General features: G+C 40.7%; 45 protein-coding genes, 2 tRNA genes and 3 rRNA genes (1 of these 50 running past the window's edge). 21 read left to right on the top strand and 29 right to left on the bottom strand.

What is annotated here, in order from left to right; translation table 11 throughout:
- The 7 genes from MMY79_RS00255 to MMY79_RS00225 form a co-directional block, all read left to right on the top strand.
- Positions 1-68: the 3' end of a dienelactone hydrolase family protein gene (locus MMY79_RS00255; protein ID WP_252611142.1), read on the top strand. Its footprint begins 670 nt before the window's first position; only the last 68 of its 738 coding nucleotides appear in the window; its start codon lies off the left edge, out of view; its stop codon occupies positions 66-68.
- A gap of 184 nt (positions 69-252) precedes the next feature.
- Positions 253-615, top strand: coding sequence for an HIT family protein (locus tag MMY79_RS00250; protein WP_016142671.1), 363 nt, complete (start codon positions 253-255; stop codon positions 613-615).
- A gap of 141 nt (positions 616-756) precedes the next feature.
- Positions 757-1791, top strand: a complete 1035-nt coding sequence (gene mutY, locus MMY79_RS00245) for an A/G-specific adenine glycosylase (protein ID WP_252611140.1) — start codon at positions 757-759, stop codon at positions 1789-1791.
- Between the two features lie 47 nt (positions 1792-1838).
- On the top strand, positions 1839-2375 hold the full coding sequence (locus tag MMY79_RS00240; protein WP_252611138.1) for a M23 family metallopeptidase: 537 nt from the start codon (positions 1839-1841) through the stop codon (positions 2373-2375).
- A 9-nt stretch (positions 2376-2384) separates the two neighbouring features.
- Positions 2385-2630, top strand: a complete 246-nt coding sequence (locus MMY79_RS00235; RefSeq protein WP_001287364.1) for a hypothetical protein — start codon at positions 2385-2387, stop codon at positions 2628-2630.
- A 30-nt stretch (positions 2631-2660) separates the two neighbouring features.
- The gene (locus MMY79_RS00230) at positions 2661-3221 is read left to right on the top strand and encodes a DNA-3-methyladenine glycosylase I (protein WP_252611136.1); all 561 of its coding nucleotides are present in this window, start codon (positions 2661-2663) and stop codon (positions 3219-3221) included.
- 38 nt (positions 3222-3259) lie between these two features.
- Positions 3260-4288 (top strand): NAD(P)-dependent alcohol dehydrogenase, encoded by a 1029-nt coding sequence (locus MMY79_RS00225; protein ID WP_252611134.1) that lies wholly within the window; start codon positions 3260-3262, stop codon positions 4286-4288.
- Between the two features lie 2 nt (positions 4289-4290).
- On the opposite strand, the gene MMY79_RS00220 is transcribed toward MMY79_RS00225, so the two are convergent.
- Positions 4291-5715, bottom strand: coding sequence for a PLP-dependent aminotransferase family protein (locus MMY79_RS00220; protein WP_252611132.1), 1425 nt, complete (start codon positions 5713-5715; stop codon positions 4291-4293).
- 90 nt (positions 5716-5805) lie between these two features.
- Here MMY79_RS00220 and MMY79_RS00210 point away from each other — a divergent pair, with 90 nt between their 5' ends.
- On the top strand, positions 5806-6180 hold the full coding sequence (locus MMY79_RS00210; RefSeq protein ID WP_252611130.1) for a hypothetical protein: 375 nt from the start codon (positions 5806-5808) through the stop codon (positions 6178-6180).
- Here MMY79_RS00210 and MMY79_RS00205 read toward each other — a convergent pair.
- Positions 6164-7066: a LysR family transcriptional regulator gene (locus MMY79_RS00205; RefSeq protein WP_252611128.1), complete on the bottom strand. Its 903-nt coding sequence runs from the start codon at positions 7064-7066 to the stop codon at positions 6164-6166. The two genes, MMY79_RS00210 and MMY79_RS00205, sit on opposite strands and share 17 nt — an antisense overlap.
- Before the next feature lie 120 nt (positions 7067-7186).
- Here MMY79_RS00205 and dkgB point away from each other — a divergent pair, with 120 nt between their 5' ends.
- Positions 7187-7990 carry a 2,5-didehydrogluconate reductase DkgB gene (gene dkgB, locus MMY79_RS00200; protein WP_252611127.1) on the top strand — a complete coding sequence of 268 codons (804 nt, stop codon included), beginning with the start codon at positions 7187-7189 and terminating at the stop codon, positions 7988-7990.
- Between the two features lie 4 nt (positions 7991-7994).
- The gene (locus tag MMY79_RS00195; RefSeq protein WP_252611126.1) at positions 7995-9185 is read left to right on the top strand and encodes an MFS transporter; all 1191 of its coding nucleotides are present in this window, start codon (positions 7995-7997) and stop codon (positions 9183-9185) included.
- Between the two features lie 41 nt (positions 9186-9226).
- On the opposite strand, the gene MMY79_RS00190 is transcribed toward MMY79_RS00195, so the two are convergent.
- Positions 9227-9880, bottom strand: coding sequence for an START domain-containing protein (locus tag MMY79_RS00190; RefSeq protein ID WP_252611125.1), 654 nt, complete (start codon positions 9878-9880; stop codon positions 9227-9229).
- A 50-nt stretch (positions 9881-9930) separates the two neighbouring features.
- Complete coding sequence (dapB, locus tag MMY79_RS00185) at positions 9931-10752, bottom strand: 4-hydroxy-tetrahydrodipicolinate reductase (protein WP_252611124.1); 822 nt, start codon at positions 10750-10752, stop codon at positions 9931-9933.
- Between the two features lie 184 nt (positions 10753-10936).
- Between dapB and MMY79_RS00180 the strand changes: the two genes are divergently transcribed.
- Positions 10937-11299, top strand: a complete 363-nt coding sequence (locus tag MMY79_RS00180) for a hypothetical protein (RefSeq protein WP_252611123.1) — start codon at positions 10937-10939, stop codon at positions 11297-11299.
- 114 nt (positions 11300-11413) lie between these two features.
- Here the strand turns inward: MMY79_RS00180 and dnaJ are convergent, their stop codons facing one another.
- From dnaJ to MMY79_RS00160, 4 genes are all read right to left on the bottom strand, one after another.
- On the bottom strand, positions 11414-12529 hold the full coding sequence (dnaJ, locus tag MMY79_RS00175; protein ID WP_252611122.1) for a molecular chaperone DnaJ: 1116 nt from the start codon (positions 12527-12529) through the stop codon (positions 11414-11416).
- 103 nt (positions 12530-12632) lie between these two features.
- On the bottom strand, positions 12633-13010 hold the full coding sequence (locus MMY79_RS00170) for a hypothetical protein (RefSeq protein ID WP_016139760.1): 378 nt from the start codon (positions 13008-13010) through the stop codon (positions 12633-12635).
- A 139-nt stretch (positions 13011-13149) separates the two neighbouring features.
- Positions 13150-16275, bottom strand: coding sequence for an efflux RND transporter permease subunit (locus tag MMY79_RS00165; protein WP_252611121.1), 3126 nt, complete (start codon positions 16273-16275; stop codon positions 13150-13152).
- Complete coding sequence (locus MMY79_RS00160) at positions 16272-17378, bottom strand: efflux RND transporter periplasmic adaptor subunit (protein ID WP_252611119.1); 1107 nt, start codon at positions 17376-17378, stop codon at positions 16272-16274. Before MMY79_RS00160 ends, MMY79_RS00165 begins: the two co-directional genes overlap by 4 nt.
- A 149-nt stretch (positions 17379-17527) precedes the next feature.
- Here MMY79_RS00160 and MMY79_RS00155 point away from each other — a divergent pair, with 149 nt between their 5' ends.
- From MMY79_RS00155 to MMY79_RS00140, 4 genes are all read left to right on the top strand, one after another.
- Positions 17528-18151 (top strand): TetR/AcrR family transcriptional regulator, encoded by a 624-nt coding sequence (locus tag MMY79_RS00155; protein ID WP_252611117.1) that lies wholly within the window; start codon positions 17528-17530, stop codon positions 18149-18151.
- A 170-nt stretch (positions 18152-18321) separates the two neighbouring features.
- The gene (gene ppc, locus MMY79_RS00150) at positions 18322-21006 is read left to right on the top strand and encodes a phosphoenolpyruvate carboxylase (protein WP_252611116.1); all 2685 of its coding nucleotides are present in this window, start codon (positions 18322-18324) and stop codon (positions 21004-21006) included.
- A gap of 297 nt (positions 21007-21303) precedes the next feature.
- A complete protein-coding gene (locus MMY79_RS00145; RefSeq protein ID WP_252611114.1) occupies positions 21304-22599 on the top strand; it encodes a solute carrier family 23 protein in 1296 nt (431 codons plus the stop codon).
- A 105-nt stretch (positions 22600-22704) separates the two neighbouring features.
- Positions 22705-23595, top strand: coding sequence for a LysR family transcriptional regulator (locus MMY79_RS00140; protein ID WP_252611112.1), 891 nt, complete (start codon positions 22705-22707; stop codon positions 23593-23595).
- 9 nt (positions 23596-23604) lie between these two features.
- On the opposite strand, the gene MMY79_RS00135 is transcribed toward MMY79_RS00140, so the two are convergent.
- The 3 genes from MMY79_RS00135 to ilvD form a co-directional block, all read right to left on the bottom strand.
- On the bottom strand, positions 23605-24336 hold the full coding sequence (locus MMY79_RS00135; RefSeq protein WP_252611109.1) for a sulfite exporter TauE/SafE family protein: 732 nt from the start codon (positions 24334-24336) through the stop codon (positions 23605-23607).
- Positions 24337-24414: 78 nt separating this feature from the next.
- On the bottom strand, positions 24415-25704 hold the full coding sequence (locus MMY79_RS00130) for a hypothetical protein (protein WP_252611107.1): 1290 nt from the start codon (positions 25702-25704) through the stop codon (positions 24415-24417).
- A gap of 319 nt (positions 25705-26023) precedes the next feature.
- Entirely contained in the window at positions 26024-27853 is a 1830-nt protein-coding gene (gene ilvD, locus MMY79_RS00125) for a dihydroxy-acid dehydratase (protein ID WP_252611105.1), read from the bottom strand.
- A 348-nt stretch (positions 27854-28201) separates the two neighbouring features.
- Between ilvD and fmt the strand changes: the two genes are divergently transcribed.
- Both fmt and rsmB read left to right on the top strand, forming a co-directional pair.
- The gene (gene fmt, locus MMY79_RS00120) at positions 28202-29164 is read left to right on the top strand and encodes a methionyl-tRNA formyltransferase (RefSeq protein ID WP_252611103.1); all 963 of its coding nucleotides are present in this window, start codon (positions 28202-28204) and stop codon (positions 29162-29164) included.
- Positions 29161-30465, top strand: a complete 1305-nt coding sequence (gene rsmB, locus MMY79_RS00115; protein WP_252611101.1) for a 16S rRNA (cytosine(967)-C(5))-methyltransferase RsmB — start codon at positions 29161-29163, stop codon at positions 30463-30465. The genes fmt and rsmB overlap by 4 nt, the downstream gene beginning before the upstream one ends.
- A gap of 39 nt (positions 30466-30504) precedes the next feature.
- On the opposite strand, the gene MMY79_RS00110 is transcribed toward rsmB, so the two are convergent.
- Entirely contained in the window at positions 30505-30648 is a 144-nt protein-coding gene (locus MMY79_RS00110; protein WP_004640212.1) for a methionine/alanine import family NSS transporter small subunit, read from the bottom strand.
- 12 nt (positions 30649-30660) lie between these two features.
- Entirely contained in the window at positions 30661-32139 is a 1479-nt protein-coding gene (locus tag MMY79_RS00105) for a sodium-dependent transporter (protein ID WP_252611098.1), read from the bottom strand.
- 643 nt (positions 32140-32782) lie between these two features.
- On the opposite strand from MMY79_RS00105, the gene MMY79_RS00100 reads away from it, so the two are divergent.
- Positions 32783-33484 carry a TIGR04219 family outer membrane beta-barrel protein gene (locus MMY79_RS00100; protein ID WP_252613391.1) on the top strand — a complete coding sequence of 234 codons (702 nt, stop codon included), beginning with the start codon at positions 32783-32785 and terminating at the stop codon, positions 33482-33484.
- 155 nt (positions 33485-33639) lie between these two features.
- Here MMY79_RS00100 and rrf read toward each other — a convergent pair.
- The 6 genes from rrf to tyrS form a co-directional block, all read right to left on the bottom strand.
- Positions 33640-33754: ribosomal RNA gene (gene rrf / locus MMY79_RS00095) — 5S ribosomal RNA — on the bottom strand.
- A gap of 179 nt (positions 33755-33933) precedes the next feature.
- A 23S ribosomal RNA gene (locus MMY79_RS00090) occupies positions 33934-36826 on the bottom strand.
- A gap of 351 nt (positions 36827-37177) precedes the next feature.
- A tRNA-Ala gene (locus tag MMY79_RS00085) sits at positions 37178-37253 on the bottom strand.
- Positions 37254-37309: 56 nt separating this feature from the next.
- Positions 37310-37386: transfer RNA gene (locus MMY79_RS00080), tRNA-Ile, on the bottom strand.
- A 59-nt stretch (positions 37387-37445) separates the two neighbouring features.
- Positions 37446-38983, bottom strand: a 16S ribosomal RNA gene (locus MMY79_RS00075).
- Together the 16S, 23S and 5S rRNA genes with 2 tRNA genes alongside form the textbook arrangement of a ribosomal RNA operon.
- 1063 nt (positions 38984-40046) lie before the next feature.
- Positions 40047-41279 carry a tyrosine--tRNA ligase gene (tyrS, locus tag MMY79_RS00070; protein ID WP_252611096.1) on the bottom strand — a complete coding sequence of 411 codons (1233 nt, stop codon included), beginning with the start codon at positions 41277-41279 and terminating at the stop codon, positions 40047-40049.
- Positions 41280-41340: 61 nt separating this feature from the next.
- On the opposite strand from tyrS, the gene MMY79_RS00065 reads away from it, so the two are divergent.
- Entirely contained in the window at positions 41341-42468 is a 1128-nt protein-coding gene (locus tag MMY79_RS00065) for an anhydro-N-acetylmuramic acid kinase (protein ID WP_252611094.1), read from the top strand.
- A gap of 127 nt (positions 42469-42595) precedes the next feature.
- On the top strand, positions 42596-43438 hold the full coding sequence (locus MMY79_RS00060) for an alpha/beta hydrolase (protein WP_252611092.1): 843 nt from the start codon (positions 42596-42598) through the stop codon (positions 43436-43438).
- A gap of 62 nt (positions 43439-43500) precedes the next feature.
- Here the strand turns inward: MMY79_RS00060 and erpA are convergent, their stop codons facing one another.
- From erpA to MMY79_RS00040, 4 genes are all read right to left on the bottom strand, one after another.
- On the bottom strand, positions 43501-43836 hold the full coding sequence (gene erpA, locus MMY79_RS00055; RefSeq protein WP_003656048.1) for an iron-sulfur cluster insertion protein ErpA: 336 nt from the start codon (positions 43834-43836) through the stop codon (positions 43501-43503).
- 124 nt (positions 43837-43960) lie between these two features.
- Positions 43961-44965 carry a putative solute-binding protein gene (locus MMY79_RS00050; RefSeq protein ID WP_016139742.1) on the bottom strand — a complete coding sequence of 335 codons (1005 nt, stop codon included), beginning with the start codon at positions 44963-44965 and terminating at the stop codon, positions 43961-43963.
- A gap of 354 nt (positions 44966-45319) precedes the next feature.
- Positions 45320-46327 (bottom strand): putative solute-binding protein, encoded by a 1008-nt coding sequence (locus MMY79_RS00045; protein WP_003656045.1) that lies wholly within the window; start codon positions 46325-46327, stop codon positions 45320-45322.
- Positions 46328-46582: 255 nt separating this feature from the next.
- Entirely contained in the window at positions 46583-47587 is a 1005-nt protein-coding gene (locus tag MMY79_RS00040) for a putative solute-binding protein (protein ID WP_252611091.1), read from the bottom strand.
- Positions 47588-47840: 253 nt separating this feature from the next.
- On the opposite strand from MMY79_RS00040, the gene MMY79_RS00035 reads away from it, so the two are divergent.
- Positions 47841-49769: an ATP-binding cassette domain-containing protein gene (locus MMY79_RS00035; protein ID WP_252611088.1), complete on the top strand. Its 1929-nt coding sequence runs from the start codon at positions 47841-47843 to the stop codon at positions 49767-49769.
- Positions 49770-49819: 50 nt separating this feature from the next.
- On the opposite strand, the gene MMY79_RS00030 is transcribed toward MMY79_RS00035, so the two are convergent.
- The 6 genes from MMY79_RS00030 to dnaA form a co-directional block, all read right to left on the bottom strand.
- A complete protein-coding gene (locus tag MMY79_RS00030; RefSeq protein ID WP_252611086.1) occupies positions 49820-50746 on the bottom strand; it encodes a hypothetical protein in 927 nt (308 codons plus the stop codon).
- A gap of 124 nt (positions 50747-50870) precedes the next feature.
- Complete coding sequence (gene cybC / locus MMY79_RS00025; protein WP_252611084.1) at positions 50871-51263, bottom strand: cytochrome b562; 393 nt, start codon at positions 51261-51263, stop codon at positions 50871-50873.
- A gap of 37 nt (positions 51264-51300) precedes the next feature.
- Positions 51301-53769, bottom strand: a complete 2469-nt coding sequence (gene gyrB, locus MMY79_RS00020) for a DNA topoisomerase (ATP-hydrolyzing) subunit B (protein WP_252611082.1) — start codon at positions 53767-53769, stop codon at positions 51301-51303.
- A 52-nt stretch (positions 53770-53821) separates the two neighbouring features.
- On the bottom strand, positions 53822-54904 hold the full coding sequence (recF, locus tag MMY79_RS00015; RefSeq protein WP_252611080.1) for a DNA replication/repair protein RecF: 1083 nt from the start codon (positions 54902-54904) through the stop codon (positions 53822-53824).
- A gap of 14 nt (positions 54905-54918) precedes the next feature.
- Positions 54919-56067, bottom strand: a complete 1149-nt coding sequence (gene dnaN / locus MMY79_RS00010; protein ID WP_252611078.1) for a DNA polymerase III subunit beta — start codon at positions 56065-56067, stop codon at positions 54919-54921.
- Between the two features lie 97 nt (positions 56068-56164).
- On the bottom strand, positions 56165-57571 hold the full coding sequence (gene dnaA, locus MMY79_RS00005; RefSeq protein WP_252611076.1) for a chromosomal replication initiator protein DnaA: 1407 nt from the start codon (positions 57569-57571) through the stop codon (positions 56165-56167).
- Positions 57572-57671 lie beyond the last annotated feature (100 nt).

Below are 57671 nucleotides of genomic sequence, written 5' to 3'. Positions count from 1 at the left end.
ACAATAGCGAAGCTGAAAAACAAGGCCTTGCTAAAATGTACGCTTTGTTAGATCGTACTTTAAAATAAAAGAAGCAAATTTGGAGCAAATGTTTTTTTCGCATTTGCTCCCTTAAATGTTTATGACTTTGCAATATTTTTACTGTATTTTTTAAACCATACTTCAATAACTATACTCCCGTTGAGCTAGAGCAAAGCCTAGTCTTATTTCCCGCACTCGGGGTTTAATGGAATAACATGAGAGGATACAACAATGACTGACAAGAAATGTCCGTATTGCGAATTTGATGAATATGACATCATTGATAAGAATGAATTTGCTGTAATTTTGCCTGATTCTAATCCGCTATCTAAAGGCCACTGTGTGGTAACACCACTACGCCATGTTCGTTCTTTTTTTGATATCACCTCTAAAGAACATCAAGGCTTACTTACACTTCTTGAAATTGCGCGCCACGAAACACAACTTCGCCATCAACCAGACGGTTTCCATATCGGCTTCAATGATGGTGAAGTGTTCGGACAAAATTCAGATCATTTCCACATTCATGTCATTCCATACTACAAGAACCAGCCGTTGAAACTTGATCAACGTTGGGGCATACAAAAGGATTAATCCTTTTTATACATGAAGCAGAGATTGCTCATTATCTGGTAATCTCTGTTTTAACATACTCTCGCCGTTCGCCTGCTTTAAACAAAATTTCATCTAAATTTCAGCTATAATTTAGCCCTTACGTCTCTTCTATAGCTGTTCATGCCTGAATTTTCTTTTTCTGATGCCCTCTTAAACTGGTTCGATCAACATGGTCGTCATGATTTGCCTTGGCAAGTTGCAGATGACCCATACAAAGTTTGGGTTTCTGAAATTATGCTACAACAGACTCAGGTGAAAACGGTTCTGCAATATTTTGACCGCTTTATGGAGCGCTTCCCAACTGTAGAAACCCTAGGTCATGCAACTTGGGATGAAGTAGCGCCTTATTGGGCTGGTCTTGGCTATTACGCTCGTGCACGCAATTTGCATAAAGCTGCTGGTCTTGTTACTCAACAGGGCAAGTTTCCTGAAACACTAGAAGAATGGATTGCACTACCCGGCATTGGCCCCTCTACCGCAGGTGCACTCATGTCTTTGGGTTTACGTCAGTACGGCGTCATTATGGATGGTAACGTAAAACGTGTCTTAGCCCGTTTTTTTGCCATTGAAGATGATTTAAGCAAACCTCTGCATGAACGTGAAATGTGGAAACTGGCTGAAGAGCTTTGCCCTACCCATCGTAACCATGACTACACTCAGGCCATTATGGATTTGGGCGCGACCATTTGTACGCCCAAAAAACCGCTGTGTTTATATTGCCCAATGCAAGAACATTGCCAAGCTTACAAACAAGGTTTAGAACAAGAATTACCTTTTAAGAGACCGAAAAAAACACCTCCTGTTAGAACCGCAGATGTTCTTATCATTCAATGCGAAGACGAATGGTTTTGGCAACAACGACAAGCTCATGGTCTATGGGGCGGTTTAATCTGTTTACCTATTTTAGAAAATGAACATGAGCGACTAAGCTTAAGTCAGCAATTTAAACTGCAACCTCAACCACAGACCTTTCAAATTAGTCATAGCTTCACTCACTTTACATGGCTACTTAATGCTCATACGTTCCACGTGGAACCTGACCAAAAAGAGCATCTAGCAATTGAACTTGAAGGCCAATGGTTGAGTCCAGAACAAGCTATTGCTAAAGGTGTTCCAACAGCTATGAAAAAATTGATCTCGACGAGTCGTTCGTGACATAGTGAGCAAAATAATTTTGATATGGCTGTGACAGGGAGTATTTTGTGCGACGTTTTGTTTCTCATTTCTCACTTGGTTTTCTCATTATTCTATTGGCTGCCTGTGCCAGTGCGCCAAAAAAACCTACACCACTTCCACCCGCTCAAGTTAGTAAACTTAAAAGTATGCAGCTTCCAAATCGGCTTCCAGTTCCAGTGAAAGGTGTCGATCGAGACGAATTAAAAGACACATGGGGAGCTGCTCGCAGTCAGGGTCGTAGTCACGAAGGAATTGATATTTTGGCTCCACGTGGAACCAAAGTGTACAGTGCAACCGAAGGCCTCGTTGCAGATCTTCGTAATAACAATTTAGGTGGCAAAGTCATCTGGATTTTAGGCCCAGCGGGAACATGGCATTATTATGCTCATCTTGATGGTCACAAACGTGGCCTAAATGTAGGGGACTACATCAAAAAAGGTGATCTAATCGGTTATGTCGGCAATACGGGCAATGCACGTTATACTTCACCACATCTTCATTACGGACTTTATCTAGATGGTAAAGGGCGTGGTGCTGTTAACCCTTATTCTTATTTACGCTAGGAACACTTTATGTCGGAAGCGCTGATCAATCGCTTAGTAGAGTTTGCCGAGTCAGGCAATCAGCAAAAGATCATTTTAAATGGCAATAGCTATCAAGGCTGGATCATGGAAATCAGCGATGATGCCCTGCTAATCAGTACCGGTTTTTCAGATAAAGTTGGTAAAGACTTTTGGCTAAAGTTTGAAGACTTAACTCAAGCTGAACTGTATTATTGGGATACTCGCCCAAATGAATGGGTGCTGTTTAAACTTTAAAATTCTAAGATAAATATAAGGAGCATCATCATGAAAACTCAACGCTGCGGATGGTGTTCCAACGATCCACTCTATATTACCTACCATGATGAAGAATGGGGCAAACCAGAACATGACGAAGCAAGATTATTTGAAATGCTTTGTCTTGAAGGCCAGCAAGCTGGCTTATCTTGGATTACTGTACTGAAAAAAAGAGAAAGCTACCGTCAGCATTTTTTTAATCACCCTATTGCAGATATTGCTGCCTTTACAGATGACTTTTTAGAACTAAAACTATCCGATGCTGGTTTAATTCGTCACTTAGGTAAACTCAAAGCCATTCGTGACAATGCAATTGCTTGGCAAGCGCTTAAAACACAAGTGGGTGATGTTCCTACATGGCTTTGGCAGTTTGTAGATGCAGCTCCACAAAATAATGATGTTGAAGATTATCGCCAAGCTCCTGCTCAAACAGAACTAAGTGTAAAACTTTCCAAAACGCTTAAAAAGAATGGTTTCAAATTTGTCGGCCCAACCACCTGCTACGCTTTTATGCAGGCAGTAGGCATGGTCGATGATCATGAAAATAGTTGTCAATTTAAAGCTTCATAACCCACCAGAACGGTTCAAAGCCGCTTAAGGAGTTTCCGATGAGCAATAATACGATTCAGGCTTATGCTGCAATGCAGGCAGGTGAAAAACTGGTTCCTTACCAGTTTGATGCAGGTGAATTACAGCCGCATCAAGTTGAGGTAAAAGTTGAATACTGTGGTTTATGCCATTCTGATATTTCTGTTTTGAACAATGAATGGCGTTCAACTGTCTACCCTGTAGTTGCAGGCCATGAAATTATTGGGCGAATTGTTGCTTTGGGTTCAGAAGCCAAAGGTCTACAAATTGGGCAACGTGTCGGCATTGGCTGGACCGCTGAAAGTTGCCAAGCCTGTGATGAATGTATTGGTGGTCAGCAAGTACTTTGTACAGGCGAAAATGTTGCAACAATCGTGGGGCATGCTGGTGGCTTTGCAGATAAAGTCCGTGCAGGTTGGCAGTGGGCTATTCCCCTCCCAGACGATTTAGACGCTGAAAGTGCTGGTCCTTTACTTTGTGGCGGAATTACCGTTTTTGACCCACTCCTTAAACATAAGATTCAAGCAACACATCATGTCGGTGTGATTGGCATTGGTGGTTTAGGTCATATGGCCATTAAGCTACTTAAAGCTTGGGGCTGTGAAATCACTGCTTTTAGTTCTAACCCTGACAAAACAGAAGAACTCAAAGCAATGGGAGCCGACCATGTCGTGAATAGCCGTGACACAGACGCGGTAAAAGCTCAAAAAGGTAAATTTGATTTATTGCTCAGTACCGTGAATGTGACCCTAAATTGGCGTGCTTTCATTTCTACATTAGCACCAAACGGTTCTTTGCATTTCTTAGGGCTGACTCTGGAACCTGTTCCTGTTTCTGTCGGTTCTCTCATTGATGGTGCCAAGTCAGTAACAGGCTCACCGACAGGTTCACCTGCTGCCCTGCGTCAGCTTTTAAAGTTTGCTGCACGCAAAAAAATTGCGCCTCAAATTGAGCTATTTCCAATATCAGAACTCAATGAAGCAATTGAACGTTTACACTCAGGTCAGGCACGCTACCGCATTGTGCTTAAAGCAGACTTCGCAGAATAAAACTAACTCACAGTTTTCATCTGTTGTCGTGACCATTCCGCCAAGTCACTAATTGCTTGGCGGACATCTGCTGTTAATTCATGCCCCGCATTTAAACGAATGAAATGTCGATATCGCTCATCCTCACCAAAAACATGACCTGGTACCACGGTAATTCCTTGAGCTTTCGCAGTGTAATACAACGCTAAGGTATCTACTTCCTTTGGTAACTGTATCCAGAGTGCATAGCCGCCTTCTGGCTGACTTAACGCAATGGGAAGGCCCTCAAAGGCTCTTAAAATACAACTGCGATATTGCTCGACTTGTCGCATCAGATTTGGTCGTAGCTGCTCTAAATGCTCTCGATAACCTCGGCTATAAATAAAATCAGCTAGGCCTAATTGTAGCGGTGTATTTACGCCAATATTACTTGCCAGTAGCTCAAGCCTTAAATGCTGTAACTTTGAGCTTAAACAAAACCACCCTACCCGATACGCACTCGACAGTGACTTAGAAACTGACCCACACCAAATCACATAGCCTTCACGATCCCAATAGCGAATCGGTAGAGGACGTTCATTGCTGTAACCACATTCACCAAAAATATCGTCTTCAATAATAAAGCACTGATACTTTGCAGCTAATTCAGCAATCTTTTGTTTTTCCGCATTACTTAAACAATATCCTAAAGGATTTTGATAATTGGCTGTCATCAGGCAAACCTTCGCCAAACCCTGCTGCATCAATGATTCTAAACGTTCAAGATCAATACCACGATGATGTGCTGGAATTTCAATAATCTGTCGTTTTAAACTGGCTAAAAGCTGTAGTTGCCCATTGAAAGTAGGCGTTGGAATCAAAATACTATCGCCTACTTCTGTTAGATGCTGAATGACTAACGACAAAGCAGGGATGCAACCATTGGTAATAAAAATATCTTCCGTCGCAATGAAGATTCCATCTTCGCGCCAATGATCAGAAAGCGCTTTTCTTAATTGCTCATGTCCTTGTTTATTACAATAGAGAAAGTCTTGTGGCTGGCAATTTTTTAACGCCCGTTGAATAGAACGACGTAAACCTTCCACTGGAATAAAATGCGGCGTCAACTGAATCGAACCCAATGGTACGAGATGGCTTTGTAAGGCTGCTTCTTGAATTTGGTTATGCAACTCTAGATTTGAGACTTGCCGAGGCAAAGACAAAAAATCTGGGCTATCAGGAATAGGGCTAGATTGGGTACGAGCAACCACAAAGTAACCCGATTTCGGCTTTACATAAATCAGCCCCATCGCCTCAAGTAATTCATAGCAACTTTTTGCCGTGCTTAAGCTAATACTGTGCTGACGAGCAAAATCTCGTAAAGAAATCAGCTTTTGATGAGGCTTGAGCTCATCTTGATAAATTCGATGGGCTAAGTGATTGGCAAGAACCTGATATTGAAAAGTCATTCTGTGCTGCTTTTTTAAAAATTTCTGTATCTGTACTGGTTTATAGAACACCTTTACGCTATATAAATCAACTCAAAGAGCAGCAAGATCATGAAATTAAAAGCTATATTGTTATTTTCTATTGTTTTAGCAGGTTGCCAACCACAATCGCAAAATGAGCAGTACAGACATACCGTTTGCCAAAGTCTCATTGAAGGTTATTTAAAAATGACCAATCAACAAGACTATAAAATGGAGCAACGCACTGATGATGAGGCCAGTACAATTTCTCATTATCAATATAAGCGTAATAACTCAAATGAAGTTGTAATGGTGAACTCGACTTATTCCAAATTATATTTTAGTTGCCGCCAACAGCAAAAAAGCTATTTTCTGACCCAACATTTATCAGAAGGACAAATGACTCCAATTTTAGAAGTTCATTTTCCAACTGACAGTTATGCTACTTTTAGAGACAGGTTTTAAAACCATCTTGTAATTGCTCTGCCAAAAATTCAATAAACAAACGGATTCGCTTTGGTAGATGCTCTTGTTGATAATACACAGCATGGATGCTTTGATATTGATGCTCAATTTGATCTTCGAATAATGCAATCAAGCGTCCTTCTTGAATATCTTTCCAAATTTCAAATTCAGATAGTCGTGCAATACCATGGCCTCTAATCGTGAGTTGGCGTACCGTCTCACCACTAGAAGCTTTAATATTTGCTTGTGCAAAAAAATATTCATCGCCGATTTTAATCGGCCAGCTATTAATATAGGCAGGTCTGGTAAAACCAATCAGATCATGCTGTTCGAGTTGTTCAGGCTGTGTTGGTGTGCCTTTAATCGCTAGATATTCTGGGCTCGCAACAATAAATAAACGACTTTTACACACCAGTTTGGCATGCAGACTCGAATCATTAAGCTCCCCAAACCGAAATGCCACATCGGTTTTATGCTGCAATAGATCAATCACCTGATCATTACTATTTAATTCAATTTCAATATTTGGATAGTACTCACGAAACTTATGCATTAATGGCGCAATCACGTGTAAAACAAAAGGTGTTGCCGAATCGATTCGTATAAGACCCGAAGTATCTTGATCAGACTTTTGTAACTCTTCTTCGGCAGCATTCAGCTCATTTAAAATTTTACGAGCCTTCACAAGAAACTGTTGCCCCTCTTGTGTTAGTTTCAACTTACGAGTCGTTCGCTCTAACAAAGTCACATCTAACTTTGCTTCCAAGCGTGTTAAAGATCGACTAACTCCCGAAGGTGTTTGTTTTAAATGCTCTGCTGCCGCAACAAAAGAACCCGTATCAACGATTGCGATAAACGCGACAAGTTCTTCAATAGTTGATTTCATGTCTTATTCCATTATTGACTAATGATCAAAGATATTTTGCTTATTCATGTATTTTTTCGCAACAATAAAAAAAGCAAAATGCATCTCATGTTAAATGATTACTCAAATTTAGGTGAACATATGAATATTCCACGTTTTGGTCTAGGTACTTTCCGTCTTCAAGAACAAGCCGTCATTGATTCTGTGAAAACTGCTTTAGACGTAGGTTACCGTGTAATTGATACAGCTCAAATTTATGGCAATGAAGCAGCGATTGGTCAAGCCATTGCCGAAAGCGGTGTATCACGTCAGGACTTATTTCTAACCACAAAAATCTGGGTAGATAATTTTGCTCAAGATAAATTTATTCCAAGCTTAAAAGAAAGCTTAGAAAAGCTTCGTACAGACCATGTCGATTTAACTTTGATTCATTGGCCAGCGCCGGATCTAGGTGTTTCGATTCCTGAAGTTATGCAGCTTTTACTTGAAGCGAAACAACAGGGTCTTACCAAACAAATTGGTATCTCAAACTTCAATATTGAGCTTACTCAGCAAGCAATTGACACCATTGGCGCTGAAAATATTGCAACTAACCAGATTGAGTTAAGCCCTTATCTTCAAAACCATAAACTTGTAAATTTCTTACAAGAGAAGAATATTGATGTCACTTCATATATGACGCTTGCATACGGTAAAGTGCTTCAAGACCCAGTTTTAACTGAAATTGCAGCAGCTCATAAAGCAACGACAGCACAAATTGCACTTGCATGGGCATTACAACGTGGTTTTGCAGTCATTCCATCTTCGACTAAACGTGAAAACCTGATTAGCAACTTAAAAGCACAGGATATCGAGTTAACTTCAGCTGAAATGCAAATGATTGCCGAACTTGATCGTAACAGTCGTGAAGTTAGCCCAGAGCCATGGGCACCAGTTTGGGACTAAACTCATGAACACTCAATCAAATACGGCGTTCTCGTTATTGGCATTGGCAATTGGTGCCTTTGCCATTGGCACCACGGAATTCTCACCAATGGGATTGTTACCGAATATCGCTAATGATTTAGGGATTTCAATTCCAACGGCCGGAATGTTAATTACGGGCTATGCACTTGGTGTAATGCTAGGTGCGCCTTTCATGACACTGTGGTTTGGTGGTTTTGCACGACGTAATGCGCTTATCTTTCTCATGGCGATCTTTACGGTAGGTAACCTGATAGCGGCGTTTTCACCAAGCTATATGAGCTTATTAGGTGCACGTCTCATCACAAGCCTTAACCATGGTGCTTTCTTCGGGATCGGTTCAGTTGTAGCAGCAAGCATTGTGCCCGCACATAAACAGGCCAGTGCTGTAGCAACCATGTTTATGGGCTTAACGATTGCAAATATCGGTGGTGTACCGTTGGCAACATGGGTTGGACAAAACATTGGCTGGCGTATGTCTTTCCTTGCAATTTCCTTGCTTGGCGTGATTACTATACTCGCTTTATGGAAAGCATTACCACAAGGTATGGTTGCCCAAAAACCCAATGTGAAAGCTGAATTGAAAGTGTTAACGCGCACTCCTGTAATACTTGCCCTACTCACCACTGTACTTGGTGCGGGTGCAATGTTTACGCTCTATACCTATATTGCGCCAAGTTTGACTGAGTTTACACATGCTTCACCGACCTTCATTACGTTTATGCTGATGTTGATTGGTGTCGGTTTCTCAATTGGTAACCATTTAGGCGGTCGCTTTGCAGATTTGTCTATTAACAAAACTCTGATTGGTTTCTTGGTTCTGTTAATTGTGATGATGGTGACTTTCCCAATCCTTGCACAAAGCCATATTGGAGCAGCCATTGCATTAGTCATCTGGGGTGCTGCAACTTTTGCTTTAGTTCCACCATTACAAATGCGTGTAATGTCAGTCGCTCACGAAGCACCTGGTCTTGCTTCTTCAGTAAATATCGGTGCCTTTAATTTAGGTAACGCAGTTGGAGCAGCAGCAGGCGCATTAGTACTCGATTTAGGTTGGGGTTATAGCGCAGTATCATTTGCTGGTGCATTGTTAGCAGGGTTAGGTTTGTTATTGGTGTTATTCCAGATCAAACGAGAAAGCAGCTCTGCCCAAGCGTTACAACAGTGTTCAGATTAATAAAAAAAGCGCCTGAGATCAGGCGCTTTTTTTTAAGTTATTTATTTTAAAATATCTGGTAGTTTCGGTTGTTCATAAATCGGACTAGTTACTTCCCGCTTCATTTTCAGCAACATCTGGTAAGGCTGTTGTTGAACAAACATATTTACGAAGCTCAGCGGAATCGCACCAGCTGGGTCAGCATAACCACTTGTGGTTACTTTAACTTTGTTATTCGCTAATTTCTGGAATGTCCAATCCCCTTCATAGCGTGTTAAGCGCACGACATCAGGTTGTATCGGATAATTACTATTAATCGCCGTATTCTTAATGGTAATCAGACCATTGGCCGCTTTACTCATTTTTCCTTTTACAACCACATCGCGATCTTTTAGAGGAAAAGGAAAATCTAACAGCATATAGAGTGTGAATTCACCCTTTTTTTCATCTTGAGACAACATCTGAACCTTGCCCATATAAGGCACCCACTGATCAGCACGATTTACATCTAAAATCACCGCAACAGCGCGTTCAATTGGCACATCAAAAGTCGTTTCAGCCTTATATTGAAAGACTGGATTATCAGTCTTTTGATAGGTCCAGACTTTAATATTATTACGGTCTAAGCTGAGTTTAGCTTTTTCCGTAGAAGCAGCCCCCGTCCAGAGGCTGCTTAAGCAAAGAAGAGTGGTCAAGGCAATTTGTTTTTTATTCATGTTCTGCTCTATCTTGTTTTTCTCGCTACACATGGAATACGTACAGGGTTTTAAACCTGTACGTCGTTCAATCCTAAAACATCTTTCATGTCATATTTACGCGCTTCACGGCCCACAACCCATGCAGCAGCTCGCACTGCACCAGCAGCAAAGTTCATACGATTCGTTGCTTTGTGAGTCACCTCAACGCGCTCACCTTCACCAATGAACATCACAGTGTGTTCACCAACGATATCTCCACCACGAATGGTTTCAAAACCAATCGTTTGACGGTCACGTGGACCCGTATGCCCTTCACGTCCATAAACAGCAACTTCTTTTAGGTTACGGCCTAAAGTATCTGCAATCGCTTCACCCATCATTAACGCTGTACCTGACGGCGCATCTACTTTATGACGGTGATGAGCTTCAATCACTTCAATATCTACTGTATCGCCAAATACTTTTGCTGCAAGCTCAAGTAACTTGATCGATACATTTACACCTACCGAATAGTTTGCAGCGTAAACGACAGGTGTATGAGTAGCAACTTCATCTAATTCAGCTTTTTGCTCATCTGACATACCTGTTGTACCAATTACAATTGATACACCTGCTTCACGACATAGTTTTAAATGCTCAGATGTTGCTACAGGAGTTGTAAAGTCAATGATTACATCACAGTCTTTCAAAACATCTGCCAAGTTTCCTGAAACCTTCACACCCAGTGAACCAATACCAGCAAGCTCACCTGCATCTGCACCAATTAAAGTACTTTCTGCACGTACAACGGCTGCTCCCAACTGATAGCCTGCTTGTTGAACTGCTTGAATAAGCGTACGGCCCATACGACCGCCTGCACCTAAAACACCAATGCGTGGAGCTGCTGACATAATCCTTTCCAATCTTCTGTTTTACGTAATTTGTCTACTATATCAAAACTCTTTGCTCACAATAAAAAGTAAAAATTATTTTTTGAGATGAACTGAAATTTAATCTGTTTTCACAAAAGTTAAAGAATTGATCGGCACACTACTCAGCCACGAATGAAAAAAAGATGACTATAAGGAGTTCAGCATGCATTCGAGAATTATTGGCTTTACAGTGATGATGGGGATTATGAGTTCAATGGCATTTGCAGAGCCTGCAATCCAGCCAGGAGACACATTAGAAAGCTTATCTAAAGCACGTATTACAACTAACGTAAGTACTCAAACAGCAACTCCTACAGCTCAAACGAGCGTAGCAACCGATGCCAATATTGACGTTAAAGTTGAAGATATTGACCCGATTATGGGCGAAACAACACCAGAAGCACCTAAAGTAGCCGTACAAGCAGAAACAGTAACTGCACCAGTGATCGAAAGTGCTCCTACTCTTGCTTCTAGCGAACCGACTGTAAGTGTAGATGATATTGATGTTGCTCACCCTACAGAGTAAGCAGTGGTAGTTTTGTTTTAAGCAGAATAAAAATAATAAGATGAATCAGCGCAATAAAAAGGCGGATATTTTATGAATATCCGCCTTCTTTTTAATTTCTTATCTAATCAAGTATTAATCGAACAAACGATCAAAGAATGATTTTTTCTTTGGTGAAGAAGCACTGTCTTCGCCATCGAAAGAAGCTTGCAGCTCTTTAAGTAATTCACGTTGGCGAGAATTTAAGTTGACTGGTGTTTCTATCACAATACGGCAGAGTAAATCACCTACCATGCTGCTACGAACTGGACGAACGCCTTTGCCACGTAAACGGAATAATTTACCTGTTTGAGTTCCCTCAGGAATTTTCAGGCTAACACGACCTTCCAAAGTTGGAATTTCAATTTCTTTACCAAGTGCAGCATCAGCAATGCTCACTGGTACGTCCATATAAAGATCGGCACCATCGCGTTGGAAAATTTCGTGTTCGCGAACAACGACTTCAACGTATAAATCACCTGATTGGCCATCACGAATTGCTTCGCCTTTGCCACTCAAACGCACGCGGTCACCATTATCTACACCCGCTGGAATTGTAACTTCCAACGTTTGCTGACGATCGGCTACACCTGAACCATGACATGCCTGACAAGGGTTTTTAATAATTTTACCTTGGCCACGACAAGTACCACATGTTTGTTGTACAGAGAAGAAACCTTGCTGCATACGTACTTGTCCTGAACCATGACAAGTTTTACAGGTTTCAACATCTTTTGGATTTTTAGAGCCTTTACCATCACACACATCACATGGTGCTGGAGCAGTAAAAGTAATGGTTTTTTTCACCCCTTTTACAGCTTCTTCAAGGGTAAGTTCCATTACATAACGTAAATCTGATCCGCGACGTTGACGCTGTTGACGTCCACCACCACCGAATGCACCACCGAAGATATCACCGAACTGGCTGAAAATGTCTTCTGCACTAAATCCGCCGAAGCCACCACCACCGCCGCCACCAAAGCCGCCTTCAAACGCATTATGACCCATGCGATCGTACATGCTACGCTTTTCGCTGTCCGATAAAACTTCATAAGCTTCAGCAGCTTCTTTAAATTTATCTTCAGCTTCGGCATTGTCAGGGTTTCTATCAGGATGATATTTCATCGCCAATTTACGGTAGGCTTTTTTGATCTCATCATCACTTGCGGTTTTTGAAACGCCTAAAACCTCATAATAATCACGTTTAGCCATTTTTGGCGGTGCTCCTCACGGAATTTTATCAATACTCTATTGCCGACTAAATGGGGGGCTTTAGCCGAATTTACAAGGGGAAAATGTTTAAAAAATAGATATATTAAAAAACTGCCTTATTTTTTAAATATTTAGACAAGCCTTTTAACCATGCATTTAATAGAAATAACCACGCAATAGCGCTAAATACCACACCAGCAACCGTAGAGGCGGTTACCCAAAGGTTACTGTCCCATGCAAAAAAGAACAGCGGAATAAACCAGACCGCAGCAAAAATTGCCATACAAAGAAATAGAATCCCGTTTCGCATAATCCATAATGCATGTGCATGAATCCAAACTTCCGCATTATCTACAACTGCTACTTTGCGAGCAACCAAATAAGCAAAGGCTGCAAAAATAACTGTAAACAATGCAAGAAACATGAACGCATAAGAAATTACAATATAACGGCGATGCTGTTCGATATGGTCTTGCCCCATCTGTATTTCACCTCAATTCACTGCACTTAGCCTATTTTTTATGCAGTGAAATAATCCTGTATTTTTTGTGTAAAGACAGGTGCTACTATATTGGAGTTTTCAATATTTCGCACCTTTATTCACAAAAAATTTATGTATTTTATGCGGTTTTTTTCACCTTAAACCACGCTGCGTAGAGCGCAGGTAAGAAAAATAATGTCAGTAAGGTGGCAACAATCAATCCACCCATGATTGCAACTGCCATCGGACCAAAGAAAATACTTCGAGAAAGTGGAATCATGGCCAAAACTGCGGCTAAAGCAGTCAAAATAATCGGACGGAATCGACGCACTGTCGCCTCAATAATCGCTTCCCATGTTGGATGCCCTGCTTGCCTGTCTTGTTCAATTTGATCAATTAAAATAAGCGAGTTACGCATGATCATGCCAGAGAGTGCAATTGTGCCCAACATCGCCACAAAGCCGAATGGTTTGTTAAATAGGAGTAAGAATAAAACCACACCAATTAAACCAAGCGGAGCTGTTAACAACACAATAGTCGCGCGAGATAAGCTTTTGAGTTGAATCATTAGTAATGTCATTACTACAGCTAAAAACAGTGGCATACCCGCATTAACGGAGTTCTGCCCACGTGCAGATTCTTCTACGGTTCCACCGACTTCAACAAGATAACCACTTGGTAATTCAGCACGTAACTTATCCATTGATTCAGCTAACTCGCCAACCACTGTAGCGGGTTGTAATTGAGTCCGGATATCTGCGCGAACAGTAATGGTTGGTAAGCGGTTACGATGCCAAATTAAACCATCTTCAAACTTATACTCAATTTTAGCGATTTGAGCCAAAGGCACAGTAGTTCCATTGGTCGTTGGTACAGCCAAACTTGCCAGTGAAGCTACTTCAACTCGCTCGCTCTGATCGCCGCGTAAACGGATTTCGATGAGTTCACGCTTTTCACGATATTGCTCAATCGCACTACCTGTAATTGATGCATTAATGAAGTTCGCTAAATCGACACTAGAGACACCCATTTGTCGAGCACGATCTTGGTCAATTTGAATTGAAATAATCTTACTCGGCTCACCCCAATCTAAATGCACATTGGTAGTATTCGGGTTTTCGCTAACTAGTTTAGCAACCTTCTGTGCTTCTTGGCGGACCAGATTTTGATCTTCGCCCGACACACGATATTGCAATGGATAGCCAACAGGTGGGCCATTTTCTAGTAATGACACGCGAGTACGAACTTGTGGAAGTAATTGCTTAATTTGTGTGTCTAACGAGCGTCGAATTTCATCACGATCATCTAGTGATGATGCGAGTACAACAAACTGCGCAAAGCTGGCTTGCGGTAATTGCTGATCTAACGGTAAATAAAAACGTGGTGAACCTGTACCGACATACGCCACATAGTTATCAATACCTTTTTGTTTAGACAGAAATTTTTCAACCTTTTTCACAGCTTGTTCTGTCGCTGTTAAAGAAGCACCTTCTTCAAGTTTTAAATCGACTAAAATCTCGGCACGGTTCGAAGGTGGGAAAAACTGCTGAGGAACGATCTTAAACATCAGCACAGATAGCACAAAAATACCCACCGTCGTCGCAATTACGGTTTTACGGTAAGTCACACAAAACTCGACCATCTTTCTAAAACGTAAATAGAAGCTAGATTGGTAAGGATCGTAGTGATGGTCCTGTGAAATGACTACAGTTTGCGGTTGCGGTTTTTTAGTTAATCTCGCCCATAAACGGACATACCAAGGTGCCTGATGGCCTGTTTTGGTAAAATCAGGTAATAGTTTTTCACCTAAATAAGGTACGAATAAAACTGCCGCGATCCAAGAGACTAATAAGGCAATCGTCACCACCTGAAAGATAGAACGTGTGTATTCACCTGTACCAGACTGAGCCGTAGCGATCGGTAGGAAACCAGCCGCAGTAATCAGTGTTCCGGTGAGCATTGGAAACGCTGTTGTTTTCCACGCAAATCCGGCGGCTTTAATCCGGCTATAACCCTGCTCCATCTTAATTGCCATCATCTCGACGGCAATAATGGCATCATCGACTAACAAACCTAGCGCCAGAATCAAGGCACCCAGTGAAATCTTATGTAGGCCAACATCGAACAGACTCATACCTGCAAAGGTCATTGCTAAAACTAAAGGAATAGAAAAAGCGACCACCAATCCCGTGCGGAATCCTAAAGAGAAAAAACTCACTAACAAGACAATAATAACTGCTTCAGCGAGTACCTTTATAAACTCATGAATACTGCGTTGTACTGCTACAGGTTGGTCAGAAACTTTTTGAAGCTTCATGCCTAAAGGCAAAGTTTTTTGCAGTTGGGCAAATTCTGTGTCGAGATTTTTACCTAAGGCAATAATGTCACCGCCCTTACGCATCGATAAAGCAATACCAATGCCATTTTCACCCATGAAGCGCATACGTGGCTGAGCAGGTTGACTAAAACCACGGTAGACATCAGCGACATCTCCGAGCTGAATGGTTTTATCACCTACCAGTAAAGGCATTTTCTTAATTTCATCAATGTTTTGTAAATGACCACTTACCCGAATCTGAATACGGTCTGTGCCTGTTTCAAAAAAACCTGCACTTGCCATACTATTTTGCTTTTGTAAGGCATCTTGAATCGCTGTAACTGGAATACCAAGCTGTACCGCTTTAGTGTTAGAAATCTCAATCCAGATTTTTTGATCTTGCAGACCAATTAATTCAACCTTACTGACATCCTTGACGCGTTGAAGCTGTAATTGTAAACGATCTGCATATTCCTTAAGAAGTGCATAGTCAAAGTCTTTGCCTGTCAGTACATAAATATTGCCGTAAGTGTCTCCAAATTCGTCATTGAAAAATGGACCTTGTACACCGTTTGGCAGTTCATGGCGTATATCATTTACCTTCTTACGAACGTTGTACCAAACATCGGGAATCTTGTCAGAAGTAAGTGAATCCTTCGCCACAAAAGTGACCAACGACTCACCAGGACGGGAGTAAGCCATAATCTTGTCATACTGCCCTGTTGTCATGAGTTCCTTTTCGATACGGTCCGTAACTAAAGTAGAAACTTCTTTGGCAGTTGCCCCAGGCCAGTAGGTCTGCACCACCATGACCTTAAAGGTAAATGGTGGATCTTCACTTTGTGATAATTTTGAATAAGAGATCGCGCCGATAATACCAAGCAACAGCATAAAATAAAGGACGATGCCTTTATTCTTTAATGCCCATTCCGAGAGATTGAATTTCATGGCTGGGTTGCTCCCTGAATTTTCACCCCACGGTTTTCACGGTCAATCGGATGAATCTTCTGTTTATCACGTAGCAAATGTACGCCACCAATCACAACCCAATCGTTTGGAGCCAAACCAGATAACACCGGTACGCTATCTTTGCCATATGCACCAATCGTTACAGGTACTTTACGCAAAGTCTGATTCGCATTAACCACCCAGACATAAGGCTGATTATCTGTTGCTGAAACACTCGAAAGTGGCACACTCATCACATTGGTTTGAGTTGAGCTAAAAAATACACGTGCACTTTGTCCAAGCTGAATAACAGATTGACCTTCTTTGAGAGCAACTTTGACCGTAAATGTACGAGACTGATCCGCCGCTGGAGACACTTCACGCACATAACCAGCAAATCGGTCATTCGGTTTAGACCATAAAGTCACCCAAGCTGCTTGGCCAACCTTAATCTCGGCAACAGCTTGTTCTGGCACGCCAATGACAACTTCACGCTCTCCATCAATAGCCAATTGATAAGCCGCTTGACCCGCAGCAACCACTTGTCCAATTTCAATGTTTCGCGCAGTAATCACTCCGTTTTTATTAGAAACGAGTTGGTTATAACCAGTTTGGTTCGCAGAAACTTCATAGTTAGAATGAGCTTGCTGTAGAGCCGCTTGTGCCGCGTCATATTGATTTTTTACCGTATCGAATTGCGAACGGCTCACCGCATTAATCGGCAATAATTGCTGAAAACGTTTAAGTTCATCTGCTGCTGTTTTTGCTGAAGCCTGTGCATTGTCCAGTTGTGCTTTAGCAGCATTTAATTGTAGCTGAGCATCTGCCACGTCAAGCTTTGCTAAAACTTGTCCGACCTTAACTCGATCGCCTACATCCACATAACGTGCCGTCACCTGTCCGCCGACCCGAAATGCTAAAGCTGTTTGTTGTCTGGCCTGCACATCCCCTGCATAGCTTTTTTGTTCATTGAGAGTAGTTAAGGGTTGAGCCACCATCACATAGGGTATTTCTTCTGTTTTTGGGGCTTCTTTACTACACCCCATTAATGTGACCGTACAAACAATCACCATACTCATGATGAGAGGTTTTAACAGATTCATATCTTATCGCTCTTATTCAAACTGATTTTTTAAGGCACAATATGCTTTCATCATAAATTGTTTATTTTTTAATTAATATACTCATGGGTACATTAATTAAAGAAAAACTTATAAATTGATATTTTTTTAAATTTTTATCAGAGGATTTTGTGCAAACAGTTAATCAAAGTGGTCGCCCCAAAGATCTGGAAAAACGTGCTCGTATCCTACAAGCCGCGAAAGCTATTTTTTTAAAATCTGGCTATCACGGTACCAGCATGAACCAGATCGCACAGGAAGCAAGTGTCACTAAACTCACGGTTTATAACCACTTTCAAGACAAAGCGAACTTGTTTATCTGTGCGATTACAGAAACCTGTGAAGAGACGCTGAGTACGAAACAATTTGAGTTAGATGCATCGGCAGACTTTTATCAAGCACTCTTTATTGTGTGTTCACGTGCCTTGCAGATTATTTATTCACCTGAAGCACTTAAACTCGAGCACGTATTATTCGAACTCGCAGCAGAACAAAGCCCTTTAGCTGAACAATTTTTTACTGCATCTCATACCAGACTTCAAAATCAATTAACCGTATTCTTCCAAAAAGCAGCTGAATTAGGTTTTATCCAAGCCGCTGATCCTGTTTATCAAACAGAGCTTCTTTTAACTTTGTTGCTTGGTGTACGCCACCACAAGGTTCTACTTAGAATTATTGCTGTACCTAGTGCGCAAGAACTAGACCAGATTATTCAAGATGCAATTAATTTATTCATGCTCAAATATCGGAATTAAACCAAAGTCCGATTGCTAAAAGTTGCGCTGAGTGCATGTCTTCTTTTAAGACGCCATAAGCGAATTAAATGTTATTTTTTAAGCAAAAATTCACATTTTCTTACGCTCAAAGCTTGGAATGTTTGTTAATCGCGCTATATTCGATAAGAATAAGAACAGGAGAAAATAGCATGGTTCAGCAAATCGATGCTCCACTGCGTGAGGATGTCCGTTTACTTGGCAATTTGTTAGGTGAAACCCTAAAACAACATGCAGGACAAGAACTGTTTAATCAGATCGAGCAAATCCGTGCTCTTGCTAAAGGTGCACGAGATGGTCAAGCTGAAGCAGAAAAGCAACTAGAACAATTATTTTTAGAACTGCCCGATGAAGAGCTATTACCTCTCACCCGTGCTTTTTCCCACTTCCTAAATTTTGCCAATATTGCCGAGCAATATCATGTGGTGCGTAGTCGCAGACAGGCAGAATTCGATTCGGAGGCTAATTCTCCAAATCCACTTGTTCACCTATTTGAAAAATTTAAAGATAAAAGTATTTCGACAGAAAAACTATTTCAGCAAATTTGTGATCTCAATATTGAGTTAGTACTTACAGCGCACCCAACCGAAGTGAGCCGTCGTACACTGATTCAGAAATATGATGATATCAATGCATGTTTATCTCAGCTTGATCAGCAAAAACTCACTCCACGTGAACGTCAAAGTGCACTTGCCAACTTAAAGCAACAAATCAGTTCAGCTTGGCAAACAGATGAAATTCGTCAGCACCGCCCGACTCCAGTTGATGAAGCGAAATGGGGCTTTGCAACAATTGAACAAACACTCTGGAATGCTGTACCTAAATTTGTTCGTGAGTTAAATGAGTTGGTCCAAGAAAATTGCCAACAAGACTTACCCCTTAACATTGCGCCAGTTCGCTTTGCTTCTTGGATGGGCGGAGACCGCGATGGCAACCCAAATGTTACTCATCAAATTACCCAAGAAGTACTGTGGTTATCACGCTGGCAAGCTGCTGACCTTTACCTAAGAGATATCGAAAACTTACGTTGGGAACTTTCAATCCAAACCTGTTCTGAAGAAATGATTCAGGCTATTGGTAACCAACATGCAGAGCCTTATCGTGAATATTTAAGGGCAACACGCGAACGCTTAAAAGCGACTCGCCACTGGTTAGCGCAGCGCCTACAAGGCTTAGAAGCAGACGACAGCAATGTCATTAAAAGCAAAGACGAACTCTTACAACCTTTATTGCTGTGCTATCGCTCCTTAATCGACAGCAACTTACCTGAAATTGCGAATGGTCAACTCCTCGACTTTATCTACCGTGTGAACTGTTTTGGTATCGAACTACTTAAACTCGACATTCGCCAAGAATCAGGTCGCCATCGCCAAGCGATTTCAGCAATTACCGAATATTTAGGTTTAGGTAATTTTGAGTCTTGGACTGAACAAGCGCGCCAAAACTTCCTGATTCAGGAATTACAAAGCAAACGCCCGCTTTTACCGAAATATATTAATGAACCTGAAGGCAGTTTGATTGGACACCCAGATGTCCAAGAAGTATTTGCAACCATGCGTACTTTGGCAGACCAACCGCCTGAATCCTTAGGTGCCTATATTATTTCGATGGCTGAATATCCAAGTGATGTTTTAGCTGTATTGTTATTGCAAAAAGAAGCAGGTATTCAACACCCTCTACGTGTAGTTCCGCTATTTGAAACTTTAAAAGATTTAGATGGTGCCGCAACTACTATGAATACGCTGTTCAATATGCATTGGTATAAACAGCACATTCAGGGTAAACACGAGGTCATGATCGGTTACTCCGACTCTGCAAAAGATGCTGGTTTCATGTCAGCTAACTGGGCGCAGTATCGTGCTCAAGAAGAACTGACAGCAATTGCTCAAACACACGGCGTACAGTTGACGCTGTTCCATGGCCGTGGTGGTTCAATTAGTCGTGGTGGTGCTCCAACACAACAGGCACTATTTTCACAGCCGCCCGGCTCTATCTCTGGTGCAATCCGTGTCACAGAACAAGGTGAAATGATTCGCTTCAAGTTCGGTTTAGAAGGGATTGCCATGCAAAACCTTGAAATCTATACCGCTGCAACACTCGAAGCGACCTTATTACCGCCACCAGAACCTAAGGCCGAGTGGCGTGAAATCATGAACCGTATGACAGATCATTCTGTTAAGGTTTATCGTCAGACAGTGCGTGAAAATCCACATTTTGTGAAGTATTTACGAACCGTTACGCCTGAACTTGAATTACAAATGTTGCCCTTAGGCTCACGTCCAGCAAAACGTAAAGTGAGTGGAGGCATTGAGTCTTTACGTGCGATTCCATGGGTGTTTGCATGGACTCAAATTCGTTTAATGTTACCTGCATGGCTAGGTACTGGTGCAGCAATTAATGAAGTAATTGCCGATCAGCAAAAAGCAACGCTTGATGAAATGCTCCAGCAATGGCCTTATTTCCAGACGCTTATTGATATGTTGGAAATGGTATTGTCCAAATCTGATGCCAACATTGCACTCTATTACGAGTCTCATTTGACTGAAGATGAAGATTTAAAAGTGCTCGGTAACCAATTACGTCAGCGCCTAAAAGATGCTGTTGAAACGCTACTTAAATTGAAAGATGAATCAAAGCTTCTTAGCAATAACGAAGTTCTTGATCAATCAATGCAGGTTCGTAAACCATACTTACTTCCTTTGCATCTATTACAGGCTGAACTCATGAAACGCCGCCGTGATTATCTCGCTGAACGTCAGGCAGAGAACACACCTGTTGACCATGCACTGATGGTGAGTATTGCGGGTATTGCTGCTGGTTTACGTAATACGGGCTAAGCTAATTTTACCGATTGTTTAACAAAGCAGTGCATCTCGATGTACTGCTTTTTACTTGCAAAATTCTCTATTTTTCTTAAATTTTCCTCGATTTTCTATTTTTTAGAATATTTTTTTAAAATCAAAAAATTAGTCTTTATGAGAAAAAAATAACTAATTCCTTATATTTAGAATTCATAAAATTATACCAATCGTTAAAAAATAATTATTTTTCACTAACATACTTCTCTCTAGAGATTAAATGCATTCTCAAGAAAGAGTATCATGGCACCAATTAAAGAATAATGAGCTTATTTTATGTCCAATTGGTTTCCAAAATGGCAGCCTTACCAAGGTGATATTGACCATCGACCGGTCTCTACCAACGAATATCTCCCCCCAGTTCAAAGTGCTATTTTAGGTATTCAACATGCGTTTGCCATGTTTGGAGCAACTGTTTTAGCACCATTACTCATGGGCTTTAATCCTAACCTTGCCATTTTAATGTCTGGTATCTGTACCATCCTGTTCTTTTTCATTACGGGTGGTCGTGTTCCGAGTTACTTAGGTTCAAGTTTTGCATTTATTGGTGTAGTTGCAGCAGCAACTGGGCATATTACAGGTTCAGGTGCCAATCCAAACCTTTCTATGGCTTTAGGCGGAATCGTAGCATGTGGTGTGTTTTATGCCATTATCGGTTTTATTGTCATGCTTACAGGCACACGCTGGATTGAAAAACTCATGCCACCTGTCGTGACTGGCGCAATTGTGATGATTATTGGTCTGAACCTTGCACCTGTTACCATTAAAGGTGTTGCAGGACAGCCATTTGAAATGTGGATGGCCTTAATTACCGTACTTTGTATGGGCAGTATTGCAGTCTTTACTCGCGGCTTATTGCAACGTTTGCTTCTATTGGTCGGTTTAATTTTGGCTTATGCAATTTATGCTATTACCACCAATGGGCTAGGTTTTGGTAAACCAATCGATTTTAGCCAAATCTCAGCAGCTGCGTGGTTCGGTATTCCAAGCTTTTCGCACCCAACTTTTGATACCAAAGCAATGCTAATTATTGCGCCAGTTGCGCTTATTTTAGTAGCAGAAAACCTAGGCCATATTAAAGCTGTTGGTGCAATGACTGGTGAAAATCTGACTCCACAGTTAGGCAAAGCATTTGTTGCAGATGGTTTAGCAACAACGCTTTCTGGAAGTGTCGGTGCTCCAGGTATGACGACTTATGGCGAAAACATTGGTGTTATGGCAGTCACTCGTGTCTACTCAACCATTGTTTTTGTAATTGCTGGTGTCTTTGCTATTTTCTTGGGTTTATCTCCAAAATTTGGCGCGGTAATTAGTACTATTCCAAGTGCTGTATTAACAGGCGCGTCTATTGTTGTATTTGGTTTAATTACCATTGCTGGTGCAAAAATCTGGATTGAAAACAAAGTTGATTTTTCTAACAATAAAAACCTGATTGTTGCTTCTGTAACAATTATTTTAGGTGCAGGAAATTTTGAATTAATGTTTGGTAATTTCAATTTAGGTGGCATTGGTACAGCAACATTTGCAGCGATTATTCTAAATTGGCTGTTTAGTTTAAAAGATAAAACCTAAGTTCAAAAAAAGGCAGCGAAAGCTGCCTTTTTATTATTGCCTTTCATCACATTTCTTGATCACTTTTTAGTATGATGAATTTTTGCATTTCAATACGTTCATATCATGCGTTTTGATTTTTTTGATTTACAGCTAGTTCTCCATATTGTCTCGACTGGTAGCCTAACTAAAGGTGCTGATCGCTCTGCGATTTCACTTCAAGCAGCGAGCGAGCGTATAAAAAAACTCGAACAATATTTTGAAACACCCTTATTTATTCGCCAAACCACTGGGCTAGAACTCACCACAGCAGGACATGCTTTTGTAGAACATGCTCGTCAGCTTTTAGCACAAAAAGATCAACTCGAACAAGAAATGCAGCGGTTTAGGCACCCTACCACAGAGGCATTAACGCTTTGGTGTAACTCTTCTGCTCAAAGTGAATATTTGCCTATGTTATTACCGCAATATCTGGTGCTTCATCCTGAAATGAATATCGATTTGCATGAGGCAGAAAGCTCAGAAATTGTAGATGCATTAACGCAAGGGGTTGCGAGTCTAGGTCTAGTCTCAAGTTTTTTTGATACCAGACATTTGCAAACTAAGGAATTTGCTAGTGATCCGTTAGTTCTGATTTGCCCTGCTACACATAATTTAGCTCAATGCCAAGAGCTGAATTTGGTAGATGCTCTAAGCTATGGTTTTATTGGTCTTAAACCCCATCACTCTTTGCAACAGTCTATCGAAACCCAAGCTAAGCTATTAGGCTTTAACATACAGTACCGTTTGCGCTTACCTAACTTTAGTGCAATTGCTGAAGTAGTTGCCAAAGGCGTGGGAATTGCGATTATGCCGGCTCGCGCTGCACAGCGTTTGCAATCGGATTATGATTTTCATTCGATCCAACTGCTAGGTGCGTGGGCAAATCGTAAACTGCTTTTAGCCACACAAAATTTCAATCAGCTGCCTAGCAGTTACCAACAATTTGCAAATTTTTTATTACAGCATCGCCCTTAAACACTTGGCTTAGTGCAAAACCATATAAAGACCTAATGAGACTAAACCTATAAAAAAGATACGGCGAAACTTCTGTTCATTTAGGCGATAACGGATTTTTTTACCTAACCACATACCAATGAGTGCAGCGAATAAAGCCGCAAAAGATAAACGATAGTTCAGTGTTATTCCTGACATCGGGTTGTGATGTAAAAAAACCGCAAGACAAATAGTAGACACCGTAAAAGTCAGTCCTAGAGCTTGTACCAACTCGTCACGTTTTAAATGCAAAGACTGCAAATAAGGAACAATCGGAATAATAATGACGCCTGTTGCTACCGTCACTGCCCCACCAATATAACCAATGATAGGTGATAACCAACGCTCATGTTTACCTAAGTGCGGAAGCTTCTTCACACATAGACCATAGAGACCATATAGGGCCAACATGCAGCCTAATAGAATTTCACTACTCTTCCCATGACTTTGACTTAAAGTCGGTAGAAAACTCCATATTGAGCCTACCACAATGCCCACTAATAACGTCCAGAAACGGCGAATAAAAGACCAGACATGCCCTTCAGCAAAAAGCTGCCAAACATTGGTAACCATTGAAGGAACAATAAGTAAAGAGGCTGCTTGAAAAGGACTCATTGCGATCGTGAGCAAACCCATCGATACTGCGGGCAACCCTAGACCGATCATGCCTTTAATCATGCCAGCAAAGGCAAACACCACCATAATAATTGCTAAAAATGTCACTGTTTATCTCCGATTCCTTACAAGGTTATGCTACGGAAAAAACAGGCTTTGCCCTATTCTTGTTTTTAGAAGTGGGCCTCAATTAAAAGTTGAGGCCGTTTTATATTTTTCTTCTAATACATTACTAAAAATACTTTCAATCATCCAAACACGGTACAAACTATTAAATACATAGCTTTGACCATCAATACGCAACTCTAGAACTGGTAAATCAGGCTGATGCTTATCTTTGCAAAAAGCATCATTTTGTGCCAGAACTGCTGGCACATCCTGCTCGGTTAACTGCTCAATTCCCAGCTGCTGCTGTAATTCTTGGAAATGCTTTTGGAAAGATAAATCTTTTCCTTTTGTCCAAGCGGCTTGCAAGATCGTAAAAATCGTATCGATTTGCTGATTTTCCTGCACACTATAAAAAAGCTTTGCCATTTCAAGCGTACTTTCTTCTGTAGGGCGGCAAAAAGGAGTAAAAGCGACGTCTGTTCGTTTAGAAACGCGGGTTGCCAAACTCCAGTCAAACCAATCTCGGCCTTGGTAGCTTAAAGGATAAACTTTTAATTGAATGTCGTAATAATCAGCCAGTTCTTCCTTAATATAAGCAAGCAACAGCCAGCTCATTGGATCTTCCAAGGCAATATATATATCGAGCTCAGGATGAAGTGTCTGAATTTCGGTAAGTGCCTCAGCATCATTAATCAAATGCTCACGCCATTCGATATGATTAATTAAAAAGATCGGATTACCAGTCAGTAACTTTTGCTGCTTTAGACGACGAGTTAAACGTAATAAATCATCTACTGCATGATATTTACGTCCACCAAACTCAAAATATGCAGCCGTTACAGGCTCATCCGTAAAAATACGTTCAGAAAAATGTTGAGGGAGCTGATGTTTAACTGCCATGGCATGTAAAGTACGCAACTTTCCATATTGTTGCTGCCAAAGCATGTGAAAAATATCTTCAAGTAAATGTAAGAAATTCTGACCTTGTAATGGGGTTCTTTTTAATATGACAGCAGCTTGTTTTAAAGATTCTTGGCTTGGGATTTCTGGAAATTCATCAAAAGCAAAACGGTGTTGTTTGGCTAATATTTTGGCATCATTCAAACAATAATTTTGCCATTCTTCATGCAACATACCATTCGGAGGTTCAGAAGCCGTATGGGAAATAATAATTTTTAAGGGCTTAAGTTCATCACTTAAAATCTCATCGAGCTGAGACAGTTGCTGAACAGCTAAGTAGCTATACACATCATCAAGTCGTAAATAAATACTTAAACCATTTTCCGTGGGTAACACCGCTTGACGTGAAGGTTTTTGGTAAAACCAACTCGATCGGATAGGGTCAAACCAACGGCGTAGCAATGACATGAGAGTAGAGCCTCTAAAAAATAAATCCTAAGCAAGACCAAAAAACTGCTTTGATCGCAGTACAAAGTGTCGCAGAAACTTCATATACAAAATGCTGAAAGCTCTGCTTATGCAGAACAAAGATCATGTTATTGCACGTATTCCTGCATCGGTGAAGATTTTATCATCATTTTATAGCAAACCCATAGAATGACTTGCAACACCCTCATCTACAAGCCTATTTTTTCGAATAGATGTAAAAAATGCACCCATCAGCATGATAATAATTCATCGTGCAGATGGGTGCATAATTTCTATTCAATTAATAAAATTGAATATTTTATAGAACGCGTACAGCTCCTTTCGCTGCACTTGTTGTATGCATTGCATAAACTTTTAACGCTTTTGATACCTTACGTTTACGTTCTTCTTTCGGATGCCAGCCCTTCGCTTCTTGCACTGTACGACGGTGCGCCATAGTCGCATCATCAACGTTCAAGTGAATAGTACGGTTTGGAATATCGATTTCAATCGTATCGCCATCTTCTACCAAACCAATTGCACCGCCCTCAGCAGCTTCTGGCGAAACATGTCCAATCGAAAGACCTGATGAACCACCAGAGAAACGACCATCTGTAATTAATGCACAGTCTTTTCCTAAACCTTTAGATTTAAGATAGCTGGTTGGATAAAGCATTTCTTGCATACCCGGACCACCACGTGGACCTTCATAACGAATCACAACAACATCGCCAGCTTTAATGTCATGACCCAAGATAGCATCTACAGCCGCATCTTGGCTCTCAAAAACACGCGCTGTACCCGTAAATTTCAAGATCGATTCATCTACACCCGCAGTTTTTACAATACAGCCATCAAGCGCGATGTTGCCATATAGAACTGCTAAACCACCATCTTTCGAGAATGCATGTTCTGCATTGCGAATAACGCCTTTTTCACGATCGCCATCTAAAGTTGCGTAGTAACGATTTTGAGAGAATGCAACTTGCGTTGGTACACCACCTGGAGATGAGCGATAGAATTCATATACATCTGCATCTTCAGTACGAATAATATCCCACTTATCCAATGCATCTTTTAAAGTTTTCTCATGTACAGTTGGTAGTGATACATCAAGTAATTTCGCACGGTCAAGCTCACCTAAAATGGCCATAATGCCACCTGCACGGTGTACATCTTCCATATGAACGTCTTGTTTTGCAGGTGCTACTTTAGACAATACAGGAACTCGACGTGATAGTTCGTCGATATCGTCCATGGTAAAGTCAACTTCTGCTTCACTTGCCGCAGCCAATAAATGTAGAACCGTATTGGTTGAACCACCCATTGCAATATCAAGCGTCATCGCATTTTTAAATGCAGCCTTTGTTGCAATTGAACGCGGTAAAATGCTTGCATCTTCTTGTTCGTAATAGCGTTTAGCCAATTCAACAATAAGCTGACCGGCTTTTAAGAATAATTTTTTACGATTCGCATGAGTCGCAACAATTGAACCATTACCTGGTAAAGATAAACCCAAAGCCTCTGTTAAACAGTTCATTGAGTTTGCAGTGAACATACCTGAACATGAACCACAGGTTGGACATGCTGAACGTTCAAATTCCGCTACTTCTTCATCTGTATAACTTTCATCAGCCGCAACAACCATTGCATCAACAAGGTCAATCGCTTTTTCATCACCGCGGAATTTAACTTTACCCGCTTCCATTGGGCCGCCAGACACAAAAACCACTGGAATATTCAAGCGCATCGCAGCCATCAACATTCCCGGAGTAATCTTGTCACAGTTAGAAATACATACCATTGCATCGGCGCAATGTGCATTCACCATGTACTCAACTGAGTCAGCAATCAAATCACGTGATGGTAATGAATAAAGCATGCCGTCATGCCCCATTGCGATCCCGTCATCTACTGCAATCGTATTAAACTCTTTAGCAACACCACCTGCCGCCTGAATTTCTGCTGCGACTAGTTGCCCTAAATCTTTAAGATGTACATGGCCTGGAACAAATTGAGTAAATGAATTGACCACCGCAATAATCGGTTTGCCGAAATCCTCATCTTTCATTCCTGTTGCACGCCATAAGCCACGTGCGCCAGCCATATTTCTTCCGTGTGTCGATGTTTTTGAACGATAGTCAGGCATTAGTGTTTCCAACAAGTTGTGCTTGAGCGGAATTTCTCCCACTCTGGCTGAATGATACTGATATAGCGTTAGATCAGTCGGAATATTGACTCATCATCATAATTTGATCATTCTCCATTCTATAGAAGCAAATAATATTCGGAAAGCCAAGAACAGTAATAGTCAGTCAATATTTAGCAAAACTTACATGAATAATTTTTTATTTTTTCATAACCTTTTTTTATCAATAAAATTTTTTGAATAATTTTTTGTTCACTATTTAAAAACTAAAACGCTCAATAGCCATGAGTTTAGGGCTTCAAACGTTTTTCACGTATACTACCCATAAACTCTTTTTGGATTGCATTTGTGAAAATTATTTTTGCTGGCACCCCCGAATTTGCTGCAACAGCATTGGCGGCATTATTAAAAACTTCCCATGAAATTATCGCCGTTTACACTCAGCCAGATCGTAAAGCAGGCCGTGGACAAAAACTAACACCATCTCCTGTAAAACAGCTTGCGCTTGAACATGGTATCCCTGTTTATCAACCACTTCACTTTAAAGCATCTACAGAAGAAGGGCTCGCAGCCCAACAAGAACTTGCAGCTTTAGGTGCCGATGTGATGGTTGTTGCAGCCTATGGCTTGATTCTGCCACAAGCTGTGCTCGATACACCTAAATATGGCTGTTTAAATATTCACGGTTCACTATTACCACGTTGGCGCGGAGCAGCACCAATTCAGCGTGCGATTGCAACAGGTGATGAAGAAACAGGAATCACAATCATGCAAATGGCTGCTGGTTTAGATACAGGCGATATGATGTATAAAACCTATTGTCCAATCACAGCCGAAGATACATCAGCGACTTTACATGACAAACTCGCAGTTCAAGGTGCGGAAGCAATTTGTGAGGTACTCGAGTCAGAAGAAACGCTACAAAAATATTTGGCAGAGCGTGAAGTTCAAGATGAAAGTCTAACTGTATATGCACACAAATTGGTGAAATCAGAAGCTCGTATTGACTGGTCAAATGATGCTGTTCAACTTGACCGAAATATTCGTGCGTTCAACCCTTGGCCAGTTGCATTCATTCAGTTAGATGAAAATAATGCTTTACGTGTTTGGAACTCAGCGACTTCTACTCAAAACCAAGCAAATGTTCAAGCTGGTGAAATTATCGCGATTGATAAACAAGGCGTACATGTTGCTTGTGGTCAAAACTCCTTTATTTGTCTGAGCAGCGTGCAATGGCCGGGTGGTAAAGCAATGAATGCTCAACAAATTGCACAAACTCAAAAACTTCACGTAGGACAAATTCTACCATGAGTCAGGTTTCATCAAATTCGTCACGATTTAACTTACGTGCTCAAGTTGTCCAGACGTTATTAAAAGTTCAGCAAGGCCAATCACTCGCTAGTATTTTAAATACACAGCTGAATCAAGTTGCTGAACGTGATCGCGCACTATTTCATGAACTTGTTCTAGGTACGCTACGCCAATGGTTTGCACTTAAATCAATTAGCCTACCTTTGCTCAGCAAACCTTTGAATAATGAAACTGTTGAAACCTGTCTGTATGTTGGGCTTTATCAAGTTTTATGCACGCGTATTGCAGCACACGCTGCCATATCAGAAACAGTAGATGCCACCAAACAACTTGGATTTCCTGCACTCGGCGGTATTGTGAATGCTATTTTGCGCCGTGCTACTCGTGAAACTGATGACTTTCAGCAAGGTTTACAGCAAGCGCATGGCTTACCAAGTTGGCTTTTTAAAAGGTTAAAAAAGGATTGGGGAGAACAAACTGAATCTCTTTGCCAATCATTAAAACAAGTCGCACCTTTAACCTTACGAGTTAACCAGCGTCATATTGGCCGTGATGCCTATTTAGCAAAATTACAAAGTCTAGATATTCAAGCACGTGCATGTACTTTGTCTGAAGCAGGTATTGTTCTTGAACAATCCGTACAAATTACCCAACTACCCGGTTTTGAAGAGGGATGGTTTTCTGTACAAGATGAACATGCTCAGCTATGTGCAACATTATTGCCAGATTTAAATAATAAAACAGTGATTGATGCCTGTGCAGCTCCCGGTGGAAAAACAGCTCATTTACTCGAAAAGTTTAAACCAGCTCAGCTCATTGCTATTGACCAAGATTCTAACCGTTTAATCCGTGTAACCGAGAATTTAAACCGCTTAGCACTTGATCAAAGTCAAACAGAAATTTTGGCAGCCGATGCAACCCAATGGGTGCCTGCACAACCAGTAGATTGTATTGTGCTTGATGCACCATGTTCTGCGGCAGGTGTTATTCGTCGTCATCCTGATATCCGTTTATTGCGCCAATCTAGCGACATAGCTCAAACGATTGAACTGCAAAAGCAAATTTTGGAACACATGTGGCAACAACTCAACGTTGGAGGCACACTGCTCTATATTACCTGTTCAGTTTTAAAAGCTGAAAATGAACAGCAGATGATAAATTTCTTTGCAGAACATACTGATGCAAAAGAAATTAAGATTGAAGCGAATTGGGGACTTGAACAAATTCATGGTCGACAATTATTACCGCAAGCGCAGTCTGGCGATGGATTTTATTATTGTAAAATTCAAAAAATTGCATAAAAAAAGCAGGCTTAAAGCCTGCTTTTTACTAGGTCAGCATCAAAGCGTATGCTGATCTTTTACATCTTCTAAAACATCATCTAACTCTTCAGGATGTTTCGATAAATGTAGGATGGATAAAATCAATCCGCCCCATAAAAACACCATCGAAATCACCATCATCACGATTGCCGAAGTATTCATTATTTTATCCTCCTAGCGATCTTTCATTTTGCTTAACACGATTGCAACGACCGCACAGAAAATCACACTGCCCCAGCCGAATACACCTTGTAAGCTCATACTATAAGTATCATAGCCATTTTTGATCAAATTAAAAACAGTCATACAGAGTGTAGTTAACAAGATTAAAGATGTAATAACCGTTAAAGTGAAATCCCATCCCTTACCCACTTGAATGGTTGAGATACGATTTATATGGTCACTAAGTTCTTTAAGAGCTGAACGTTTAAACCAAGCTACGCTAATAATTGATATTAATGCACCACCGATAATACCGATGTTATTGATAAAGTGATCAACAATATCAACCAGCTTAATTGCATTTACACTTGAGAATAAAATAATTGATACAAGTGCACTACCACCACCAATAATCGTTACAGCTTTTTTACGGCCCCATTTCAATTTATCTTGCATTGCTGCAATAGGCACTTCCAAAATACTGACCATCGAAGAAATACCTGCGACGAAAAGTGAAGAGAAGAATAAAAGACCGAATAAATCAGCCCCAGCACCTAAGCTTGAAATAATTTTCGGGAATGCAATAAATGCTAATCCAATTCCACCACTCACGACATCTTTAACTTCAGTACCTGCTGCATGTGCCATAAAACCAAGCGCTGCAAAAATACCAATTCCCGCTAAAATCTCAGTTGATGCATTTGCAAAACCAACGATTAAGCCAGAACCTGTTAAATTCGTTTTTGGTTTTAAATAAGATGCATAGGTAACCATGATCCCGAAACCAACAGAGAGGGAGAAGAAAGTATGACCATAAGCGGCTAACCATACTTTATAGTCCATCATTGCCGACCAGTTTGGTGTAAAGAATGCATTCAAACCTTGAACTGCACCCGGTAAACGTAATGATTGAATCACCAAAATAGTAAATAGAACGAATAATAATGGCATGAAAATCTTATTGGATAATTCCACACCTTTTTTCACCCCACCATAAAGAATGATTAAAGTAAGTGCCCAAATTCCAACAATCGGCCAGAATAAATGACTTACAAACTGTAAATCAAAACCAGTCGCTTTTGAGGTTTGTAAGTAGGTATTAAAGAAGAAACCTTCCGGATCACTTCCCCACATTTGACCAATAGAGAAGTAAACGTAACTACCTGCCCATGTCAAAACGCTTGCATAATACAAACCAATAATGATACAGACACAAACCTGCCACCATCCTAATGTTTCTCCACCTTTAAATAAGGCCCGATATGCTTTTGGAGGTGAACCAGTACTACGATGACCGACCGCATAATCTAAAAATAATAACGGTAAACCAGCAGTAATCAGTGCCAATAGATAGGGAATAAGAAACGCACCACCACCATTTTCATAAGCAACGTATGGAAAGCGCCAAATATTACCTAAGCCTACAGCCGAACCAACGGCTGCAATAATAAAACCAGATCGTGACGTCCAGTTTTCACGAGAATCTGTCATAAAACACCTAATGTTAAAAGATTGCTTATTTTTACTGCTATTGTTGATTGTTATTCCGCATGCAAAAAAAGAACCAAAGAATACTTTTGTGTTTGATTGAGAATAAAAGGCACCTTGTGAGTATTTTTATTTTCATTTCAAACAAGCAAATATAGAAAATTCTTCCTTAAAGATTTTTGTCCATTTTTTGCCCCTATATAGCTGAACAATACCTGTTTTTATTTCTTTTTACTGTAATTTCCGTCAGAAATTTTACGAATTTCCCAAGTTTTTTTCACAATTGGTTATTTTTCAGCTAATCTTTACGTTTAAAGCATATAGGCAGACAATATTGTTCAATGACATTTTCTTCCAATTCCTAAAAAGACTTATTTAATTACTCAACTTATCTATTAATTTTTTCTTAAGTTTCCAATTAAAATTTGATAATACCAAGTTTTTTTAAATGACAAAATTTATACTAAAAACCCGTAGAGGATTAATATCATCAAAATTCAAAGGAAAATATTAATCACTTGAAATGATTAATATTTTATTCATCTTAGAAAAATTATTAACAATATACGCTTAAGACTCATATTTTTTATCAATGCATCTGTAGCAAGATGTCTATATCATGCGCTCAAAGATTTCTTTTATGCGGATGTTCAAAGTGAAAATATTAAAAATATCTTTATTAACGCTCGGGATGGGCTTAAGTGGCTTTGCCCAAGCAGACTTTGTTGGAGTAAAAGGAGATATAGGCTACTGGTTTTATGATGGTAAAGCGAATATGTCTTCTCAATTCCCTGAAGATCAAGATTTAGATCAAAAAGGGAGTGCTCAACTTTCATTGGCAATAGAACATCCAATCCCATTTATTCCAAATGCAAAAATTCGTTATGTAAATTTAGATACTCAAACTAAATCAGAAACTCTAGGTCAAGCTAACTATAAAGTTGATTTAGACCATAGTGATTTTATTCTCTATTATGAGTTACTAGACAATATTGTGAGTGTAGATGCTGGACTTGGTGCAACTCTACTAAATGGTGATATTACTGCGTATACGGGTAAGCGCGTAGATATTGATAAAACATATCCTATTGCTTATTTGTCTGGTGAAGTAAAACTCCCATTTACAGGCTTAAGTGCTAAAGGTGAAGCAACCTATACAAACTTTGATGATGCACGAATCACAGATGCATTAGCAGAAGTAAAATATAAATTTGCAGATAATCTACTCATTGATCTTGGTTTAACAGCAGGGTATCGCGTACTCAATATCGATTTAGAAGACTACGATAATAATGATCTTAAGTTTGAATTTAAGGGCCCATATGTAGGCTTAGAAGCACATTTCTAAACCCAAATGAACTCGAAATTTCCTTCCCATATAAAAAAGGACTCTTATAGAGTCCTTTTTTATTGCTTTAAATTTTTTGAGCCATATCTGCTACATTAATTTCCGCGCACAAAAAAACACCCCCAACGATTAAGTAGGGGGTGTTTAGAATAATGAGCTGGCGATGACTTACTCTCACATGGGAAACCCCACACTACCATCAGCGCTAAGAGGTTTCACTTCTGAGTTCGGGAAGGGATCAGGTGGTTCACTCTTGCTATGGTCGCCAGCACAACTGGTATGGATACTTGCATTGGTCTTAATGTGCCGATGCGTTTTCCAAAACTTTACAGATGGGCTGATTGAATCTTACTTTATTTGTTCATTTTAGCTAAGCATATAACTAAATCAAGTTGCTTTGTACATTAATGAATCGATTGATGCTTTATATACAACTGCTTGGGTGTTGTATAGTCAAGCCTCACGAGCAATTAGTATTGGTCAGCTTCACATATCACTATGCTTCCACATCCAACCTATCAACGTCCTAGTCTCGAACGGCTCTTTAGAGGACATAAAGTCCTAGGGAAATCTTATCTTGAGGTAGGCTTCCCGCTTAGATGCTTTCAGCGGTTATCCCTTCCGAACATAGCTACCCGGCGATGCGACTGGCGTCACAACCGGTACACCAGAGGTTCGTCCACTCTGGTCCTCTCGTACTAGGAGCAGATCCTCTCAAATTTCCAGCGCCCACGGTAGATAGGGACCGAACTGTCTCACGACGTTCTAAACCCAGCTCGCGTACCTCTTTAAATGGCGAACAGCCATACCCTTGGGACCTGCTTCAGCCCCAGGATGAGATGAGCCGACATCGAGGTGCCAAACACCGCCGTCGATATGAACTCTTGGGCGGTATCAGCCTGTTATCCCCAGAGTACCTTTTATCCGTTGAGCGATGGCCCTTCCATACAGAACCACCGGATCACTAAGACCTACTTTCGTACCTGCTCGACTTGTGGGTCTCGCAGTTAAGCGCGCTTTTGCCTTTATACTCTACGCGTGATTTCCGACCACGCTGAGCGCACCTTCGTACTCCTCCGTTACTCTTTAGGAGGAGACCGCCCCAGTCAAACTACCCACCAGACATGGTCCTCGCCCCGGATTACGGGGCAGAGTTAGAACCTCAACATTACCAGGGTGGTATTTCAAGGACGGCTCCATTGGAACTAGCGTTCCAACTTCAAAGCCTCCCACCTATCCTACACAAGTAAGGTCAAAGTTCAATGTCAAGCTGCAGTAAAGGTTCACGGGGTCTTTCCGTCTAGCCGCGGGTACACTGCATCTTCACAGCGATTTCGATTTCACTGAGCCTCTGCTGGAGACAGCGCCGCCATCATTATGCCATTCGTGCAGGTCGGAACTTACCCGACAAGGAATTTCGCTACCTTAGGACCGTTATAGTTACGGCCGCCGTTTACTGGGGCTTCGATCAAGAGCTTCGCTTACGCTAACCCCATCAATTAACCTTCCAGCACCGGGCAGGCATCACACCCTATACGTCCACTTTCGTGTTTGCAGAGTGCTATGTTTTTAATAAACAGTTGCAGCGGCCTGGTTTCTGTGGCTGTCATCAGCTCAGGAAGCAAGTTCCATCACCAACAACAGCGTACCTTCTCCCGAAGTTACGGTACCATTTTGCCTAGTTCCTTCAGCAGAGTTCTCTCAAGCGCCTTGGTCTACTCGACCTGACCACCTGTGTCGGTTTAGGGTACGATTCCTGTGTAACTGAAGCTTAGAGACTTTTCCTGGAAGCATGGTATCAGCCACTTCGCTGTACAAGTACAGCTTGCTATCAGATCTCAGCATAGAGCACCCCGGATTTGCCTAAGATGCATGCCTACTTCCTTTCACCTGGACAACCAACGCCAGGCTGACTTAACCTTCTCCGTCCTCTCATCGCATTACACAGAAGTATTGGAATATTAACCAATTTCCCATCGACTACGCCTTTCGGCCTCGCCTTAGGGGTCGACTCACCCAGCCCCGATTAACGTTGGACTGGAACCCTTGGTCTTTCGGCGAACGGGTTTTTCACCCGTTTTGTCGTTACTCACGTCAGCATTCGCACTTCTGATACCTCCAGCATACTTCTCAATACACCTTCATCGGCTTACAGAACGCTCCCCTACCACTTGACTTAAAGTCAAATCCGCAGCTTCGGCACATAGTTTTAGCCCCGTTACATCTTCCGCGCAGGCCGACTCGACTAGTGAGCTATTACGCTTTCTTTAAAGGGTGGCTGCTTCTAAGCCAACCTCCTAGCTGTCTATGCCTTCCCACATCGTTTCCCACTTAACTATGATTTTGGGGCCTTAGCTGGCGGTCTGGATTGTTTTCCTCTTGACTACGGACGTTAGCACCCGCAGTCTGTCTCCCGGATAGTACTCATAGGTATTCGGAGTTTGCATCGGTTTGGTAAGTCGGGATGACCCCCTAGCCGAAACAGTGCTCTACCCCCTATGGTATTCGTCCGAGGCGCTACCTAAATAGCTTTCGGGGAGAACCAGCTATCACCAGGCTTGATTAGCCTTTCACCCCTATCCACAAGTCATCCCCTGGCTTTTCAACGACAGTGGGTTCGGTCCTCCAGTTAGTGTTACCCAACCTTCAACCTGCTCATGGATAGATCGCCTGGTTTCGGGTCTATACCCAGCAACTAAACGCCCTATTAAGACTCGATTTCTCTACGGCTCCCCTATACGGTTAACCTCGCTACTGAATATAAGTCGCTGACCCATTATACAAAAGGTACGCAGTCACCGAACAAGTCGGCTCCCACTGCTTGTATGCATGCGGTTTCAGGATCTATTTCACTCCCCTCACAGGGGTTCTTTTCGCCTTTCCCTCACGGTACTGGTTCACTATCGGTCAGTCAGGAGTATTTAGCCTTGGAGGATGGTCCCCCCATATTCAGACAAGGTTTCACGTGCCTCGCCCTACTCGTCATCATTATGTGTGCCCTTTCGTGTACGGGAATATCACCCTCTACGTTCGCACTTCCCAGAGCGTTCCACTAAAACACACATAACTTAATGGGCTGATCCCCGTTCGCTCGCCGCTACTAAGGGAATCTCAATTGATTTCTTTTCCTAAGGGTACTGAGATGTTTCACTTCCCCTCGTTCGCCTTGCAACACTATGTATTCATGTTGCAATACCTACCTTAAAGTAGGTGGGTTCCCCCATTCAGAAATCTCCGGATCAAAGGATATTTGCCGCCTCCCCGGAGCTTATCGCAGGCTATTACGTCTTTCATCGCCTCTGACTGCCAAGGCATCCACCACATGCACTTAATTACTTGACTATACAACCCCAAACAGTCGTCAACACCTACAAGTGAGTGTTGTCCGTGCGATTCTTCATCGCTACTATCTGTTGCCTGTGTACTTAAACACTGTACAGCTTCAATCTAATTCATATACCAAAACGCTTGATTCAGTTAATTTGCTAGTTCTCAATTCATTTAGATCAATTGCTTAATCTAAACTCTTGAGTGAACAATTTATTTCAGACTCAATTTTGCCAATCTGTTAATGAATAAACACGCCTTCGTCAGGTCATGCTTAATACCGTGATACTTAAATCACAGAAGTTAATAAACTAAGATCTAAATCTCTATTTACTAATTTCTGTAATCCGAACTTCTCTTAAGTTCTGGTGGAGACTAGGAGAGTCGAACTCCTGACCTCCTGCGTGCAAAGCAGGCGCTCTACCAACTAAGCTAAGTCCCCAGCTTACATCATCAGTTCTGTATCTTCTTTTCTATAACTTCAACCAGTCAAAGTCATGGTGGGTCTGACAAGACTTGAACTTGTGACCCCACGCTTATCAAGCGTGTGCTCTAACCAACTGAGCTACAGACCCTCAGATACATCTATGAAGAACAACTTGTTGTGGATTCTTACCAATCGTCAATCTTTCGTTAAGGAGGTGATCCAGCCGCAGGTTCCCCTACGGCTACCTTGTTACGACTTCACCCCAGTCATCGGCCACACCGTGGTAAGCGTCCTCCTTGCGGTTAGACTACCTACTTCTGGTGCAACAAACTCCCATGGTGTGACGGGCGGTGTGTACAAGGCCCGGGAACGTATTCACCGCGGCATTCTGATCCGCGATTACTAGCGATTCCGACTTCATGGAGTCGAGTTGCAGACTCCAATCCGGACTACGATCGGCTTTTTGAGATTAGCATCCTATCGCTAGGTAGCAACCCTTTGTACCGACCATTGTAGCACGTGTGTAGCCCTGGCCGTAAGGGCCATGATGACTTGACGTCGTCCCCGCCTTCCTCCAGTTTGTCACTGGCAGTATCCTTAAAGTTCCCGACATTACTCGCTGGCAAATAAGGAAAAGGGTTGCGCTCGTTGCGGGACTTAACCCAACATCTCACGACACGAGCTGACGACAGCCATGCAGCACCTGTATGTAAGTTCCCGAAGGCACCAATCCATCTCTGGAAAGTTCTTACTATGTCAAGGCCAGGTAAGGTTCTTCGCGTTGCATCGAATTAAACCACATGCTCCACCGCTTGTGCGGGCCCCCGTCAATTCATTTGAGTTTTAGTCTTGCGACCGTACTCCCCAGGCGGTCTACTTATCGCGTTAGCTGCGCCACTAAAGCCTCAAAGGCCCCAACGGCTAGTAGACATCGTTTACGGCATGGACTACCAGGGTATCTAATCCTGTTTGCTCCCCATGCTTTCGCACCTCAGCGTCAGTGTTAGGCCAGATGGCTGCCTTCGCCATCGGTATTCCTCCAGATCTCTACGCATTTCACCGCTACACCTGGAATTCTACCATCCTCTCCCACACTCTAGCTAACCAGTATCGAATGCAATTCCCAAGTTAAGCTCGGGGATTTCACATTTGACTTAATTAGCCGCCTACGCGCGCTTTACGCCCAGTAAATCCGATTAACGCTTGCACCCTCTGTATTACCGCGGCTGCTGGCACAGAGTTAGCCGGTGCTTATTCTGCGAGTAACGTCCACTATCTCTAGGTATTAACTAAAGTAGCCTCCTCCTCGCTTAAAGTGCTTTACAACCATAAGGCCTTCTTCACACACGCGGCATGGCTGGATCAGGCTTGCGCCCATTGTCCAATATTCCCCACTGCTGCCTCCCGTAGGAGTCTGGGCCGTGTCTCAGTCCCAGTGTGGCGGATCATCCTCTCAGACCCGCTACAGATCGTCGCCTTGGTAGGCCTTTACCCCACCAACTAGCTAATCCGACTTAGGCTCATCTATTAGCGCAAGGTCCGAAGATCCCCTGCTTTCTCCCGTAGGACGTATGCGGTATTAGCATTCCTTTCGAAATGTTGTCCCCCACTAATAGGCAGATTCCTAAGCATTACTCACCCGTCCGCCGCTAAGTGATAGTGCAAGCACCATCACTCCGCTCGACTTGCATGTGTTAAGCCTGCCGCCAGCGTTCAATCTGAGCCATGATCAAACTCTTCAGTTAAAAATCATTTTGCACCTTATTAAAGACAAGGTGCCAATTCTGGCTCATCAATTTTCTGACTTAAATTTCGCTCAAATAAACTTCGAGTAATTTAAACCAATCAATCAATGATAATATTTCGATCAATCAATCAGTAAAAATCCACACAAGTTGTTCTTCATAATTTCTTAATGATCTTCTTCCTGGTTCGTCACCAGCAAGCTAGGTCGGCTATATTACTCTTAATCTCTTAAAAGTCAACAGGTAATTTCGATATTTTCAAAACTTATTCTCAAAACCAACTTCTCATCAAATTCACTACCTAAAGTAATCAACTTAATTCCAAGTAACTGTTTTTCAACAAGTTCTTATCTGCATCACCGCCGATGGATGTGCATTATAGAGGATTAATAACCCTTTGCAAGGGGTATTTCTGCCTTTTTCTATCGAGTGCCGATTTTTTCTTCTATTTCTAAGAAAAAGTGATATATATGCCTTTTTTTTAGGCGTTTTCACCACTTTATCAATTTTTATTTTGGAAAAATACTGTTCATCTTAGATTTTAGATGTCTTCTTATAGAGGATATATGCATATATAGCATTCTAGATTCCAAAGATTCCAAAGATTCCAAAGATTCCAAAGATTCCAAAGATTCCAAAGATTCCAAAGATTCCAAAGATTCCAAAGATTCCAAAGATTCCAAAGATTCCAAAGATTCCAAAGATTCCAAAGATTCCAAAGATTCCAAAGATTCCAAAGATTCCAAAGATTCCAAAGATTCCAAAGATTCCAAAGATTCCAAAGATTCCAAAGATTCCAAAGATTCCAAAGATTCCAAAGATTCCAAAGATTCCAAAGATTCCAAAGATTCCAAAGATTCCAAAGATTCCAAAGATTCCAAAGATAGATTAGAGCAAATACTCTACTCTCAACCTATATTTCTCTCCATCTTCTTATTTGCTTTGATTACTTTTCATTATTATTGAACTATAGATTGTTCCACGTGGAACGTAGAATTGTTTTTGTGAATCCTTAAATAAAAAAAGCAGGATTACTCCTGCTTTTTATCACTACATAACATTCTTAGTCAGTGAACGTTACACGTGCAATTGCTTTTTTACCTGACTGAATAATGAAAGTACCGTTTTCTTTTACAGAGAAACCTGCATCAACAGCATTCCAGTCAACTTTTACTGCACCGCGAGCTACTGCATCTTTTGCAGCTGCTGCATTTGGATTTAAACCAGCTACACGTAAAATCGTAGCAATAAAGATTTCCCCACCAAACTCACCACGTGAAATAGTCACTTCTGGGGTGTCTTCTGGTACTTCACCTTCTGTAATAACGTTACCAGCACTTTTATGGGCATTAGCGGCAGCTTCTGCATCATGGAAACGTTCAACCAGCTCAAGTGCAAGAATACGTTTTACTTCTTGCGGATTACGACCAGCAGCAATTTCATCTAATAAAGTTTTGATCTCATCTAGAGATTTGAAGCTGAGTAAATCGAAATAGCGTTCAATTAAAGAATCAGGCATTGATAAAACTTTTTGGTACATTGCCCCTGGTGTATCAAATACACCAATATAGTTAGCTAAAGATTTAGACATTTTATTGACGCCATCTAAACCTTCTAGAATCGGCACAGTGATACACACTTGTGATTCTTGACCATAACGGCTTTGTAAAGTACGACCCATAAGTAAGTTAAAGGTCTGGTCTGTACCCCCTAACTCTACGTCAGCTTCGAGTGCAATAGAGTCATAGCCTTGTACTAAAGGATACAAGAACTCATGGATTGCAATTGGCTGATGGTTGCTATAGCGCTTAGTAAAATCATCACGTTCTAACATGCGAGATACGGTTTGCTGGCTTGCTAGCTGAATAAGGTCAGCAGCAGACTTTTGATTAAACCATTCTGAGTTGAAACGTACTTTTGTTTTATTCGGGTCTAATATTTTGAAAACTTGTTCTTGATAAGTTTTAGCGTTGGCTTCTACTTGTTCACGTGACAACGGTGGACGAGTTGCACTTTTACCAGTTGGGTCACCGATCATCGCTGTATAGTCACCAATTAAGAAGGTAACTTCATGGCCCAAATCTTGGAAAGTTTTTAGTTTGTTAATAAGAACCGTATGTCCTAAATGTAAATCTGGTGCTGTAGGGTCGAAACCAGCTTTAATTTTAAGAGGACGACTCTCTTTGAGCTTTTTCAGTAAATCTTCTTCTGAAATAATTTCGTGCGTGCCTCGTTGGATGAGGGCAAGCTGTTCTTCGGCGGGCAAGAAATTTGACATCACAAAACCTAAACACATCAGTTATTCAATTTGTGCGATATACTAACATTTTTTCAGCGTCTTGCAGGGGAAGTTGCATATGAGCGCAATCTATATCGGCGTAATGACTGGCACTAGTATGGATGGTGTGGATATTGTTGCGGCTTCATTTGAGCCACTACAGCTTCATGCCACTCTTACAGTTCCATTTGAACCCGAGTTACGTGATGAGCTTATGGCGTTAACTTTGCCTGATGACAATGAAATTGACCGCATGGGTAAAGCTGATGTTGCTCTAGCGAAAATGATTGGTCATGGGATTAATACTCTGATTGAAAAAAACCAGTTAGATCGTAGTCAAATTAAAGCAATTGGGTCACATGGGCAAACCATTCGTCACCGTCCAGAACATGGTTTTACGTTACAAATTGGCGATCCAAATATCATTACCGAAATCACTCAGATTCCGGTTGTTTCAGATTTTCGTCGTAGAGATATGGCAGCAGGTGGTCAAGGTGCACCATTGGTTCCAGCTTTCCATCAAGCCTTATTTCAACATCCAAGTATTCATCGTGTGATTTTAAATTTGGGTGGTATTGCTAATGTGAGTATGCTGCCTGCCAATAATGCTGACGGCGTATTTGGTTTTGATACAGGGCCTGCAAATATTTTGATGGATGCTTGGTGCCATCGCCATACAGGTCATCCATATGATGAAAATGGTGATTGGGCTGCCTATGGTCATCCTATTCGCTCTTTACTCGATCGTCTTCATGCACATGAATATTTTTCTAAAGAACCGCCTAAGAGCACAGGACGTGAAGACTTTAATATTGACTGGTTAGATGATCAGTTAATCGATTGGCGAAATGATTTAACTTACGATGAGTTAGAAGATACGCCTGAAAACATCCAAGCCACTTTATTAAAGCTTACTGTGCGTGCCATTCAAAAAGCGATTTATCGTTCTGAGATGGAAACAGGTGAAGTATATGTATGTGGTGGTGGTGCTTATAACTCTTATTTATTAGAACAATTACGCTGGCGTCTTCGTAAGCACAATTGGTCTGTTCAACCTACAGATGTTTTAGGACTCTCCCCTACTTGGGTCGAGGCTACCGCATTTGCTTGGTTAGCAATGCGTTTTGTAAATGGTTTAAGTGGTAATTTGCCAGCAGTAACAGGTGCTTCGGATTTTAGAATTCTAGGTACGATCACAGCGGTATAAAATTATTTATTGATTTGATTGGTTAGATTCGACCTCATAGCACATTTACTGACCCGAAATGCTGTTATTTAAATGAGCATAAAAACTCATGATAAATGCCGACAAAAATAATTTAAGGCATGTTTTCATGGATCTGACCAACCGTATTCATCAATACACACGTGGGGCTTGGACATTCGATGTGATTGATTCAGGCCCTATAGATGGTCCACTCGTTGTTTTATTGCATGGTTTTCCAGAGACTGCTCATAGTTGGGAGCAAACCTCCGAGTTATTGCATCAGCATCAATTTAGAACGCTCGCGATCCATCAACGTGGTTATAGTGTAAATGCTAGGCCTCAAAGCCGATTTCAATATTCACTGAGTGAACTTGTAGAAGATGTGGCGAGTTTAATTGAGCAGCTTGGTCAGCCAGTTTATTTAATTGGGCATGACTGGGGCTCAGCAATTGCTTCGGGCGTTGCGATGAAATACCCACAATATATTCAACATCTCACTTTAGTTTCTGTGCCCCACCAAGCTGCTTTTTTAAAAGCCTGTTTAAGCAGCAGACAACTTTTTAAATCTTATTATTTTGCAATTTTTCAGCTACCGATTCTGCCCGAACTTTTATTTAAAAAGATACCTAAATTGGGCCGTAAGTTTCTTAAGTCATCAGGTATGACCGAGCAACAAATTGCGATATTTGAGGCTGAATTTATAGAAGAAAATAGATTAACTACGGCGTTGAATTGGTATCGTGGCTTTTTTTGGGACAAGCCTCAAAATCCGTTTAAAGCCATAGATGTCCCTACTCTCTTTATTTGGGGTAAACATGATATTGCCGTTACAGAGAAAAGTGCCGAGCTAAACTCACATTATTTTAAAAATAGTTATGACGCAGTTTTTATGGATGCAACGCATTGGATTCCCTATCAGAATGCACCTGAACTGGTGCAATACTTTTTAGAATCTGTCCGTGAAAAGTAAGAATATGGACAATAAAAAAAACCTCTCAACATAGAGAGGTTTTTTGAATTTTAAAATTATTTTTAAATTGAGAACGAAGAACCACAACCACATGTTGTTGTTGCATTCGGGTTTTGGATAATAAAACGTGACCCTTCAAGCCCTTCTACATAGTCAACCACTGAGCCAATTAAATATTGATAGCTAAGTGAGTCCACAAGCATTTTTACATCGCCATTTACGAATTCTGCATCATCTTCATTTACGCTTTCAGCAAAATTGAAGCCATACGAAAACCCTGAACACCCGCCTCCTGTTACATATACACGTAACATGAGATCGTCATTCCCTTCACTATCACGGAGTTGGCGTACCTTATTGGCAGCATTATCTGTCAAAACTAGAGCTTGGGCATTCATGATGATTGTTCCTCGGATTTTGCTGTGCCTTTCAAAATAAAAAAGACCCTATATTGAGTATAGCATAATCAATATAGGGTCTGTCTTCGAAGTTTAAAGCCAATCTTGAGTATTTTTATCAAGATTATTTGTAATTTTCTTCCTGTAAACCACATTCGAAGTTTTTAGCATCTTGCTTACAACGGAATTGCCAAAGGAGTTTCATCATACGTTTATCGTACACACCACGCTGTGTAAGGTTAATTCGAGACTCACGCATGAGCTTTTGGTAACCCGGTTTATCTGCTGCTGGAACATCCATCCAGTATTTTTGTGGAATATCAGCTTTCATTTTACCCAAGATGGTAAAAGCACGTGGTAACTGACCTGAAACCCATTCTCTAGATTTTTGCCCAAAACCAGCTGGGAACTTATCAGGACGGATAATAATATTTCCTGTGACCTGTAAGATCGGATAATTTACAATCGCACCTTTTGTTCCTAAACCTTTTTGTAGTTCTAAAGGTTTAAATGCAGCAGCTGGTGCACCAATAATATCAACTTGATGGTTATTAAATTTGGCACCAAAATTTGTTATGTCAGCACTAACAGCCTGCGCCCCTACTTGCTGAACCATAATTTTTTGAGCTTCATCGTAGTCAAGAACCGCAATTTTTTTCCCTGCGGCTTTCGCTACTGTATTGATGCTGCGATCATTTACTAAAAGATAAGCATCACCCACTGGAATAACACCTACAACCTCATAGCGACCATTAACCATATATTTACTAAAAGTCGGACTCGCTAAACCTTGCATTATTTTTACAGCAAGCTTGAGGTCAGGAATGGCCCCGATTGCATCTAATGACCCAGTAAATGAGTTAAATTGACGGCCACGCATCCCTGACACACTAATACCATCACATTTGCCTGCTTTAAAATCTTCAGCAATCACGGCTTCATTCTGGTTTACTTTAAGTTCGATATCAGCTCCCCAGTTTTTAGCTGCAAGTTGATAATCCTTCATCAGTGCATAGACATCGCCATTTTTACCAACGAAGTCAAAAACACATACTGTTTGTTTAGCCTGAGCTGCAAAAGAAACTGTAGTAAGTCCCATCGCAAGTAATAGCATTTTGGAAAATTGCATATTCTTTTTCCTTTCCTTGTGGAGTTTTTGTTTTTCGATACCAAGAAATTTCACACCGACAGGGTATGAGTCGGATAGGCCTCATATGAAAAATCATATTGAAGATATTTTTACGAATCCATTTTGCTTTTATGATTTTATTTCCATGAAAAATAGACAGAGATTGCCCCACCTATTAGCAATTATTTTAATCACTCAAGTCCTTGATCCATTTTTATACCTTCATGTTTCCTTATGAAGTTTTTATCTAAATTTAGCTTAACGTCTTTCTAACTAACCACAATGGCAGAATTGACAGCACATACAAAACAAAAAGCCTAGAACTAGGTCTAGGCTTTTTGAAAGAAATTAGGATTATTCACCAGGCATTGAACATTCAAAGTTAGCCTTGTCTACAGAACAACGTGCTTTTTTAAGTACAGACATCATTCCTGCATCGTAAACACCGCGTTTAGTTAAGTCCATACGGCCATCACGCAACATTTTTTGATACTTAAGTTTGTCTTCTGCACTTAAGTTCATTTTGTATTTGCCAGGAATTTGCGCTTCTAAACGGTTGATCATTGCAAAGTTCTTAGGCAACTGTTTAACGAACCAGTCACGAGATTTTTGACCAAAACCAGCTGGGAATTTATCAGAACGTAATACTAGATCTGCTGTAACGTGTAATACAGGGAAGTTCCACATTACACCGTTTGCACCTAAACCTTTATTTAACTCTAATGGTTTGTAAGCATAAGCAGGTGCACCTACCATATCCACCTGACCATTGTTAAATTTCGCAGCAAAGTTTGAAATATCAGAAAGAACCGCTTGAGCGCCTACGCGTTGCACCATAATTTTTTGTGCATCGTCATAGCCAAGTACAGCGAATTTTTTACCCGCAGCTTTTTCAACAGAGTTGATGTTTTTGTCACGTACGAAAATGAATGCTGAACCTAGCGGAGAAATACCAGCAACTTCATATTTTTTACCACCCATATTAGTGGTCATTTTTGCTGCATTACGCGCATCTAATACATAAGTAATTGCACGTTGAGCGATTTGGTTATTTGGAACACCGCCGAGTGAATCGATAGATCCTGCGAATTTGTTATATTGGCGTGCACGCATTGCTGTCATTGCTACAGCATCACATTTGCCTGCTTTAAAATCATTATCAGCAACAGCCTCGTCCTGACGAGGAACTAAGTTAATTTCAGTACCCCAGCCTTTTGCAGCTAGAGCCCATTCTTCCATCATTTTATATGAGTCGCCTGCTTTTCCTAAGAGGTCGAATACACATACGGTACTCGCTGCTTGCGCTGAAGCAGAAAAACCAACAACAGAAGCGGCAGCCATAGCAAGTACGATTTTTTTCATTTTCTTCATCCTTCCACGGAACAGATTTTTTGTTTGAAGTTTCCTTTCAAAGACAGATATTAATCATGTTTTTTAGAAAAAAATAGAGCTTTTACTCAATTTTTTTTATTCCTTCAGATCATTGTTTGTCAGACACAAATTATTTATTAGTAGGAAAAATAGCTGATTTTACGTAAGTTATTTTTTATATTCACAATTTTCATACCCATATTCAGTTTTGAAATATATGTAGCGTTTTTGTGTTTAAAAAATAAACTACTCTCCATTAAGGGTACATTCAAAATTTATCCGTTCGACTGTACAGCGAGCACGTTTCAGCACACTCATCATTGTTGCATCGTATACCCCCTGCTTTGTTAAGCTGAGACGACCTTCACGTAAAATCTTTTGATATTTAGTTTTGTCTTCAGCTGAAAAATTTATTTTAATTTTTGATGGCACACCCATTTCTAGCCGTTTGATCATGGCAAAGTTCTGAGGTAGTTTTTGTATAAACCAATCACGCGACTTTATTCCAAAATCGACTGGAAACTTGTCATTTCTCGTAATTAGATCGCCAGTAACATTCACCACTGGAAAAGTAAACATCGCCCCATTTGTTCCAATTCCTTTACCAATCTCTAAGGGTTTATAAGCATATGCTGGTGCAGCAATTGCATCGACTTGGCCACTATTAAACTTTTTTACAAAATCGGTAATTTCAGAAGGGATTGGCTTTGCCCCAACACTTTCAACCATAATTTTCTGTGCTACATCATATTGCAAAATAGCAAACTTAGTTCCACGTACTTTTTCAATTGAATTAAGGTTTTTATCTCTTACAAATAAATAAGCCAATCCAATCTGAACAATCCCAACAACTTCGTAATTGGTTCCATTTTGTGCAGTTACCATACGATGTTTATTGCGCTTATCTAAAACATAGCTAATCGCTTTTTGAGCAATTGCATTACTGGTTACTCCACCAATCGCATCAATCGAACCTGCAAATTTATTGTAATTTCTCGCTCGCATGGAAGTCATATAAGCGGCATCACACTTACCTTCACGCAGTCTGCGGTCAACCAAAGCTTCATCTTGAAATGGAATTAAGGTGATATCTGCTTGCCACTCTTTCGCTGCAAGCGCCCACTCTTCCATCAATTTATAGGATTCCCCTGACTTTCCTAATAAATCAAATACACACACATTTTGTCCAGCATGTACTGTTCCCATAGCACAGTAAAATACTGCGCCTATTATCCCCAATCTTTTTTTCATTTGACTTTCCTTAGTCTAGTTTTATTAGTAGCTCAATAATCAACCAAACTTTAAACTGTTTTTATTTTAGTCATATTTTTTCAAAGATGTTCTATCTTGTTCAATATTTTGAAAATTTCGGATGAATAGCGAAATCCAGCCTATCTTGATACATGCAATTATTGACTGCGACTCACTAAAATCCGGAATGTTTTGTTTTCATCGGCAGTTGTCTTTAAAATACAGCATCCCTAACTCACCTCGATACAATAAGATGATTCAATTTGACCAAGTTTCTTTACGCCGCGGTGGACGTGTTCTATTTCAAAAAGCGTCTATGCAATTACACCCAGGTTGGAAGATTGGTCTAACTGGGGTAAATGGTGCAGGTAAATCGACATTATTTGCAGCATTACTAGGGAGTTTAGGTGCCGATGAAGGTTCCCTTACTCGTCCTACAGGCTGGACCGTCGCACATATGGCCCAAGAAATAAAAGCCTTAGATATGCCTGCAATTGATTTTGTTCTTTCAGGTGATGAAGAATTTTGGGATATTCAAAATAAGCTTGCTCAACCAGATCAACTAAGTGACTTTGAATTGGCTAAATTGCATGGCCGATTTGATGAAATTCATGGTTATTCAGCACCATCTAAAGCAGCCCAACTCATGGCTGGTCTTGGTTTTCTAGAAAATCAATTGCGTTTGAACGTTGAGAGTTTCTCAGGTGGATGGCGTATGCGCTTAAATTTGGCACGTACCCTCATGAGCCGTTCAGATTTATTATTACTAGATGAACCAACAAACCACTTAGACTTGGATGCCATCTTGTGGTTAGAAGATTGGCTTAAAGCCTATGAAGGTACACTCATTCTAATTTCGCATGACCGCGACTTTTTAGATGCAATTACAGATCATATTCTTCACATTGAAAATCAAGAACTCACGCTTTACACCGGAAACTACTCTACATTTGAAACTACGCGTAGTGAACGTCTTGCCCAGCAACAACAAGCTTTTGAGAAACAAGAAGAAACGCGCGCTCATCTACAAAAATTTATTGATCGTTTTAAGGCAAAAGCGACGAAAGCTCGTCAGGCACAAAGTCGTATTAAACAACTTGAGCGCATGCAGCAACTTGCACCTGCTCATGTAGATACGCCGTTTACGTTTAGTTTCCGTGAACCGACCAAAATGAGTTCTCCTTTGCTGACTTTAGACAATGCCAGCATTGGTTATGGCGATAAACAAATTGCCGAAAAAATCAGATTACAAATTACACCAACCTCACGTATTGGTTTACTTGGTATGAACGGCGCGGGTAAATCGACCTTAATTAAGAGTTTAGTAGGTGATTTACCGCTCTTAGCTGGTGAACGCAAGGCGTCAGAGTTACTTAATATTGGTTACTTTGCCCAGCATCAAATGGATGCTTTAGATGGTCATGCTAGCCCAATGTTACAGCTTGCTCGTATAGCAGATAAAAAAATTAGTGAAGCTACCCTACGCTCTTTCTTAGGTAGTTTTGGCTTTAGTGGTGAACGCATGGATACGCCATGTGAAACCTTTTCTGGTGGAGAGCGCGCTCGTTTAGCCCTCGCACTCATTGTATGGCAGCGCCCAAATGTTTTAATTCTCGATGAACCGACGAACCATTTAGATCTTGATATGCGTCATGCATTAAGCATGGCATTACAAGACTTTGAAGGTGCTGTTGTACTGGTTTCCCATGAACGACAACTGATTGCAAGTGTTTGTGACGAGCTTCTTTTGGTACACGGCGGTAAATGTACCGAATTCGAAGGTGATTTACAGGATTATGCAAAATGGCTACGTGAAGCACGTCAGCAACTCATCAATGCTCAAAATACTGTAGGGCAAAATAATTCTTCATCTACCGCTGCTGCCCCTTCTAAAGTTGATAAAGAAGCACAGCGTAAAGAAGCAGCTCGCCGTCGTGAACAAACGCGACCTATTCGTAAAAATATTGAAAAAGTTGAGTCTCAAATTGAGAAGCTGCAACCACAGCTTGTCAAAATTGAAGAATCTCTAGCAGACACATCTCTATATGAGGCTGCACGTAAAGATGATTTGTTAAAACTTATGAATGAACAGACTGAACTAAAGGCTAAACTTGAGCAATATGAAGAGCAGCTTTTAGAACTCATGATGGAATTGGAAGAAATGGAAACTTCTTTTGAATAATCTATTTTCCTAAATAAAAAAGCCGATTTCTTAATCGGCTTTTTTATTAATTAATAAGGGGTATAAAAAGCCCCTAATTCATTTAAATTGGTATTTACAGGTAAAGGCCAAACATTGCTTGATAGACTATCCGCGATATATAGATCATAACCACCACGGCTTCCTATCTGACCCGCAAGAGATACAACCATGTAACGCTGATCTAAAGGAGCCGGGTCTGAAGTGTCGACGGTATTACTGTTAAATGGCAAACGTGTGGTTTGTTTATTAGCTATATCATAAGCATAAATCTGATCATGGGCATTTGTTGAGCTATACCAGCGCACATATAAAAACCGACTTCCTTGCCACCATACTGGATAATATGAGGCAATATTGGTTAGCTGTGTATCATAGGCTCCCGACTGATCAATACTAAAAATTCTAGAATTATCCCCAGCACCTTTTGCATATAAAATTTGGGTAGTATTGACCATTGGATAAGGCATAGACTCTTCTATATCCCAACCATTTTGGGTGACTGACTTAATTGTACGATCAGTCATTTTGACGATTTTTAAGTCACCATTTTGTTTAAAAATAATACGCTGGTTATCTATGAATTTAGGATCTTCATCACGCTTATTATTTCCCTGAGTTAAATTAATGGGTAACTCATTACTGCCCACTTTCCAAGCATATATGTCCCATGCATCTCCATAGTGCTGCCCAGAAGCCACACCCATGAACGTTAACCATTTTCCATCTGGAGAAAAATGACCATTCATCATATGGTCGATTTTCCAATTCGCGCCCAGTAATGTAGTCTGCTGCGTTGTGAAGTTATAAAGATAAAGCTTACTGTCCCATGCGTCATAATCACTATAACGATGAAATACTAATTTTCCATAAATGGTTGGGGCTGTAGCAGCATGCAGTTGAAATAGGCAATTAAAAAACATGATCCCAATGCATAAGAGTTTTTGTGTTTTTTTCAAAATTATATTCTCTTGATATAAATGGAAACTACCATCTAAATGGCCGTTTAAAAGTTTATTTCTTATAAAAAAAAGGCTTTGTCTTAAATTAAACAAAGCCTTTTCTTAATCATCATAAAAAGAATTATCTAAATTTTTTATGATTTTCATTTCGAATTTTGACTAAATTGATTGCTTCAGTTTTTGCTTGGTCTAATTGTCCTTGCCCAACTAATGCAGTTACTTTATCAATCTCAGCAACAAGCTGATCTAAACCAGCTTGGTACTCTTTTACCTGTACATTTCCTGAAGGTAAACCTTCGAGTTTATGTGGCAAATATTGCTTAGAAGAAACTGCTGCTTCACGCATTACAACAAGTTGTTGTTTCGCATTAGCAACATCTTTCGCTTCAGCAAATGCTTTAGTGCTCTTAGCTAAAGTTTTCATATTCGTTTCTAAATCAGCTGCCCAAACAGCAGAGCTTCCTAAAAACGCGCATGAGATTAACAAGCTAGCTAATACTTTCTGACCCATCATCTTCTCTCCCTAGACTGATTTAGAATCGTGTTCTCAATTAAGCATCAATATCTGCATTTAAAGCATTCTCTTCAATGAATGCACGACGTGGTTCCACATCATCCCCCATCAAGCAAGAGAACATACGGTCTGCTTCAATCGCATCGTCAATGGTTACCTGCAACATATGACGGTTTTCAGGATCCATTGTCGTTTCCCAAAGCTGTTCAGCATTCATCTCACCAAGACCTTTATAGCGCTGGATCATCATACCGCGGCGCGAATCTTGCAAAATGTGTTGCCAAACTTGATGGAAGTTAGCCACTTGAATACGGCGATCACCTTTTTGTAAATAAGCACCATCTTCAAGCAAACTGAACCAACTCTTCGAGTTTTTCAGCAAACGAGCATACTCAGCTGAGTTCAACAAACCTGCATCAAGCAAATATGCATGTGGAAGGTTATGAACATATACCGTAATACGCGGCCAATAATGCGCAGATTTTTCACCCTGAGCATTTTCACGTTCAAATGACTCTAGTGTAATTTCTGGACGTAAACTTGGCTGTAATCTTGTAATGATCTCTTTTACCTGATCAGCCCATTGTTGTACATAAGCCTGATCATGATTTTGATCGCTCTTGAATGCATCCACTTCAAGTAAAGCATCTAGTAAGCTAGCTGGATAACGTAACGTTAAGCGCTGTAAGCTCTTTTGCGAAACTTGATAATCCTGAATGACTTTAGCAAGTGCTTCACCTGTAATTGATGGTGCTTCAGCATTAGTATGCAAAGATAGTTCATCAATCGCATTTGAAATTAAATAATTTTCCAATGCATCATTATCTTTGATGTATTGTTCTTGCTTACCTTTTTTCAATTTGTATAAAGGTGGCTGTGCAATATAAATATACCCACGCTCAACCAATTCTGGCATTTGACGGAAGAAGAACGTTAACAACAAAGTTCGAATGTGCGAACCGTCAACGTCGGCATCGGTCATGATAATGATTTTATGATAACGCAGCTTGTCAGGATTATATTCTTCACGGCCAATACCACAGCCAAGAGCAGTAATTAAAGTACCCACTTCCTGACTAGAAATCATTTTGTCAAAGCGTGCGCGTTCAACGTTTAGGATTTTACCTTTCAACGGCAAAATAGCCTGCATTTTACGGTTACGACCTTGCTTGGCACTACCACCAGCAGAATCACCCTCGACAAGATATAATTCAGAAAGTGCTGGATCTTTTTCCTGACAATCAGCCAATTTACCTGGTAAACCAGCAATATCAAGTGCGCTCTTACGACGCGTCATTTCACGCGCTTTACGTGCAGCATCACGCGCACGTGCAGCATCAATAATCTTACCGGCAATTGATTTTGCAGCTTGCGGGTTTTCAAGTAAGTAAGCAGAGAACTCTTTATTCATTGCTTGCTCAACAGCAGGTTTTACTTCACTCGATACTAGTTTTTCTTTGGTTTGAGATGAAAATTTTGGATCAGGTACTTTTACCGAAATAATAGCGGTTAAACCTTCACGAGCATCGTCACCCGTTACATTGACTTTTTCTTTCTTGAGAATATTTTCATTTTCAAGATATTGGTTTAAACCACGCGTCAAAGCTGCACGGAAACCCGCTAAATGGCTACCGCCATCTTTTTGAGGAATGTTATTGGTAAAGCAACGAACGTTTTCTTGATAACTTTCATTCCACTGCAAGGCTACTTCTACACCAATACCGTTATCTGTATCCGCGGTAAAATGGAAAATCTCATTCAGATGAGTTTTACCTTCGTTAATGTATTTTACAAACTCAGATAATCCACCTTCGTAGTCATATATATGTTCAAGGTTAATACGTTCATCGCGTAATACAATACGTACGCCCGCGTTTAAGAATGAAAGCTCACGTAAACGGCGTGCTAGAATTTCTACGTTAAAAATGGTTTGAGTAAATGTTAATTCACTTGGCCAAAAACGTACTGTTGTACCACTCTTATCCGTTTCACCAATCACACGTAATGGATATTGCGGATCACCGTGTTGATATTCTTGCTCATGCACTTGACCAGCACGAGAAATCATTAAATGTAATTTACTCGAAAGTGCGTTTACTACAGAAACACCTACGCCGTGTAAACCACCTGAAACCTTATAGCTGTTGTCATCAAACTTACCACCTGCGTGCAGAATGGTAAGAATTACTTCCGCTGCAGAAACACCTTCTTCAGGGTGAATATCGGTTGGAATACCACGACCATTGTCCGAAACGCTTACTGATTCATCTTCATGAATAGTGACAATAATTTCATCACAATGCCCAGCTAAAGCTTCATCGATTGCGTTATCGACTACCTCGAATACCATATGGTGTAAACCGGTACCGTCGTCTGTATCCCCAATATACATACCCGGACGTTTACGAACTGCATCTAATCCACGTAATACTTTAATACTAGAGGAATCATAAGCCTTTTCATTGGTTTGTTCTGTTTGAGAGGCTGATTGAGACTCTGAACTCATGGTTTCTCCCTAGCAAATATAGGTTTATTCAAAGATGGGTAACATCAAAAAATTATGGTGAAGCAAGACTAACTTGACCGGATTCAACATTGAATAATTGATATGAAATAGACAAATCATGTAAATGTTTTTTTACCGATGCATGATCTAAAGTTGTCATAAAAACCTGGCTACCAAGTTGGCTTAATCGTTCAATTAAACGTTGTTGTGCGGTTAAGTCTAATTCTGCTGTCAGATCATCTAATAATACCACAGTTTCCTTATTACTCGCATGCAACATTGCAATTTGTGACAGTTTTAAGGCAATAATCAGTAGTTTTTTCTGGCCTCTTGATAAAACCACATCAGCATGTCCATACGGGGTTTTTAAGCGCAAATCTGCCCGATGTGGACCATATTCGGTATACCGTCTTTCGATATCTTTTTGGTGTTGATTAAGCAGGTCTTGCATGAGCCCCTGCTCTGTATGAAAACCTGAGCTGTATTCCAGTTCAATTTCAAGATCAGGGAGTAATTGACTCAAATCATTTTGAAAAAAGACGTTCCATTGCTCCACAATACCCAAGCGCTGAGAGTGCAAAATTTCACCATAATCACTCAGCATTTTGTTCCAAGGCTCTAAATCAGCCAAAGATAAATTCCGCCTAGTTTTAAGTAACGTATTTCGCTGTTTTAATGCACGCGAATAGTATTGCCATGCAAAATAAAACTCAGGTTCCACGTGGAACATCAGCCAATCTAAAAGTTGGCGTCGTGGTTTTGCTCCATGGTCAATAATGTCTGTACTTTGTGGATCAAGATGCTGCAAAGGAAGCAATTTAGCAAGTTGGCCTTGGGTAGCTACGGTATCGCCATTGACCTTCATCAATTGCTCACCAGATGCTAACTTTTGCATACCTATTTTCTCAGTACTAGACTGTGCAAAGACAATCGCATCTTCGGCAGCATACTGAATATAATTTTTAGGAATATGAGTGCGGAAAGATCGCCCTGTTGCAAGCAAATGAATTGCTTCCAGAATTGAGGTTTTCCCTGAACCATTAGCGCCATAAAATATATTAAACGGTTGCAACCCTTGGAGTGCAACCGTTTTTAAATTACGCACGCGTTCAATGTTTAAGCGCGTAAGATGCATATTAGATAGCCAGACTATACACGCATCGGCATAACTACATAAGTTTGATCAGCATGGGCTGGGTCTTGAACCAAAACAGACTGATTCGCCTCACTCATACTCATATTTACGTCATCGCCATCAAGTACACCCAATACTTCTAGTAAATATTGCGCATTAAATGACATTTCGAGCGGTACATTTTGATATTGAATAGCTAAATCTTCAATAGCTTCATCTTGCTCAGGGTTATTCGCACGAAGCTGTAAAGAATCCTGATTAAAATTCAAGAAAACGCCACGCAACTTTTCATTACTCAAAATTGCAACACGCTGTAATGATTGCTTAAAGACATCATGGCTAATTAATACATGTTTATCGCCACCACGTGGAATTACACGACGATAATCAGGGAATTTCCCATCAATCAATTTTGTAGTAAAACGAACAGTAATATCGCCCTGTTCCTTGTCACGACTTGGCGTATTGATGGTTACATTTAACAATTCACGACCAATCAACAATGTTAATTGTTCATCTTCAATACTCAATAAACGCTGTAATTCACCTACAGCTTTACGAGGTACAATGGCCTGAACCAATTGAGATGACGTAGAAGAAGCAGTAATTTCACAAAGTGCTAAACGGTGACCATCTGTTGTTACTGCACGTAATTGATTTTCATCAATTTCCAATAAAGTACCCGTTAAATAGAAGCGTACATCTTGTACGGCCATCGCAAAAGCAGTTTTTTCAAATAAACGCTTTAACTCACGTTGGGTAACTTGTACTTGAGTACCTTGACTATTTTCAGTCGTCAATAATGGATAATCTTCTGCAGGCAAAGTCCCTAATACGAAACGGCTATTACCAGACTTTAAAATACATCTTTGATCTTCAGTAATTTGTAAATCAATTAATGCAGCTGTAGGCAATGATTTACAAATTTCCATTAATTTACGGGCAGGGACTGTGGTTTCCCCTGCTTCAAGGCATGCCCCTTCTGTTAAAACAGTGCTCGCAACCAGTTCGACTTCTAGATCAGAACCAGTAATGGTGAGCGCCTGAGCATTAGTCTGAATTTTGACGTTTGAAAGAATATTCAATGTGTGACGACGTTCTACCGCACCGACAACATGCGATAAAACATTGAGTAAACTTTCTTTAGCGATTTTCAAACGCACGATTCATTCCTCTAGCAACTTGGAGCAAATATTTCATTTTTTAGCTGTGTACTATGCTGCACTTACGTAGACTTTGCAACAAGGTCTTATTATTTCATTAACTCTGAAGTAGACGCAGCAGATTTTTATAATCTTCGTCAAAAATTGGATCTTCTCCGCGCAGACTGGCTACTTTTTCACAAGCATGCATCACTGTACTGTGGTCGCGCCCACCAAAAGCCATTCCAATTTCGGGAAAACTATCACCAGTCAATTCACGAGCAAGTCCCATTGCCAACTGGCGTGGTCGGGCATAAATTCGAGTACGTTTTGGCCCTACTAATTCTTTTAACGGGATACGGAAATATTCACTCACCACGCGCTGGATATTTTCTACACTAATTGTTCGTGCACGAATAGCCAACACATCTTTTAAAGACTCACGAACGACATCAAGATCGATTGGCGCACCTTTAAAACGGGAAATTGCAACAACTTTATTAAGCGCACCTTCAAGTTCACGTACATTCGCAACAACTTGTTGTGCAATAAATAATGCACAATTTCGAGGTAAATCAACGCCGCTATTTTCCGCTTTCTTTAATAAAATTTCGATACGAGTTTCAATATCTGGTGGTTCAACACCGACTGAAAGCCCCCAAGAAAAACGAGAAACTAAACGCGGATCTAACTCTGTTAATTCTTTTGGATAACGGTCTGAAGTTAAAATAATTTGTTTAGATTCATCAAGTAAGGCATTAAATGTATAGAAGAACTCAACTAGACTCGCTTCTTTACCTGCTAAGAGATGAATATCATCAACCAACAATAAATCTAAAGAACGACAGTTTTTCTTAAACTCTTCTACTTTACCTTTTTGTAACGAACTCACAAAATCCTGAACAAAACTCTCAGAAGTCATATACATCACACGGGCATTGGGTTTGGCTTGTAATAAAGCGTTACCAACTGCCTGCATTAAGTGTGTCTTACCCAGCCCTGTTGGTCCGTATAAAAACAAAGGGTTATGCTGTGATGCACCTAATTGAGTTAATACTTTTCTACATGTTTCAGCAGCCATTTGGTTCGAACGGCCTTCAACAAATAAAGAAAAAGTAAACTGAGGATTAAGCAGTTTCTTTTTCGATGTTTTCGGATTGACCACACTATTCGCATGAGGACTAGAAACAGACTCTGGTTCTTTTTTTACTTTAATACTTTGTGGTGGTGCAGTTTGCAAAGCAGCCGTAGTGGTTGCTGGTTGTTCACTCGACGATAAAATGCTCCCAGGACGAGAATCAACTAAAATCTCAACCTGACGAACACGCCCTTCTGATAACTGCTCAGCCAATATAGAAATTAATTCTAAATGATTCTCTTGAATGTAACGCGTCCAATAAGGGTTAGGAGCATAGAGTCGTAGTATTCCTTCTACTTCTTCAGCAACTAATGGGCGAATCCACATCGCAAAGACGTTATCAGAGAGCTCTTGTCGCAAGCGAGTTAAGCAGTCTGTCCAAAGCATGTGTATCCCCTATTTCTGCGTTTTAAATTCAAACCATCTAAAGATCAACCCTTCCTGACGAGAAGGGGTCGCCATTCTAACCAAGTTATCCACATCTGTC

Origin of the sequence: Acinetobacter sp. XS-4, from assembly GCF_023920705.1 — a bacterium.
GTDB lineage: Bacteria > Pseudomonadota > Gammaproteobacteria > Pseudomonadales > Moraxellaceae > Acinetobacter.
Note: the sequence above shows the minus strand (reverse complement) of the source record. Positions and strands in the feature narration are given on the sequence as shown.

Bases quoted from the DNA above. Each gene is read 5' to 3' on its own strand.
- MMY79_RS00250 (WP_016142671.1), top strand. From the start codon at position 253: ATGACTGACAAGAAATGTCCGTATTGCGAATTTGATGAATATGACATC.
- mutY (WP_252611140.1), top strand. From the start codon at position 757: ATGCCTGAATTTTCTTTTTCTGATGCCCTCTTAAACTGGTTCGATCAA.
- MMY79_RS00235 (WP_001287364.1), top strand. From the start codon at position 2,385: ATGTCGGAAGCGCTGATCAATCGCTTAGTAGAGTTTGCCGAGTCAGGC.
- MMY79_RS00230 (WP_252611136.1), top strand. From the start codon at position 2,661: ATGAAAACTCAACGCTGCGGATGGTGTTCCAACGATCCACTCTATATT.
- MMY79_RS00225 (WP_252611134.1), top strand. From the start codon at position 3,260: ATGAGCAATAATACGATTCAGGCTTATGCTGCAATGCAGGCAGGTGAA.
- MMY79_RS00220 (WP_252611132.1), bottom strand. From the start codon at position 5,715: ATGACTTTTCAATATCAGGTTCTTGCCAATCACTTAGCCCATCGAATT.
- MMY79_RS00210 (WP_252611130.1), top strand. From the start codon at position 5,806: ATGAAATTAAAAGCTATATTGTTATTTTCTATTGTTTTAGCAGGTTGC.
- MMY79_RS00205 (WP_252611128.1), bottom strand. From the start codon at position 7,066: ATGAAATCAACTATTGAAGAACTTGTCGCGTTTATCGCAATCGTTGAT.
- dkgB (WP_252611127.1), top strand. From the start codon at position 7,187: ATGAATATTCCACGTTTTGGTCTAGGTACTTTCCGTCTTCAAGAACAA.
- MMY79_RS00195 (WP_252611126.1), top strand. From the start codon at position 7,995: ATGAACACTCAATCAAATACGGCGTTCTCGTTATTGGCATTGGCAATT.
- MMY79_RS00190 (WP_252611125.1), bottom strand. From the start codon at position 9,880: ATGAATAAAAAACAAATTGCCTTGACCACTCTTCTTTGCTTAAGCAGC.
- dapB (WP_252611124.1), bottom strand. From the start codon at position 10,752: ATGTCAGCAGCTCCACGCATTGGTGTTTTAGGTGCAGGCGGTCGTATG.
- MMY79_RS00180 (WP_252611123.1), top strand. From the start codon at position 10,937: ATGCATTCGAGAATTATTGGCTTTACAGTGATGATGGGGATTATGAGT.
- dnaJ (WP_252611122.1), bottom strand. From the start codon at position 12,529: ATGGCTAAACGTGATTATTATGAGGTTTTAGGCGTTTCAAAAACCGCA.
- MMY79_RS00170 (WP_016139760.1), bottom strand. From the start codon at position 13,010: ATGGGGCAAGACCATATCGAACAGCATCGCCGTTATATTGTAATTTCT.
- MMY79_RS00165 (WP_252611121.1), bottom strand. From the start codon at position 16,275: ATGAAATTCAATCTCTCGGAATGGGCATTAAAGAATAAAGGCATCGTC.
- MMY79_RS00160 (WP_252611119.1), bottom strand. From the start codon at position 17,378: ATGAATCTGTTAAAACCTCTCATCATGAGTATGGTGATTGTTTGTACG.
- ppc (WP_252611116.1), top strand. From the start codon at position 18,322: ATGGTTCAGCAAATCGATGCTCCACTGCGTGAGGATGTCCGTTTACTT.
- MMY79_RS00145 (WP_252611114.1), top strand. From the start codon at position 21,304: ATGTCCAATTGGTTTCCAAAATGGCAGCCTTACCAAGGTGATATTGAC.
- MMY79_RS00140 (WP_252611112.1), top strand. From the start codon at position 22,705: ATGCGTTTTGATTTTTTTGATTTACAGCTAGTTCTCCATATTGTCTCG.
- MMY79_RS00130 (WP_252611107.1), bottom strand. From the start codon at position 25,704: ATGTCATTGCTACGCCGTTGGTTTGACCCTATCCGATCGAGTTGGTTT.
- ilvD (WP_252611105.1), bottom strand. From the start codon at position 27,853: ATGCCTGACTATCGTTCAAAAACATCGACACACGGAAGAAATATGGCT.
- rsmB (WP_252611101.1), top strand. From the start codon at position 29,161: ATGAGTCAGGTTTCATCAAATTCGTCACGATTTAACTTACGTGCTCAA.
- MMY79_RS00110 (WP_004640212.1), bottom strand. From the start codon at position 30,648: ATGAATACTTCGGCAATCGTGATGATGGTGATTTCGATGGTGTTTTTA.
- MMY79_RS00105 (WP_252611098.1), bottom strand. From the start codon at position 32,139: ATGACAGATTCTCGTGAAAACTGGACGTCACGATCTGGTTTTATTATT.
- MMY79_RS00100 (WP_252613391.1), top strand. From the start codon at position 32,783: ATGTTCAAAGTGAAAATATTAAAAATATCTTTATTAACGCTCGGGATG.
- tyrS (WP_252611096.1), bottom strand. From the start codon at position 41,279: ATGTGTTTAGGTTTTGTGATGTCAAATTTCTTGCCCGCCGAAGAACAG.
- MMY79_RS00065 (WP_252611094.1), top strand. From the start codon at position 41,341: ATGAGCGCAATCTATATCGGCGTAATGACTGGCACTAGTATGGATGGT.
- MMY79_RS00060 (WP_252611092.1), top strand. From the start codon at position 42,596: ATGGATCTGACCAACCGTATTCATCAATACACACGTGGGGCTTGGACA.
- erpA (WP_003656048.1), bottom strand. From the start codon at position 43,836: ATGAATGCCCAAGCTCTAGTTTTGACAGATAATGCTGCCAATAAGGTA.
- MMY79_RS00050 (WP_016139742.1), bottom strand. From the start codon at position 44,965: ATGCAATTTTCCAAAATGCTATTACTTGCGATGGGACTTACTACAGTT.
- MMY79_RS00045 (WP_003656045.1), bottom strand. From the start codon at position 46,327: ATGAAAAAAATCGTACTTGCTATGGCTGCCGCTTCTGTTGTTGGTTTT.
- MMY79_RS00040 (WP_252611091.1), bottom strand. From the start codon at position 47,587: ATGAAAAAAAGATTGGGGATAATAGGCGCAGTATTTTACTGTGCTATG.
- MMY79_RS00035 (WP_252611088.1), top strand. From the start codon at position 47,841: ATGATTCAATTTGACCAAGTTTCTTTACGCCGCGGTGGACGTGTTCTA.
- cybC (WP_252611084.1), bottom strand. From the start codon at position 51,263: ATGATGGGTCAGAAAGTATTAGCTAGCTTGTTAATCTCATGCGCGTTT.
- gyrB (WP_252611082.1), bottom strand. From the start codon at position 53,769: ATGAGTTCAGAGTCTCAATCAGCCTCTCAAACAGAACAAACCAATGAA.
- recF (WP_252611080.1), bottom strand. From the start codon at position 54,904: ATGCATCTTACGCGCTTAAACATTGAACGCGTGCGTAATTTAAAAACG.
- dnaA (WP_252611076.1), bottom strand. From the start codon at position 57,571: ATGCTTTGGACAGACTGCTTAACTCGCTTGCGACAAGAGCTCTCTGAT.